This window comes from Streptomyces sp. B21-105 (assembly GCF_036898465.1).
Taxonomy (GTDB): domain Bacteria; phylum Actinomycetota; class Actinomycetes; order Streptomycetales; family Streptomycetaceae; genus Streptomyces.
In genome coordinates, this window is sequence record NZ_JARUMJ010000001.1 from 4752045 (window position 1) to 4808238 (window position 56194).

General features: G+C 71.3%; 49 protein-coding genes, 1 tRNA gene and 1 pseudogene (2 of these 51 only partly in view). 26 read left to right on the plus strand and 25 right to left on the minus strand.

The window, feature by feature from the left end:
- From QA802_RS21425 to QA802_RS21435, 3 genes are all read left to right on the plus strand, one after another.
- Nucleotides 1-123, plus strand: the final stretch of a protein-coding gene (locus tag QA802_RS21425) for an aminodeoxychorismate/anthranilate synthase component II (RefSeq protein WP_334525146.1). Its footprint begins 516 nt before the window's first position; only the last 123 of its 639 coding nucleotides appear in the window; the start codon falls outside the window, past its left edge; it ends in the stop codon at nucleotides 121-123.
- Nucleotides 120-1211 carry a class E sortase gene (locus tag QA802_RS21430; protein ID WP_334525149.1) on the plus strand — a complete coding sequence of 364 codons (1092 nt, stop codon included), beginning with the start codon at nucleotides 120-122 and terminating at the stop codon, nucleotides 1209-1211. The genes QA802_RS21425 and QA802_RS21430 overlap by 4 nt, the downstream gene beginning before the upstream one ends.
- A gap of 75 nt (nucleotides 1212-1286) precedes the next feature.
- Nucleotides 1287-2042 (plus strand): class E sortase, encoded by a 756-nt coding sequence (locus tag QA802_RS21435; RefSeq protein WP_443042286.1) that lies wholly within the window; start codon nucleotides 1287-1289, stop codon nucleotides 2040-2042.
- Here QA802_RS21435 and QA802_RS21440 read toward each other — a convergent pair.
- From QA802_RS21440 to QA802_RS21470, 7 genes are all read right to left on the minus strand, one after another.
- Nucleotides 2035-2694, minus strand: coding sequence for a restriction endonuclease (locus QA802_RS21440; RefSeq protein ID WP_334525155.1), 660 nt, complete (start codon nucleotides 2692-2694; stop codon nucleotides 2035-2037). The genes QA802_RS21435 and QA802_RS21440 overlap by 8 nt on opposite strands.
- A gap of 139 nt (nucleotides 2695-2833) precedes the next feature.
- Nucleotides 2834-4810: a Stk1 family PASTA domain-containing Ser/Thr kinase gene (gene pknB / locus QA802_RS21445; RefSeq protein WP_334525159.1), complete on the minus strand. Its 1977-nt coding sequence runs from the start codon at nucleotides 4808-4810 to the stop codon at nucleotides 2834-2836.
- A gap of 169 nt (nucleotides 4811-4979) precedes the next feature.
- Nucleotides 4980-6446 carry a peptidoglycan D,D-transpeptidase FtsI family protein gene (locus tag QA802_RS21450; RefSeq protein WP_334525162.1) on the minus strand — a complete coding sequence of 489 codons (1467 nt, stop codon included), beginning with the start codon at nucleotides 6444-6446 and terminating at the stop codon, nucleotides 4980-4982.
- Nucleotides 6443-7882 carry an FtsW/RodA/SpoVE family cell cycle protein gene (locus tag QA802_RS21455; protein WP_334525165.1) on the minus strand — a complete coding sequence of 480 codons (1440 nt, stop codon included), beginning with the start codon at nucleotides 7880-7882 and terminating at the stop codon, nucleotides 6443-6445. Before QA802_RS21455 ends, QA802_RS21450 begins: the two co-directional genes overlap by 4 nt.
- A gap of 27 nt (nucleotides 7883-7909) precedes the next feature.
- Nucleotides 7910-9544 (minus strand): Stp1/IreP family PP2C-type Ser/Thr phosphatase, encoded by a 1635-nt coding sequence (locus tag QA802_RS21460; protein WP_334525168.1) that lies wholly within the window; start codon nucleotides 9542-9544, stop codon nucleotides 7910-7912.
- A gap of 92 nt (nucleotides 9545-9636) precedes the next feature.
- Nucleotides 9637-10158, minus strand: a complete 522-nt coding sequence (locus tag QA802_RS21465) for an FHA domain-containing protein FhaB/FipA (RefSeq protein WP_334525171.1) — start codon at nucleotides 10156-10158, stop codon at nucleotides 9637-9639.
- 10 nt (nucleotides 10159-10168) lie between these two features.
- A complete protein-coding gene (locus QA802_RS21470) occupies nucleotides 10169-11059 on the minus strand; it encodes an FHA domain-containing protein (RefSeq protein WP_319165831.1) in 891 nt (296 codons plus the stop codon).
- 481 nt (nucleotides 11060-11540) lie between these two features.
- Between QA802_RS21470 and QA802_RS21475 the strand changes: the two genes are divergently transcribed.
- The 4 genes from QA802_RS21475 (at nucleotide 11541) to QA802_RS21490 (ending at nucleotide 15341) form a co-directional block, all read left to right on the plus strand.
- Nucleotides 11541-11627, plus strand: a tRNA-Leu gene (locus QA802_RS21475).
- A gap of 948 nt (nucleotides 11628-12575) precedes the next feature.
- On the plus strand, nucleotides 12576-14069 hold the full coding sequence (locus QA802_RS21480) for a DUF2252 domain-containing protein (protein ID WP_443042156.1): 1494 nt from the start codon (nucleotides 12576-12578) through the stop codon (nucleotides 14067-14069).
- A 101-nt stretch (nucleotides 14070-14170) separates the two neighbouring features.
- The gene (locus QA802_RS21485) at nucleotides 14171-14968 is read left to right on the plus strand and encodes a J domain-containing protein (RefSeq protein ID WP_334525176.1); all 798 of its coding nucleotides are present in this window, start codon (nucleotides 14171-14173) and stop codon (nucleotides 14966-14968) included.
- Between the two features lie 43 nt (nucleotides 14969-15011).
- The gene (locus QA802_RS21490; protein WP_334534785.1) at nucleotides 15012-15341 is read left to right on the plus strand and encodes a rhodanese-like domain-containing protein; all 330 of its coding nucleotides are present in this window, start codon (nucleotides 15012-15014) and stop codon (nucleotides 15339-15341) included.
- Nucleotides 15342-15373: 32 nt separating this feature from the next.
- Here the strand turns inward: QA802_RS21490 and QA802_RS21495 are convergent, their stop codons facing one another.
- The 6 genes from QA802_RS21495 to paaA form a co-directional block, all read right to left on the minus strand.
- Nucleotides 15374-16546, minus strand: coding sequence for an acyl-CoA dehydrogenase family protein (locus QA802_RS21495; RefSeq protein ID WP_334525179.1), 1173 nt, complete (start codon nucleotides 16544-16546; stop codon nucleotides 15374-15376).
- 144 nt (nucleotides 16547-16690) lie between these two features.
- Complete coding sequence (locus QA802_RS21500) at nucleotides 16691-17752, minus strand: 2Fe-2S iron-sulfur cluster-binding protein (protein WP_334525182.1); 1062 nt, start codon at nucleotides 17750-17752, stop codon at nucleotides 16691-16693.
- Nucleotides 17752-18297, minus strand: a complete 546-nt coding sequence (gene paaD / locus QA802_RS21505) for a 1,2-phenylacetyl-CoA epoxidase subunit PaaD (protein ID WP_334525185.1) — start codon at nucleotides 18295-18297, stop codon at nucleotides 17752-17754. The genes QA802_RS21500 and paaD overlap by 1 nt, the downstream gene beginning before the upstream one ends.
- Nucleotides 18291-19022: a 1,2-phenylacetyl-CoA epoxidase subunit PaaC gene (gene paaC / locus QA802_RS21510; protein ID WP_334525188.1), complete on the minus strand. Its 732-nt coding sequence runs from the start codon at nucleotides 19020-19022 to the stop codon at nucleotides 18291-18293. The genes paaD and paaC overlap by 7 nt, the downstream gene beginning before the upstream one ends.
- Entirely contained in the window at nucleotides 19019-19306 is a 288-nt protein-coding gene (gene paaB / locus QA802_RS21515) for a 1,2-phenylacetyl-CoA epoxidase subunit PaaB (protein ID WP_057578069.1), read from the minus strand. Before paaB ends, paaC begins: the two co-directional genes overlap by 4 nt.
- Nucleotides 19303-20331, minus strand: coding sequence for a 1,2-phenylacetyl-CoA epoxidase subunit PaaA (paaA, locus tag QA802_RS21520; RefSeq protein ID WP_334525191.1), 1029 nt, complete (start codon nucleotides 20329-20331; stop codon nucleotides 19303-19305). The genes paaB and paaA overlap by 4 nt, the downstream gene beginning before the upstream one ends.
- A gap of 764 nt (nucleotides 20332-21095) precedes the next feature.
- On the opposite strand from paaA, the gene QA802_RS21525 reads away from it, so the two are divergent.
- The 3 genes from QA802_RS21525 (at nucleotide 21096) to QA802_RS21535 (ending at nucleotide 23915) form a co-directional block, all read left to right on the plus strand.
- A complete protein-coding gene (locus tag QA802_RS21525; RefSeq protein WP_443042157.1) occupies nucleotides 21096-21731 on the plus strand; it encodes a DUF5819 family protein in 636 nt (211 codons plus the stop codon).
- On the plus strand, nucleotides 21728-23008 hold the full coding sequence (locus tag QA802_RS21530) for an HTTM domain-containing protein (RefSeq protein ID WP_334525194.1): 1281 nt from the start codon (nucleotides 21728-21730) through the stop codon (nucleotides 23006-23008). The genes QA802_RS21525 and QA802_RS21530 overlap by 4 nt, the downstream gene beginning before the upstream one ends.
- A 112-nt stretch (nucleotides 23009-23120) precedes the next feature.
- Nucleotides 23121-23915, plus strand: a complete 795-nt coding sequence (locus QA802_RS21535; protein WP_334525197.1) for a TrmH family RNA methyltransferase — start codon at nucleotides 23121-23123, stop codon at nucleotides 23913-23915.
- A 57-nt stretch (nucleotides 23916-23972) separates the two neighbouring features.
- On the opposite strand, the gene paaN is transcribed toward QA802_RS21535, so the two are convergent.
- The gene (gene paaN, locus QA802_RS21540; RefSeq protein WP_334525200.1) at nucleotides 23973-25667 is read right to left on the minus strand and encodes a phenylacetic acid degradation protein PaaN; all 1695 of its coding nucleotides are present in this window, start codon (nucleotides 25665-25667) and stop codon (nucleotides 23973-23975) included.
- Between the two features lie 159 nt (nucleotides 25668-25826).
- On the opposite strand from paaN, the gene QA802_RS21545 reads away from it, so the two are divergent.
- Together QA802_RS21545 and QA802_RS21550 are read left to right on the plus strand one after the other, a co-directional pair.
- Nucleotides 25827-27341: a 3-hydroxyacyl-CoA dehydrogenase gene (locus QA802_RS21545; RefSeq protein WP_334525203.1), complete on the plus strand. Its 1515-nt coding sequence runs from the start codon at nucleotides 25827-25829 to the stop codon at nucleotides 27339-27341.
- Nucleotides 27338-27928 carry a TetR/AcrR family transcriptional regulator gene (locus QA802_RS21550; RefSeq protein WP_334525206.1) on the plus strand — a complete coding sequence of 197 codons (591 nt, stop codon included), beginning with the start codon at nucleotides 27338-27340 and terminating at the stop codon, nucleotides 27926-27928. The genes QA802_RS21545 and QA802_RS21550 overlap by 4 nt, the downstream gene beginning before the upstream one ends.
- A 3-nt stretch (nucleotides 27929-27931) precedes the next feature.
- Here QA802_RS21550 and QA802_RS21555 read toward each other — a convergent pair whose 3' ends face one another.
- Entirely contained in the window at nucleotides 27932-28489 is a 558-nt protein-coding gene (locus QA802_RS21555; protein WP_334525208.1) for an Lrp/AsnC family transcriptional regulator, read from the minus strand.
- 175 nt (nucleotides 28490-28664) lie between these two features.
- Here QA802_RS21555 and pdhA (QA802_RS21560) point away from each other — a divergent pair, with 175 nt between their 5' ends.
- From pdhA (QA802_RS21560) to QA802_RS21580, 5 genes are all read left to right on the plus strand, one after another.
- On the plus strand, nucleotides 28665-29798 hold the full coding sequence (pdhA, locus tag QA802_RS21560) for a pyruvate dehydrogenase (acetyl-transferring) E1 component subunit alpha (protein WP_334525210.1): 1134 nt from the start codon (nucleotides 28665-28667) through the stop codon (nucleotides 29796-29798).
- Nucleotides 29798-30802, plus strand: a complete 1005-nt coding sequence (locus tag QA802_RS21565) for an alpha-ketoacid dehydrogenase subunit beta (RefSeq protein ID WP_334525213.1) — start codon at nucleotides 29798-29800, stop codon at nucleotides 30800-30802. Before pdhA (QA802_RS21560) ends, QA802_RS21565 begins: the two co-directional genes overlap by 1 nt.
- A complete protein-coding gene (locus QA802_RS21570; protein WP_334525215.1) occupies nucleotides 30802-32289 on the plus strand; it encodes a dihydrolipoamide acetyltransferase family protein in 1488 nt (495 codons plus the stop codon). Before QA802_RS21565 ends, QA802_RS21570 begins: the two co-directional genes overlap by 1 nt.
- Nucleotides 32290-32377: 88 nt before the next feature.
- On the plus strand, nucleotides 32378-33361 hold the full coding sequence (locus QA802_RS21575) for an NTP transferase domain-containing protein (protein ID WP_334525218.1): 984 nt from the start codon (nucleotides 32378-32380) through the stop codon (nucleotides 33359-33361).
- Nucleotides 33358-34758 (plus strand): molybdopterin molybdotransferase MoeA, encoded by a 1401-nt coding sequence (locus QA802_RS21580; RefSeq protein WP_334525220.1) that lies wholly within the window; start codon nucleotides 33358-33360, stop codon nucleotides 34756-34758. The genes QA802_RS21575 and QA802_RS21580 overlap by 4 nt, the downstream gene beginning before the upstream one ends.
- Nucleotides 34759-34792: 34 nt before the next feature.
- On the opposite strand, the gene QA802_RS21585 is transcribed toward QA802_RS21580, so the two are convergent.
- Entirely contained in the window at nucleotides 34793-35923 is a 1131-nt protein-coding gene (locus tag QA802_RS21585; protein ID WP_334525223.1) for a potassium channel family protein, read from the minus strand.
- Nucleotides 35924-36043: 120 nt separating this feature from the next.
- On the opposite strand from QA802_RS21585, the pseudogene QA802_RS21590 reads away from it, so the two are divergent.
- Nucleotides 36044-36742, plus strand: a pseudogene (locus QA802_RS21590) (potassium channel family protein); the annotation flags it as partial.
- 128 nt (nucleotides 36743-36870) lie between these two features.
- Here QA802_RS21590 and QA802_RS21595 read toward each other — a convergent pair.
- Nucleotides 36871-37719 carry an ABC transporter permease gene (locus QA802_RS21595; protein WP_319165854.1) on the minus strand — a complete coding sequence of 283 codons (849 nt, stop codon included), beginning with the start codon at nucleotides 37717-37719 and terminating at the stop codon, nucleotides 36871-36873.
- Nucleotides 37716-38732 carry an ATP-binding cassette domain-containing protein gene (locus QA802_RS21600; RefSeq protein WP_334525227.1) on the minus strand — a complete coding sequence of 339 codons (1017 nt, stop codon included), beginning with the start codon at nucleotides 38730-38732 and terminating at the stop codon, nucleotides 37716-37718. Before QA802_RS21600 ends, QA802_RS21595 begins: the two co-directional genes overlap by 4 nt.
- Before the next feature lie 155 nt (nucleotides 38733-38887).
- Between QA802_RS21600 and QA802_RS21605 the strand changes: the two genes are divergently transcribed.
- Complete coding sequence (locus tag QA802_RS21605) at nucleotides 38888-39880, plus strand: NAD(P)H-quinone oxidoreductase (protein WP_334525230.1); 993 nt, start codon at nucleotides 38888-38890, stop codon at nucleotides 39878-39880.
- A 147-nt stretch (nucleotides 39881-40027) separates the two neighbouring features.
- Here QA802_RS21605 and QA802_RS21610 read toward each other — a convergent pair whose 3' ends face one another.
- Complete coding sequence (locus QA802_RS21610) at nucleotides 40028-40576, minus strand: hypothetical protein (RefSeq protein ID WP_334525233.1); 549 nt, start codon at nucleotides 40574-40576, stop codon at nucleotides 40028-40030.
- A gap of 296 nt (nucleotides 40577-40872) precedes the next feature.
- Here QA802_RS21610 and QA802_RS21615 point away from each other — a divergent pair, with 296 nt between their 5' ends.
- On the plus strand, nucleotides 40873-41418 hold the full coding sequence (locus QA802_RS21615; protein ID WP_334525236.1) for a bacterial proteasome activator family protein: 546 nt from the start codon (nucleotides 40873-40875) through the stop codon (nucleotides 41416-41418).
- A gap of 160 nt (nucleotides 41419-41578) precedes the next feature.
- On the opposite strand, the gene QA802_RS21620 is transcribed toward QA802_RS21615, so the two are convergent.
- Nucleotides 41579-43204, minus strand: a complete 1626-nt coding sequence (locus QA802_RS21620; protein ID WP_334525239.1) for a Stk1 family PASTA domain-containing Ser/Thr kinase — start codon at nucleotides 43202-43204, stop codon at nucleotides 41579-41581.
- Nucleotides 43205-43561: 357 nt separating this feature from the next.
- Between QA802_RS21620 and QA802_RS21625 the strand changes: the two genes are divergently transcribed.
- On the plus strand, nucleotides 43562-45142 hold the full coding sequence (locus tag QA802_RS21625; RefSeq protein ID WP_443042158.1) for a protein kinase domain-containing protein: 1581 nt from the start codon (nucleotides 43562-43564) through the stop codon (nucleotides 45140-45142).
- Nucleotides 45143-45191: 49 nt separating this feature from the next.
- Here QA802_RS21625 and QA802_RS21630 read toward each other — a convergent pair whose 3' ends face one another.
- Nucleotides 45192-46244, minus strand: a complete 1053-nt coding sequence (locus QA802_RS21630; protein ID WP_334525242.1) for a phosphotransferase — start codon at nucleotides 46242-46244, stop codon at nucleotides 45192-45194.
- A gap of 630 nt (nucleotides 46245-46874) precedes the next feature.
- Here QA802_RS21630 and pdhA (QA802_RS21635) point away from each other — a divergent pair.
- The 3 genes from pdhA (QA802_RS21635) to QA802_RS21645 are packed head-to-tail and all read left to right on the plus strand — an operon-like array spanning nucleotide 46875 to nucleotide 50608.
- On the plus strand, nucleotides 46875-48098 hold the full coding sequence (pdhA, locus tag QA802_RS21635; protein ID WP_334525245.1) for a pyruvate dehydrogenase (acetyl-transferring) E1 component subunit alpha: 1224 nt from the start codon (nucleotides 46875-46877) through the stop codon (nucleotides 48096-48098).
- A 1-nt stretch (nucleotide 48099) separates the two neighbouring features.
- A complete protein-coding gene (locus QA802_RS21640; protein ID WP_319165863.1) occupies nucleotides 48100-49092 on the plus strand; it encodes an alpha-ketoacid dehydrogenase subunit beta in 993 nt (330 codons plus the stop codon).
- A 10-nt stretch (nucleotides 49093-49102) separates the two neighbouring features.
- Entirely contained in the window at nucleotides 49103-50608 is a 1506-nt protein-coding gene (locus QA802_RS21645; protein ID WP_334525250.1) for a dihydrolipoamide acetyltransferase family protein, read from the plus strand.
- A gap of 174 nt (nucleotides 50609-50782) precedes the next feature.
- On the opposite strand, the gene QA802_RS21650 is transcribed toward QA802_RS21645, so the two are convergent.
- The gene (locus tag QA802_RS21650; RefSeq protein WP_334525253.1) at nucleotides 50783-52030 is read right to left on the minus strand and encodes an MFS transporter; all 1248 of its coding nucleotides are present in this window, start codon (nucleotides 52028-52030) and stop codon (nucleotides 50783-50785) included.
- A gap of 80 nt (nucleotides 52031-52110) precedes the next feature.
- A complete protein-coding gene (locus QA802_RS21655) occupies nucleotides 52111-52806 on the minus strand; it encodes a GntR family transcriptional regulator (protein ID WP_334525256.1) in 696 nt (231 codons plus the stop codon).
- Between the two features lie 242 nt (nucleotides 52807-53048).
- Between QA802_RS21655 and QA802_RS21660 the strand changes: the two genes are divergently transcribed.
- Complete coding sequence (locus QA802_RS21660; protein ID WP_319165867.1) at nucleotides 53049-53951, plus strand: D-alanyl-D-alanine carboxypeptidase family protein; 903 nt, start codon at nucleotides 53049-53051, stop codon at nucleotides 53949-53951.
- A gap of 95 nt (nucleotides 53952-54046) precedes the next feature.
- On the opposite strand, the gene QA802_RS21665 is transcribed toward QA802_RS21660, so the two are convergent.
- Nucleotides 54047-54871, minus strand: a complete 825-nt coding sequence (locus QA802_RS21665; RefSeq protein ID WP_334525259.1) for a maleylpyruvate isomerase family mycothiol-dependent enzyme — start codon at nucleotides 54869-54871, stop codon at nucleotides 54047-54049.
- 194 nt (nucleotides 54872-55065) lie between these two features.
- On the opposite strand from QA802_RS21665, the gene QA802_RS21670 reads away from it, so the two are divergent.
- The gene (locus QA802_RS21670; RefSeq protein ID WP_319165869.1) at nucleotides 55066-55884 is read left to right on the plus strand and encodes a carbon-nitrogen family hydrolase; all 819 of its coding nucleotides are present in this window, start codon (nucleotides 55066-55068) and stop codon (nucleotides 55882-55884) included.
- Nucleotides 55885-55930: 46 nt separating this feature from the next.
- On the opposite strand, the gene QA802_RS21675 is transcribed toward QA802_RS21670, so the two are convergent.
- Nucleotides 55931-56194 carry the 3' portion of an LURP-one-related/scramblase family protein gene (locus tag QA802_RS21675; protein ID WP_319165870.1) on the minus strand. The gene runs 234 nt beyond the window's last position, so 264 of the gene's 498 nt are visible here — the last part of the coding sequence; its start codon lies beyond the right edge, outside the window; it ends in the stop codon at nucleotides 55931-55933.

A 56194-nucleotide genomic window follows, 5' to 3' on the forward strand; every position in this document is an offset into this window, starting at 1 on the left:
GAGTCGGTGCTGACCGAGCACGGGCACCGGATGCTGGCCAACTGGTTGGTGGAGTGCGGCGACGAGGGCGCGGTGGCGAGGTCGGCGGGGCTCGCCCCGGTGGTGGGCAGGGCCACGGCGTGACCGCGCTGCGGCCCGAGCGCGAGGATTCGTACGGCGCCGCCGCGTCGTACGAGTCCTTCGGCGGTGATCCGTACGGCGCCGATCTCTACGAGGAGCAGGCGTACCGGCAGCCCGCCGACGCGGAGCAGGGGTACCGGCCGCAGCCCGCCGACGAGGAGACGGTGGCGCTGCGGATACCACCGTCGGCCGCGTTCGGCCGTGGACCCGTACCGGCCTCTGGGGCTTCCGTCGACGCTGCGGCCCCCGGAACCCCGGCGGGCGGCCGTGCGGCCCGCAGGAAGGCCGCAAAGGGCCGTCGTGGGCGTCGTGGCGGTACGGCTGAGGTGTCCGAGTCGTACAACGGGTCCGACGCGCCCGCGCAGGACGAGCGGCCGCTGTCGCGCGTCGAGGCGCGACGCCGGGAGCGGGCGCGCAAGCCGAGCCCGGCCGTGGTCGTCAGCCGGGCGGTCGGCGAGGTGTTCATCACCACGGGTGTGCTGATGCTGCTGTTCGTGACCTACCAGCTGTGGTGGACGAACGTGCGGGCCCATGCGCAGGCGGACCGGGAGGCGAGCAGCCTCCAGGACGACTGGGCCAGCGGCAAGCGCGCCCCCGGCACGTTCTCGCCGGGGCAGGGCTTCGCCATCCTGCACATCCCCAAGCTGGACGTGGTGGTGCCGATCGCCGAGGGCGTCAGCAACAAGAAGGTCCTCGACAAGGGCATGGTCGGCCACTACGGCGAGGATCCGCTGGCGACGGCGATGCCCGAGGCGAAGACCGGGAACTTCGGGCTCGCGGGCCACCGCAACACCCACGGCGAGCCGTTCCGGTACATCAACAGGCTGCAGGCGGGCGACGCCATCGTCGTGGAGACGCAGAACGAGTACTTCGTCTACAAGATGACGTCGACGCTGCCGGTGACCGCGCCGAGCAACACGAGCGTGCTGGATCCGGTGCCGCCGGGTTCCGGACTCACCGGGCCGGGCCGGTACATCACCCTCACCACCTGCACGCCGGAGTTCACCAGCAAGTACCGCTTGATCGTCTGGGGCAAGATGGTCGAGGAACGGCCGCGCAGCAAGGGCAAGCCGGATGCGCTCGTCGAATAGGCGTGCGGTCCTGTAGGCGTGCGGCTCTGGAAGCGTGCGGTTCTGTAGGTGTGCAGCGAGTAGGGGCAGATGAACGTGGCAGCGACCACCGGCGACACCGAGCACGATGAACACACGCGTGTGGACGCGTCCGGGCCGGCGCCGCGGCGCAGGGGCGGCCGCGTCGCCCTGGCCGTCAGTGTCTTCGGGGAGCTCCTCATCACGGTCGGCCTGGTGCTCGGCCTGTTCGTCGTCTACTCCCTGTGGTGGACCAATGTCGTCGCCGACCGGCACGCAAACCGGCAGGGCGATAAGGTGCGCGACACCTGGGAGCAGGAGAAGGACACCGGCCCGGGGGCCCTCGACACCAAGGACGGCATCGGCTTCCTGCACGTCCCCGCGATGAGGAACGGGGAGGTGCTGGTGATGAAGGGCACCTCGTCGAAGATCCTCAACGAAGGTGTCGCCGGCTACTACACGGACCCGAGCCAGGCGACGCTGCCGATGACGGGCAAGAAGGGCAACTTCACCCTCGCCGCCCACCGCGACGGCCACGGGGCGAAGTTCCACAACATCGACAAGCTGGACAAGGGCGACCCGATCGTCTTCGAGACGAAGGACAAGTGGTACGTCTACAAGGTGTACGACGTCCTCGACGAGACCTCGAAGTACAACGTGCAGGTCCTCGCCCAGGTCCCGAAGGAGTCCGGGAAGACCAAGGCGGGTCACTACATCACCCTGACGACCTGCACGCCGGTGTACACGTCCCGCTACCGGTACGTGGTCTGGGGGGAACTGGTGCGGGTCGAGAAGGTCGACGCCAACCGCACCCCGCCGAGGGAACTCACCTGACCGAGGCTCCCCGAGGGCTGCGGATCTCCAGCCTCCGCAGCCGGGCCCGGTGCTGACGCAGCCGGTTCTCCACGCTCTGCAGGTCGGCGCGCAGGGCGATCAGCTCTCTGCGGTGTTCGCCCGACGCCTCGATCAGGGCGTTGAACAGGGGGACGACGGTCTTGCCGAGAATGTGGGCGATGCGCTCGTCGATGCGGTCGTCGATGAGGCTGTCCAGCGAGGTGCCGCTCCTCCTGACGGAGTTTTCCACAGGGTGTGCGCGGACCTGGGCCTCCATGTCCAGCAGGTACACACGCACCTGACGTGCGACTTCGCTGTCCCTGAGCAGCATCGCGACGTTGAGGACGGCCCGGCGGGGGAAGAGGGCGAGGGTGGCTGTGCGCGACTGGATCCCACTGAGTTGCTTGAAGCAACGCAGTTCTGCACCTGACAAGACGCGGTATCCGCTTGCTTCGAGTTCGGCTCGGTGATCGAGGACGAGCGCGCGGATCGCCGTGATGCCCACCTCGAAATAGGCGGCCGCCATCGCCGTCGTCACATGCACCCCGTCCGGCAGCAGGGACAGGGCCTTCACCCGGTCCAGGACCTCGGTCCGGTCCCGCACGCTCGCGCGCAGGGACTTGGATTCCAGCAGCACCGTTTCGTTGATCATGCTCGGTAAATGAGTCGGCATAAGTGAAGACACGATCGTTTGATGAGCGTGCGTTCGAGCGTTCGACGGTCGGAGGACAGAGCGCGGGCCCCGCCGGAACTCGACCGGCGGGGCCCGCGTGCTGTGTTTCTCCGTCCGGCTAGCCGCCGCCGCCGCCGAAGAAGCCGCCGCCGTTGTTGCCGCCGTTGTTGTCGCCGTTCTTGATGGCGATCAGGTTGACCGTCTGCCCCCTGTTGACCGTGCTGCCGGGGGCCGGGTCGGAGCTGATGACCTGGGCGTCGTCGTCCTGGGAACCGGCGACGTTGCCGACGTTCAGGCCCGCGTCCCGCAGCGCCTTCTTGGCGTCCTTCAGGGACATGCCCTGGAGGTTGCCCGGGACCTGCGTCTGGGTGCTCTTGCCGATCTGGATCTGCACCTTGGAGCCCTTGTCGGCCTGCGAGCCGATCGACGGCACGGTCTGGATGACCTTGCCGACCTGGTTCTGGTCCTGGGTGTCGACCTCGACGCACTCGCCCTTGAGGCCGTTCTGCTCCATCCGGGCCTTGGCTTCGTCACAGCTACTGTTGAAGACGTCGGGGACGGTGGACTTCTCCTCAGCCTTGGCGATGGTGAGGGTGATGGTGGCGCCCTTCTCCACCTGCGCGCCGAGCTTCGGATTCTGCTTCAGGACGGTGCCCTCCTCCTCGGTGGACACCTCTTCCTTCGTCTCGACCTCGAACTGGTACTGGTCGCCCCCCAGGAGCGTCTTCGCCTCGTCCAGGCTGCTGCCGAGGACCGACGGGACGACCACCTTCGGCGCGCCCGTGGAGACGACGAGTTTGACGGTGTCGCCCTTGTTGACGTCCTTGCCGAACGCCGGGTCCTGTGTGCAGATGTTGCCCTTGGGCTGGTTCTCGCATTCGGCTTCGGTGCTCTGCACCGTCAGCTCCACGTTGCCGGCCATCGTCTTGGCGCGGTCCAGGGTCTGGCCGACGAAGTTCGGGACGGCGAACGGCTTGTCCGCGGCGCCGTCGCTGCTGACCACCCACTTGCCGATCAGGACCGCGCCCACCAGCACCAGCACCGCGGCGACGACCAGCAGGATCGTCGAGGTGTTCGACTTCTTCTGGCGGCGCCGGTCGGGCCGGTCGTCGTAGCCGTAGCCGCCGTCGTCCGGGTTCATGGGCGGCAGCATCGACGTGGCGCCGGCGTCCTCCGGGCGCATCGCCGTCGTGGCGTGGCCGTCGCCGTACCCGCCGTAGCCGACCGAGCCCATCGCGGCTGTGGCGGCGACCGGCTGGCCGTCGAGGCAGGCCTCGATGTCCAGGCGCATCTCGTCGGCGGACTGGTAGCGGTAGTTCGGGTCCTTGACCAGTGCCCGCAGGACGATCGCGTCCATCTCGGGGGTGATCTCGGGGTCGAAGACGCTCGGCGGCTGCGGCTCCTCCCGGACATGCTGGTAGGCCACCGCGACCGGGGAGTCCCCGACGAACGGCGGCCGCACCGTCAGCAACTCGTAGAGCAGACAGCCGGTGGAGTACAGGTCGGAGCGGGCGTCGACCTGCTCGCCCTTGGCCTGCTCCGGCGAGAGGTACTGCGCCGTGCCGATGACCGCCGACGTCTGCGTCATCGTCATGCCGGAGTCGCCCATGGCACGGGCGATGCCGAAGTCCATGACCTTGACCTGGCCGTTGCGCGTCAGCATGACGTTCGCCGGCTTGATGTCGCGGTGGACGATGCCGGCTCTGTGCGAGTACTCCAGCGCCTGGAGGATGCCGATGGTCATCTCCAGCGTCCGCTCCGGCAGCAGCTTGCGGCCGGAGTGGAGCAGCTCGCGGAGCGTGGACCCGTCGACGTACTCCATGACGATGTACGGGATGGACACCTCGCCGATGTAGTCCTCGCCCGTGTCGTACACCGCCACGATCGCGGGGTGGTTGAGCGAGGCGGCAGACTGGGCCTCCCGGCGGAACCGGGCCTGGAAGGAAGGGTCACGCGCGAGGTCCGCGCGCAGCGTCTTCACCGCCACGGTACGGCCGAGGCGGGTGTCATGCGCGAGGTAGACCTCGGCCATGCCACCACGGCCGAGCACGTGGCCCAGCTCGTACCGGCCGCCGAGGCGACGCGGCTCTTCCATAGCTACCTACCAGCCCTCTCCGTCGGTCCCGCCCGGCACACATGTGCGGACGGAGGCTGCCGTCCGGGCATACCGTACCCGGACGGAGCTGTGTGACCTGGCCAAGCCCGTCACCCGATACGAGACCGGTATCGCAACGTGCACCGATGTGTAGGCGACGTGATGGGGGTCACTTCTTGTTGCCGATGACTGCCTTCATCACGTCCCTTGCGATCGGGCCGGCGAGACCGCCGCCGGTGATGTCGCCGCGGTTGGCCGCGCCGTCCTCGACGACGACGGCGACGGCGACCGGCGCGCTGCCGTCGGACAGCTTGGCGTACGAGATGAACCAGGCGTACGGCTTCTCACTGTTGTTGAGGCCGTGCTGGGCGGTACCGGTCTTGCCGCCGACCTTCACGCCGTCGATCTTGGCCTTGCCGCCGGTGCCGTTCGCGTCCTCGACGACCGTCTCCATCATCTTCTGGAGGGCCTGCGCGGTCTTCGCCGAGACGGCCTGGGACAGCTGCTGGGGCTCCGTGGTCTCCAGCGGGTCCAGCTTCGCCCAGACCTGGTCCACCATGTAGGGCTTCATCAGCTTGCCGTCGTTGGCGACCGCCGAGGCGACCATGGCCATCTGCAGCGGGGTGGCCCGGTTCGAGCCCTGGCCGATGCCGTCCAGCGCGTTCTGCGGCGGGTTGTCCTTGGGGTAGACCGACTCGGCGGCGCGCACCGGGGTGTCCAGTTCGGCCTCGTTGAAACCGAACTTGGCGGCCTGCTCGATCATCTTGTCGTTGCCGACGTTGTCGGCCATCTTCGCGAAGACGGTGTTGCAGGACACCATGAGCGCGTAGCGCAGGGTGGCGTCCTTGCACTCGCCGTGCTCGTTGGTGAGCTTGTTCGTGGACTGCGGCAGCTTGAACGGGTCCGGGGTGTCGGTCTTGTCGTCGATGTCCTCGACCTCGCCGTTCTCCAGCGCCGCGGCGGCCGTGACCACCTTGAACGTGGAACCGGGCGGGTAGGTCTCGCGCAGCGCCCGGTTGAGCATCGGGTCGTCGGGGTTGTTCTTCTTCTGGACCTTGTTCCACTCCTCGGCGTCCTTGTCGGAGGACCCGGCGAACTTCGAGGGGTCGTACGACGGCGTCGAGACCAGCGCCAGGATCTTGCCGGTGGACGGCTCGATCGCGGCGACCGCGCCCTTCTTGTCGCCCAGGCCCTGGTAGGCGGCCTTCTGCGCGGCGGCGTTGAGGGTGGTGACGACGCTGCCGCCCTCCTTCTCCTTGCCCGTGATCATGTCCAGGGTGTTGCGGAAGAACAGCCGGTCGTCGTTGCCGCTGAGGATGCCGTCCTCCAGCTTCTCCAGCTGGTTGGCGCCGAAGGCCTGCGAGGAGTACCCGGTGACCGGCGCCCACATCGCACCGTTGGTCCAGGTGCGCTTGTACTTGTAGTCGCCGGTGGTCTCCACCGAACCGGTGATCGCCTTGCCGTCGACGATGATGTCGCCGCGCGGGGTGGCGTACCGCGTGATGTTGACGCGGCGGTTCTTGGTGTCGCTGGCGAGGCTTTCCGCCTTGACGTACTGCAGGTAGTTGTCCCGCAGCAGCAGGGTGAGGATCAGGAGGCCGCAGAAGATCGCGATCCGGCGCAGGGGCTTGTTCATGACGGGCGGACCACCTGGGTCATCTCGGCGTCGGGGTTGGAAGCGGGGGCGGGCGCCGGACGGCGCGCGGTGTCGCTGATCCTGATCAGGATGCCGATCAGGGCCCAGTTGGCGATGACGGACGAACCGCCGTACGCGAGGAACGGCATCGTCATACCGGTCAGCGGGATGAGCCCCATCACACCGCCGGCGACGACGAACACCTGCAGGGCGAACGCGCCGGAGAGACCGATCGCGAGCAGCTTGCCGAAGGGGTCACGGGCGGCGAGGGCGGTGCGGATGCCGCGCTCGGCGATCAGCCCGTACAGCAGCAGGAGCGCCATCAGACCGGCCAGGCCCAGCTCCTCGCCGAAAGTGGCGAGGATGAAGTCGGAGTTGGCGGCGAACTTGATCAGCTCGGAGTGGCCCTGGCCCCAGCCGGTGCCCAGCGTGCCGCCGGAGCCGAACGCCCACAGGGCCTGCATGGCCTGCTCGGAGTGGCCGTACTGCCCCGCCTGGGAGAGCGTGTACTCCTTCATCGGGTCGAGCCAGGCCTGCACACGCTGCTGGACGTGGCTCTCGAAGCTGGCCACGCCGACCGCGCCGACCGAGGACATCAGCAGACCGAAGACGATCCAGCTGGTCCGCTCGGTGGCGACGTACAGCATGATGACGAACATTCCGAAGAACAGCAGTGAGGTGCCGAGGTCCGTCTCGAAGACGAGAATCAGGATCGAGATGATCCAGACGACGATGATCGGGCCGAGGTCGCGGCCGCGCGGCAGGTACAGGCCGAGGACGCGGCGGCTGGCCAGGGCCAGCGCGTCGCGCTTCACCATCAGGTAGCCGGCGAAGAAGATCGCCAGGACGATCTTGGCGAACTCACCGGGCTGGATGGAGAAGCCGGCGACCGAGATCCAGATCTTGGCGCCGTAGATGTCCTGCCCGAGGCCCGGCACGAGCGGGAGCAGCAGCAGGAAGATCGCGCCGACCATCGAGATATAGGTGTAGCGCTGCAGGACGCGGTGGTCCTTGAGGAAGATCAGCACCACGATGAACAGGGCGATGCCCATCGCCGTGTACAGCAGCTGCCGTGGCGCTGCCGTGCCGGCCTGCTTGGCGAGCTGCAGATACTTCGACTGGTCGAGCCGCCAGATGGCGACCAGCCCGAGCCCGTTCAGCAGGGTGGCCAGGGGCAGCAGCAGCGGGTCGGCGTACGGCGCGAACTTGCGGACGACGAGGTGCGCGACGCCGGCCAGCAGACCGAGCCCGAGCCCGTAGCTCAGCAGGCCGGACGGTACCTGCTCGTTGATCGCCAGGCCCACGTTGGCGTAGGCGAACACCGGGATGACGACGGCGAACACCAGTAGCGCGAGCTCGGTGTTGCGCCGGCTCGGTGTGCCGATCGAGCCGATCGTGGACGTGTGGTGCGTCGGCGAGTTGGTAGTACTGCTCATCGTGTGACGGGGCCTCTCACGGCTTGCCTACTGCTCACCGCACCGCGAGACGACCTTCTGCTCCTCCTCCGAAAGGCTCGGACCGGGGGTGGGAGTGGGGGTCGCGGGTGCGGACGGGGACGCGGTTGCCGAGGGGCTCGGCGATGCCTTGGACGTGAGGGAGACGGGCGTGGTTCCCGCGCCGCCGCCCCCCTGGCCGTCAGCGGTCTTCGAAGCGGTCTGCGAGCCGGTCGTCGCTGCGGTCTTGGAACCGGTCTTCGAGGCGGTCTGCGAGCCGGTGGCGCCCGCGGCGCCGGTACCCGCCTGCTTCTTGCACGCGGACGCCTGGACGGCCAGCTCGTCGATCTTCTTCTGGGCGTTCGGCAGGCTGCCCTCGGCGATCGTCGCCTCGACCAGCTTGCGCTGGTACTGCGGGAGGTACTTGAGTTCGATCTCGGGGTGGTCCTTCTCCACCTTCGACAACGACACCCACGCCAGATCCTGGCTGATGCCCCGGTACAGGGCGACGTGCTCGCCGCTGGTGCCGACGTAGTACTGCGTCTGCGTCCAGCGGTAGCCGCCGTACAGGCCGCCGCCGATGACGGCGAGCGTGAGCACCCCGTAGAAGGATCTCTTCAGCCACCGGCGGCCCTTGCGCGGTTTGACGAAGTCGTCGTCGGTGTAGTCGCCGAAGCCGTCGGTGGGGATGAAGCCTGTGATGTCGCCGCCGGAGCCGGGCGGGCCGAACTGGCCGCCCCCGCCGTGGCCCCCCTGCTGCCTGCGGCCGAGTCCTGAGGCGCGGCCCGCCGGGGTCTGCATGATGCCGTTGTCGTGCAGCTGGAGCTGGTTCTCGGCGACCGCGCCGACCACGACCGGGGTGTCGGACAGCTGACCGGCGAGCGTGTCCCCGGTGTCCAGGTCGAGGACGTCGGCGACGATCACCGTGATGTTGTCGGGGCCGCCGCCGCGCAGCGCGAGCTGGATGAGCTCCTGCACCGTCTCCTGCGGGCCCTGGTAGCTGGCCAGGGTGTCCTCGAGGGTCTGGTGGGACACCACGCCGGACAGGCCGTCGGAGCAGATCAGATAGCGGTCGCCGGCCCGCACCTCGCGGATCGACAGGTCCGGCTCCACATGCTCACCGCTGCCCAGCGCCCGCATCAGCAGCGACCGCTGGGGGTGGGTGGTGGCCTCTTCCTCGGTGATGCGGCCCTCGTCGACCAGGCGCTGGACCCAGGTGTGGTCCTGCGTGATCTGCGTCAGCACGCCGTCCCGCAGCAGGTACGCGCGCGAGTCGCCGACGTGGACGAGGCCGAGGCGCTGTCCGGTCCACAGCAGGGCGGTGAGGGTGGTCCCCATGCCCTCCAGCTGGGGGTCCTCCTCGACCAGCGAGCGCAGCTGGTCGTTGGCCCGCTGGACGGCCGTGCCGAGCGAGGTCAGGACGTCGGAGCCGGGCACGTCGTCGTCGAGGGCGACGATGGTGGAGATGGCCTCCGAGGAGGCGACCTCGCCGGCGGCGGCGCCGCCCATGCCGTCGGCGATGGCGAGCAGGCGCGGGCCGGCGTAACCGGAGTCCTCGTTGCCCTCCCGGATCATGCCCTTGTGCGATCCGGCGGCGAAACGCAGTGACAGACTCATGCGCACCTCGCCCGTCGGCTCCGGGTACAGCCGGTCGTGTCGAGCCACACTGCCCACCCTCCGCTCGGGAGCACACCGGGGCCCTGAGTGCCGGCCGCCGCCGTGTGCTCGCTCCGCTCGCGCTCACTCATGATGCAGCACTACTTCCGAAGCTCGATGACGGTCTTGCCGATACGGATCGGCGCGCCCAGCGGAATCGGTGTGGGAGTCGTCAGCCGCGATCGGTCGAGGTACGTGCCGTTGGTGGAGCCCAGGTCCTCGACGATCCACTGGCCGTCGCGGTCCGGATAGATCCTGGCATGGCGGCTGGAGGCGTAGTCGTCGTCCAGCACGATCGTGCTGTCGTGCGCCCGGCCCAGAGTGATGGTCTGGCCCTGGAGCGCGACGGTCGTGCCGGTGAGGATGCCCTCGGACACCACCAGCTTCGTCGGTGCGTTGCGGCGCGTACGGCCCGCGGCGGCGGCGGGCTGCTGGCGCTGCTGCGGTGGCGCCTGCTGGCGCTGGGCCTGCTGTTGCGCCCGCCCGGCCTCCCGGCGCGCACCGCGCTGGGTGACCCGCGTACCGAACAGGTCGCTGCGGATGACCTGCACGGCCACGATCACGAACAGCCACAGTACGGCCAGGAAACCCAGCCGCATGACCGTGAGGGTCAGCTCTGACATTGCCCCCGCTTCACCCTTCGGCTTGCCGGTAAATGATGGTGGTGCTGCCCACGACGATCCGCGAGCCGTCGCGGAGCGTAGCGCGGGTGGTGTGCTGCCCGTCCACCACGATGCCGTTGGTGGAGCCGAGATCCTGGATCGTCGAGGGCGAACCGGTCCGGATCTCGCAGTGCCGGCGGGAGACGCCGGGGTCGTCGATCCGCACGTCGGCCTCGGTGCTGCGGCCCAGCACGAGCGTCGCGCGGGAGATCTGGTGGCGTGCGCCGTTGATCTCGATCCAGTGGCGGGTGCGGGACCCGGGCTGCGGAGCCCCGGCCAGGCCGCCGCCTGCCGCGCCGGGCCGCTGTGCGCCCGCGGCGGGCGGGTAACCATAGCCGCCGGGACGGGCGCCGGGGGCGCCGGGCGGCGGGGCGGACGGCATCGGCGGAGCGGCTGCGGCGCCGGCGCGGGGATAGGCGGCGGCGCCGCCCGGTCCCGCGGAGTGCTGCCGGCCGCCGACGGGTGCCTGGTCCGGAGCCTGGCTGCTGGACGAGGCGAGCGTACGGCTGCGCACCCGGTACAGACCCGTGTCGAGGTCGTCCGCCTTCTCCAGGTTGACCTTGATCGGTCCCATGAAGGTGTAGCGCTGCTGCTTGGCGTAGTCGCGCACCATGCCGGCCAGCTCGTCGCCGAGCTGGCCCGAGTAGGGGCTGAGCCGCTCGTGGTCCGGCGTGCTCAGCTCCACGATGAAGTCGTTGGGGACGACGGTGCGGTCGCGGTTCCAGATCGTGGCGTTGTTGTCGCACTCGCGCTGGAGCGCACCGGCGATCTCGACGGGCTGGACCTCGGACTTGAAGACCTTGGCGAAGGTGCCGTTGACCAGACCCTCGAGACGCTGCTCGAACTTCTTCAGAACTCCCATGGGGCACCTCCTCCGTCGTGGCTGCTGTCCCGTGCCGTAATGCTTACCTGGTGCTGCTCGCCTGTACTGCTGCCTGTGCTGCCTGTGCTGCCTGTCTGTACTGCTTACTGATCGTATCCACGCGCCGGTGAATCGGCTGGTTCCCCCGGTCGGCCCCGTCCGCCGGTGTCGACGGCCCGCTCGTACACCTGCTGCATACGCTCGCTTCCGCTCAGGATCGTAGAGGCGGCCCGGGACCAGTGTCCCGCACCTGACTGTGCTCCTGGCCCGGCTCCTGGGGAGACGGCCGCCATAGGTACGAGGTTGATACGTGAACCAGTCCTTGCGGAGACGTACGGAGACGGACGGGGACGCCCGACGGCCTCCCACCTGCTCCCTGCCCCCCGAAAGGGATGTGAACGCCCCCTGGTGCACGTGCTAATGTTCTGCATGTCGGAAGGCGACAGGCCGAAAAGCCCACAAACCCGAAGACACACCCAATGCGCGGGTGGCGGAATAGGCAGACGCGCTGGATTCAGGTTCCAGTGCCCGCAAGGGCGTGGGGGTTCAACTCCCCCCTCGCGCACCAGGGAGCACCGACGAAAGTGCTCCGGTTGCATTGAAGGAACGGGCGGTCTCGTGATCACGAGACCGCCCGTTCTTCTCTGTGTGGCCAGAAACACGTGGACCGCCGACGGCTGGAGCCGTCGGCGGTCCACTTTTTGGGTGTGTGGATCTGATCTTGGGTTGCTGTGCCGGGGGTCGATTGTTCGGCTGGGGACTACTGCTGGCTTGTGAGGAAGCTCTCAGGGTTCGGTGACGTAGCCCTTAGTGTCCTGTGCCGTGGGCGTGGGCGGCGGTGTGTGCGAGGGTGCCGAGCCAGTCGCGTGCTTCCTTCCGAGCGACCGGCCCCGATGAGTTCTTCGAGCAGGGTGACGGAGCGGTGGTCCTGGCCGGTGGTGGGCTCGCCCAGGACGATGACCGGGGTGTCCATCGCGAGGACCGAGGCGAGGGCGACCCGTTTACGCTCGCCGAACGACAGATGGCGGGGGTGGCTGTCCGCCGGCCAGGGTGCGCTGGTGGGCCACTTTGCCGCTGATGACGGTGGCCGTGGTGCCAGGGGCGGTGGCCCTTTCGCCGGCGGTGCGGCGCGGCGTGGCGGCCGCTGCGGAAAGCTGACGCCCTGCCGGGGGATCGGCCACTGTCCGGGGCTCAGCCGCTGTCCACGGGACGTCGGATGCCTGCCGCACAACGGCCAGCAGTGCTGAGGCGGGGATGCTGTCGCCGCGGCGGTCCGCCAGAGGCGGGTCGTAGGCCACCGTGGTCCCGGTGTCATGGCTGTCCCAGACAGCCACTCTCCGCCCCCCCGAGGGGCGCCGCCGTGACTTCGGCCGCAGGGCCGGTTGTCCACAATCCCGAAGTCGTCCACAGGGTCTGACGGCTTTCAGCCGGCGGCTGTACGGTCTGCACAAGTTGATGTTCGGCTCGTCGGGCTCGTCACAGAGCTACTGGGCGTACGGGTGCGGGGGAGGCGGTCATGATGACCGAGACCGGTGGTGCAACGACCGGGGCGGCCGGGGCGGCCGGGGCGGGTGAAACGGTTCGAGCGCGCAGGATTCCCTCGGTGCGCGGGTTCGCCGAGCGGGCCGGTGAGTGGCGGGGTGAGCGGTCCGGCATACGGCCCGGCGAGAGGGAAAGCCCCAAGGACAGGGGCAGGGCCCTGCGCGATCGGGTACCGCGGTCGGCACACGCCGAGTTCGGCCTGGACGCCGCCCGGCCGGACGCGGTGGCGGCGGTCGAGGAGTCCAACCGAGGCCGAATCCCCGAGTTGACGCCCATACGGGTCGGCCGGATGGCGGCCACGCCGTTCGCGTTCCTGCGGGGCTCCGCCGGGCTCATGGCGTACGACCTGGCCCGCACCCCGATGACGGGGATCCGCGCCCAGATCTGTGGTGACGCCCACGCTGCCAACTTCGGCCTGTACGGCGACGCGCGCGGCGGACTGGTCATCGACCTGAACGACTTCGACGAGACCGTCGACGGCCCCTGGGAGTGGGACCTCAAGCGCCTCGCAGCCTCCCTGGTGCTGGCGGGCCGCGAGGCCGGCGCGGACGAGGACACCTGCCGCGGGGCGGCGCACGGGGCGGCCGGTTCCTATCGCCGCACCATGCGGATCCTGTCCAAACTGCCCGTACTGGACGCCTGGAACGCCATCGCCGACGAAGAACTCGTCTCCCATGCGGACGCCCACGACCTGCTCGGCACCCTGGAGCGGGTGTCGGAGAAGGCTCGGGCCAACACCAGCGGGCGGTTCGCGGCGAAGTCGACCGAACCGACGGAGGACGGCGGTCGGCGCTTCGTCGACGCGGCTCCGGTGCTGCGCAGGGTCCCGGACGCCGAGGCCGCGGCGGTGGCCGCGTCCCTGGAGCACTATCTGACCACCCTGCCCGAGGACCGCCACCCCCTTCTCGCCCGTCACTCGATCCACGACGTGGCCTTCCGCATCGTGGGCACGGGCAGTGTGGGGACGAGGTCCTATGTGGTGCTGCTGCTCGATCACCGCGGTGAGCCGCTGGTCCTCCAGGTGAAGGAGGCCCGCGCCTCGGTGCTCGTCCCGCACCTGTGGGCCGCCGGCTTCGAGACGTCGCAGGTGGAGCACGAGGGACGCCGGGTGGTGATCGGCCAGAAGCGCATGCAGGTCGTCAGCGATGTCCTGCTGGGCTGGACGACGGTCGATGAACGCCCCTTCCAGGTCAGGCAGTTCCGCAACCGCAAGGGCAGCGTCGACCCGGCCGCCCTCGCCGCCGACCAGATCGACGACTACGGCCGCATGACCGGCGCGCTGCTGGCCCGGGCCCACTCCCACACCGCCGACCCGCGCGTCGTCGCCGGCTACTGCGGCAAGAACGAGGAGCTCGACGAGGCGATCGCCGGCTTCGCTGTCGCCTACGCCGACCGCACCGAGGCGGACCACACGGACCTCGTCGCGGCGGTACGGGCGGGGCGGATCCCGGCCGAGACGGGGGTGTGAGCGACACGGTGGGGTGGAGTGGCGCCGAGGGCCGGCTTTGGGGGGCGGTGTGGACCGCGGTGTGGGCCGACGGTTCGTGGGGCTTGGCCTAGGCTGGTCGGGTGACGACCCCCGAAGCTGAGCAGCCCCGGCCCGAGGCGCGGCTGGAGCAGGCCGTGCGGGCCGCCGAGCAGGCGTTGATCGAGTTCGAGATCGCGGTGGAGACCTTCCGCGTCGAGGTCGAGAACTTCTCGCGGCTCCACCACCAGAAACTCGGTCCGATGTACGCCCGGCTCGACGAGTTGGACGCGCAGATCGCCGAGGCCCGTGCCGCCCGTACCGGCGACCCCGAGGACCAGCGCAAGGCCGCCGAGGCGCGCGCGCGGGTGCTGCCGATGCCGGGGGTCGAGGAGCTGTTCCACGGCTGGATGGACGGGGAGGGGCTGTTCCCGGAGGCCGCGGCGATGCTGACGGATCGGGCGGTGCAGCCTCCGGAGCGGGTGCGGCCCAGTGAGGAGGCCCGCAAGCTGTACCGGGAGCTGGCGCGCAAGGCGCACCCGGATCTGGCGCAGGAGGACGCGGAGCGGGCCCGGCGTGAGGAGTTCATCACCCGTGTGAACGCGGCTTACGCCCGTGGTGACGAGGTGCTGTTGCGTGAGCTGGCGGAGGAGTGGGCGGCCGGCCCGGCGCCTGCCGAGCGCAGCCCGAGCCCCAGCGAAGAGCTCTACGCCCGCCTCGAGTGGCTGGCCCAGCGCAAGGAGATGCTGGCGCTGGTGGCCAGGGAGCTGGAGGACAGCGCGATCGGCTCGATGCTACGGATGGCTCCGGACGATCCCGACGCCCTTCTGGACGAGATCGCCGACAAGCTGCTCGCCGACGTCGGGGCACGCGAGGCCGAGCTGGCCGAGCTGGTCGGCTAGATCCGGTTGCGGGTAGCGTCGGAGCATGAGTTTCGGAGCTGGTGTGCCCACGGTCGAGGTCGCAGACCTCAAGGACGACGACTTCCTGGTGGACGTCCGGGAGGACGACGAGTGGCAGGCGGGTCACGCCGAGGGGGCGCTGCACATTCCCATCAGTGAGTTCGTGGCCCGTTACGGCGAGCTGACCGAGGCCGCCCCCCAGGATGGGCGAGTGCATGTCATCTGCCGTTCCGGCGGTCGTTCGGCGCAGGTGACCATGTATCTCGTGCAGCAGGGCATCGACGCGGTGAACGTGGACGGCGGCATGCAGGTGTGGGCGGCTGTGGGGCGTCCGGTCGTCACGGACGAGGGCAAGCAGGGTTTCGTCCTGTAGTCGGCGCTCTCGTCGCGTCCTGAGTCGTGCGGTCAGGTCAGGGGGTGGGCGGCGAGGAGGTCGCCCAGGGCCTCCTCGTGGGCCGCGGCCGGGCCGAGTGAGAGCTCCAGGTGCTTGGCCCAGGCGTGGTAGCGGTGCAGCGGGTAGTCGACGTCGGCGCCGAAGCCTCCGTGCAGGTGCTGGGCGGTCTGCACGATCCGGCGTACGCCGTCCGAGGCCCAGATCTTGGCCAGGGCGACGTCTCCGGAGACGGGGAGTGCGCCGGGTGTTCCCGAGGCGATCCGCCAGGCGGCCTGCCACAGGGTGACCTCCATCGCGCGCAGGTCGATGTAGCGGTCGGCGGCCTGGACGGCGACCGCCTGGAAGCTGGCGATCGGGTGTCCGAACTGCTCGCGTTTGCCGGCGTAGTCGCTGGTCATGGCCAGGACACGGTCGCCGAGGCCGAGGGCCAGCGCGCAGGTGCCGGTGGCCAGCAGTGCGCGCAGCCGGTCCCAGGCGCCGTCGGCGGTGATGACGTCGCGGGCCGGGAGCCGCGCGGACTCCAGCCGCAGTTCTGCGAGCCGCTCGCCGGTGGTGGAGATCTGTGGGGCGAGTTCGACGCCCTGCTGTCCACGCGCGACCACGGCGAGGACGCTGCGGTCGTCGGCGGTGTGGGCCGGTACGAGGACGTGGTCGGCCTCGTAGGCCCAGGGCACGGCCGTCTGTACGCCGTCCAGTACCCACGTCGCGCCGTCTCCGGCGTCGCTCGTGGGCGTGCCGTTGCGGTCGTCCTGCCGGGCGGTGACGGCGAGCTCGGCGGTGTCGTGGCCGGTGCGGCCGCTCGCGGCGACGGTCAGCACGGTCTCGCCCCGGCCGACGCCGGCGAGCAGGGCGGACTTCAACTCCGGTGCGCCGTAGGCCTGTACGGTCGCGGCGGCCGCGCTGGTCTCCAGCAGGGGTACCCGTGCGAGCACCTTGCCCGCCTCGCGCAGCACCAGGCACAGGGCGACCGCGTCGAGGCCTGCCCCGCCGGACATCTCGTCGAGCATCAGGCTCAGCAGGTCCGCCGCGGCGAGCTTGTTCCACAGGGCGCGGTCGAGGTCGTCGGCGACGGCGGAGCCCTGGGTGAGCGCGGGGCTCGGCACGCCGTCGGGGGCGACCCCGGCGAAGACCCCTCGGGCCGCCTCGGCTGCGGCCTGCTGCTCCTCGGTGAAGGTGAAGTCCACGGCCGGTCCTCCCGACGGGTCAGCCGATCTGACAGAGCTGGCAGATCTGACGGATCGTCAAGATAGAACACGTTCTAGGAGAAGAGAAGGGAACAGCACGACAGTCGGGTCCCGGGGTCCCGGGGTCCCGGGAGGCCGGGCGGCTCAGCGGTCGAAGTCCACCTCCACCGCCTCGGTCAGCGGATGCGACTGGCACGCCAGCACATAGCCCGCCTCCGTCTCCTCCGGCTCCAGCGCGAAGTTGCGGTCCATGCGCACCTCGCCGCCTACGAGGAAGGCCCGGCAGGTCCCGCACACTCCGCCCTTGCACGCGTAGGGCGCGTCCGGCCGGTTGCGCAGCACGGTCTCCAGGACCGACTCCCCGTCGTGCACCGGCCAGCTTCCGCCCCGGCCGTCGAGCCGGGCGGTCACGGTGGCGTGCGCGGGCGCGGCCGGACGGGCCGTGGGTGTCGCGTCGTCCACGTGGAAGATCTCCTCGTGTATCCGGGTGCGGGCTACCCCGAGCTCTCTCAGCGTCCGTTCGGCGCCCTGCACCAGCCCGTACGGGCCGCACAGGAACCATCCCGCCACGTCCGTCACCGGCAGCAGCGCCGGCAGCAGGGCGGTCAGCCGGGCCTGGTCCAGTCGTCCGGAGGGCAGTCCGGCCTGCTGTTCCTCGCGGGAGAGAACGGTGACCAGATGCAGGCGCTCCGGGTACCGGTCCTTCAGGTCGGCTACATCCTCCAGGAACATCGTCGACGCCGCCGTACGGTCGCTGCGGATCAGACAGAACCGGGCGCGGGGCTCGCGGGCCAGCAGCGTGGAGACGATCGACAGGACGGGTGTGATGCCGCTGCCGCCGACGACCGCCGCGTAGAGGCCGGGGGCCGGGGCGAGGGTGAACCGCCCGGCCGGCGTCATCACCTCGAGTTCGTCCCCGACGTTGATCTCCTTGAGTGCGTAGGTGGAGAACGCTCCGCCCTCGACCAGCCGCACACCCACACGGAGTGTGCGCGGTCCTTCGCCGGAGGCGTCGGGCGCGGCCGAGCAGATCGAGTACGTCCGCCGGATCTCGGCTCCGTCGGCCAGGCGGCGCAGGGCGAGGTGCTGGCCGGGCGCGTGCCGGTACTCCTCGCGCAGTTCTTCGGGGACGGTGAAGGTGAGGGCGACGGAGTCGTCGGTCAGCCGGTCCACCGCGGCCACGGGGAGCCGGTGGAAGCGGGCCATCACAACTCCTTGAAGTGGTCGAAGGGTTCGCGGCAGGCCAGGCAGCGGCGCAGCGCCTTGCACGCGGTGGAGGAGAACCGGCTGAGCAGTTCGGTGTCGGCTGAGCCGCAGTGGGGGCAGTGCACCGGTTCCGGCTCGGAGGTCGCGGCCGGGGACCGGAGGGATCGGGTCGGCCCGAGTGCCAGCGGTACGGGTCCCTGTTCGCGCACGGCACGGGGCGGTGCGATGCCGAACTCCCGGAGTTTGCGCCGTCCTTCGGCGGTGATGTCGTCGGTCGACCAGGCGGGTGCGAGCACGGTGCGCACGGTGACTTCGCGTATGCCGTGCTGGTGCAGTGTGCGTTCGATGTCCAGGGACATGGCCTCGACGGCGGGGCAGCCGGTGTACGTGGGGGTCAGTTCGACCTCGACGGTGTCCGCGCCGTGCAGGTGGACGGCGCGCACGACGCCGAGCTCCTGGAGGGTGAGCACCGGAAGCTCGGGGTCGGGGACCGAGCCGGCGATCTCGAGGAGTTCCGCCTCCAGTGCGGTGGTCGCCGTCACCATGACGCCCCCGGGTGGCTGCGGTGCAGGTGCTGCATCTCGGCGAGCATCCGCCCGAAGGACTCGGTGTGCAGTCCCTCGCGGCCGGCGCCGGCGCTCCAGGCACCGGAGCGCGCGCCTTCCGGGACGGTCAGGCCGGACTGTCCCAGTACTTCCCGCACCGACTCCAGCCAGGCCGTTTTCAGGGCTGCCCGGTCGAGCTCGAGGCCGTTCACGGGCTGGAACATCTCTCCGGTGAACCTCCACAGCGCTGTGCACGCGCGCTGCATCCGTTCGTGGCTGACGTCGGTGCCGTCGCCGAGGCGCAGGGTCCACTGTTCGGCGTGGTCGCGGTGGTAGGCGACTTCCTTGACGGCCTTCGCCGCGAGCCCGGCGAACGGGCCGGGTCCGGTTGCCAGCTGGGCGTACAGCAGGTGCTGGTAGGTGGAGAAGTACAGCTGGCGCGCGATCGTGTGGGCGAAGTCGCCGTTGGGCTGTTCGACCAACTGGACGTTGCGGAAAGCGCGTTCCTCGCGCAGGTACGCCAGCTCGTCCTCGTCGCCGATCGTCGAGAGCAGGATTCTGGCCTGGCCGAGCAGGTCGAGCGCGATGTTGGCGAGGGCGACCTCCTCCTCCAGCACGGGCGCGTGGCCCATCCACTCCCCCAGGCGGTGGGAGAGCACCAGGGCGTCGTCCCCGAGGGCGAGGGCGGCGGTGCGTGTGTCGGCCGCGGCGGTGGACGTCGTCACAGGTGCTTCACCCCTTCCGGGATCTCGTAGAACGTGGGGTGCCGGTAAGGCTTGTCGGCGGACGGTTCGAAGAACGGGTCCTTCTCGTCGGGCGAGGACGCGGTGATCGCCGAGGACGGCACGACCCAGATCGAGACTCCCTCACCGCGCCGCGTGTACAGATCGCGTGCGTTGCGCAGGGCGAACTCGGCGTCCGGCGCGTGCAGGCTGCCGGCGTGGGTGTGGGAGAGGCCGCGCCGGGAGCGCACGAAGACCTCCCACAGGGGCCAGTCGGTGTGGGTCATGCCTGCTCCGCTTCCGTCGTCCGGGGAAGGCGTTTGGCCGCGTGGGCCGCGGCCGCCTCCCGTACCCATGCGCCCTCGTCGTGGGCGCGTCTGCGTTGGGTGATGCGCTGCTCGTTGCAGGGGCCGTTGCCCTTGAGGACTTCCTTGAACTCGGTCCAGTCGATGGGACCGAATTCGTAGTGCCCGCGCTCCTCGTTCCACTTCAGGTCCGGGTCCGGGAGGGTGAGGCCGAGCGACTCGGCCTGGGGGACGCAGATGTCGACGAAGCGCCGGCGCAGTTCGTCGTTGGAGTGGCGCTTGATCTTCCAGGCCATCGACTGCGCGGAGTGCGCGGACTCGTCGTCGGGCGGGCCGAACATCATGAGCGACGGCCACCACCAGCGGTCGACGGCGTCCTGCGCCATCGCGTGCTGCTCCTCGGTGCCGCGGCTGAGGGCGAGCAGCAGTTCGTACCCCTGGCGCTGGTGGAACGACTCCTCCTTGCACACGCGGACCATCGCGCGTGCGTACGGGCCGTAGGAGCAGCGGCACAGGGGGACCTGGTTGGTGATCGCCGCGCCGTCCACCAGCCAGCCGATCGCGCCGACGTCCGCCCAGGTCAGCGTGGGGTAGTTGAAGATCGAGGAGTACTTCTGGCGGCCGGTGTGCAGCTTGTCGAGGAGGTCGTCGCGGCTGGCGCCGAGGGTCTCGGCGGCGCTGTAGAGGTAGAGCCCGTGGCCCGCTTCGTCCTGGACCTTCGCCATGAGGATGGCCTTGCGGCGCAGGGAGGGGGCGCGGGTGATCCAGTTCGCCTCCGGCTGCATGCCGATGATCTCGGAGTGGGCGTGCTGCGCGATCTGGCGTACCAGCGTCGCCCGGTAGGCGTCGGGCATCCAGTCGCGTGGCTCGATGCGTTCGTCCGCGGCCACGGTGGCGTCGAAGAGACGCTCGTACGCCTCCTGCGTCGCCTCGTCGGCCGCCTCGCCGTCGTGCCGCGGGCCGTCTTCCTCCGTGCGGGCCGTCCGGTGGGCGGCTGCTGTCGCCATGCTGTCCCCCTTGACCTCGGGCCTCGGCTCGACGCCTCGGCCTCGGCTCTGCCCGAGCCTTCTCCCGACCGATCGTTCGGTCCGTGCGATTCCATGGTGGGACGGCCGTCGTATGGTGTCAACCGCTGTGGATAACCTGCGGGCGTTCTCCGTGGACTGTCCGCCCCACCCCGGCCGGGGCCCGGGCGGCAGTGGGGGAGGGCTGGGCCGGACGGGTGAGGCTGAGTACCGTTCGCGATTGCGCGACGCAGGGCGCGCAGAGGACCGGTATCGGGGAACGGGGCGGAATGGACGCGTACGACGGAGGCTCAGGCGCTCCACGGCGGGCGGACACGCCACGCGGACCGACCTCGGCGGACGGGCCGGACACGGCGGAGAGGCAGGGGCTGCCGGACGGGCCTGCCCCTTCGGGCGGGCCGCATACGCCGGGAGGACCCGATGTCTCGAGTGGACCCGACGCCTCGGGTGGACCCGACGCCTCGAGCGGGGCGGGCTCGGCAGGCGGGCGGGAGACGGAGTCGTCGTCGGTCAGAGGCGCCCTGCCCGCGCCGCGCACCGAGCTCGCGGGCCCAGCACCCGCCCGCGGGGCGGAAACCGGCGATGAGCCGGCCCTCGTCCTCGGCGCCGATTCGGGCCCCGATACGGACCCCGGCGCCGGCCCCCATGTGGACCCGGGTCCCCATGCCGACCCGGACCCGGACCCGGACACTGCCTCCGCCTCCGCCTCCGCGACAGCACATCGTCATCTCCAGCCCCGTACCGGTGTGGCCGCGCTCTCGCCGCGGTACCAGGTCGGCGCCGCGCTGGCGCTGGCCGTCGTCGCGGTCGCCGTGTGTGTGCACGTCGGGATGGTGTTCCTGCACGTCGCGCCGTCGAACACGGTGACGAAGGCGCATGGTGGGGCGATCGACGACTGGATCTATCCGGAGTTCGAACAGAACTGGAAACTGTTCGCGCCGAACCCGCTGCAGCAGAACATCGCCGTCCAGGTCCGCGCTCAGATCCGCCGCCCGGACGGCGGGTCTCGTACCACCGGCTGGTACGACCTGTCCGCGCAGGACGGCCGGGACATCGACGGCAATCTGGTGCCGAGCCACACCCAGCAGAACGAGTTGCGTCGTGCCTGGGACTTCTTCACCGCCACGCACGACAGTTCCGCCCGGCCCGTCGGCCTGCGCGGCGCCCTCGCTGAGACGTATCTGCGCCGCATCGTGGTGATGCGTCTCGAGCGTGGCGCGGTAGGCGAAGGCGATGTCGTGGAGCGGGTGCAGGTCCGCTCGCGGACCACCAATGTGCCCCCGCCGAAGTGGAGCACCGACAAGGTGTCGACGAGCCCGGTGTACCGCGTGCTGTCCTGGTGGTCCGTGCCGGACGGCGCGACCGAGGGAGGCGCGAGGTGAACCGGTTCTCCCTTTCGGTGTCCGCCGCGATCGCCCGTCTCACCGAGTCGGCGCTCGGGCCGTACCAGAGCGCCGTGGTCCGGATCGGCTTCAGCGCAACCTGGCTGCTGTTCCTGCTGCGAGAGTTCCCGCACCGCCAGGAGCTGTACGGCCCCGACGGTCCGTGGGACTGGGAGCTGGCTCGGCAGCTGATCGACAGCAACGGGTCGTTCACCGTCCTGATGTGGTCGGACGGGCAGGTCTGGTTCGAGGCCGTGTACGCGCTTGCGATGGTCGCCGGCGCGCTGCTGCTGCTGGGCTGGCGCACGCGCGCGATGTCGGTGCTGTTCATGGTCGGCGTGCTCTCGCTGCAGAACCGCAGCGTCTTCATGGGCGACGGCGGCGACAACGTTCTGCACCTGATGTCGGTCTACCTGATGTTCCTGCGCTGCGGCCGGGTGTGGTCGCTGGACGCCCGGCGGGCACGGCGTACGCAGGAGGCACGCGCGAGGGGCGAACGGGTCACGGACCGGGTCGGTCCCGTCCTGTGGGCCGCGTCAGGAACGGTGCTGGTCACGGTGACCGTGGCGGACCGTTTCCCCAGTGAGTGGACCATACCCGCGCTGCTCTGGGCGGCGTGGGCCGCGCAGGGCCTGTGGTGGGCCGCCGGACGCCTCCGGCAGTCGGCAGAGCCGCGGATCCTGCTCGACGTGATCGGCAACGTCCTGCACAACGGGGCCCTCGTCGTGATCATGGTCGAGGCCTGTCTGATCTACGCGACGGCCGGCTGGTACAAGATCCAGGGCTCGCGCTGGCAGGACGGCACCGCCGCGTACTACCCCCTGCACCTGGACTACTTCTCGCCCTGGCCCGCGCTCGCCGACCTGCTGGCTGCCAGCGGCACGATGGTCCTGATCGCGACGTACGGGACCGTCATCGTGCAGGTGGCCTTCCCGTTCACCCTGTTCAACCGGCGGCTGAAGAACGTGCTGCTGGCGCTGATGATGGCGGAGCACGCGGTGATCGCGGTCCTGCTGGGGCTGCCGTTCTTCTCGCTGGCGATGATCGCGACGGACTCCGTCTTCCTGCCGACGCCGTTTCTGCACCGGGTCGGCGGATGGGCGGCACGCGTGCGTGAGGCGCTGCTCCCGGACCGCGGACAGCCGCTCCCCGACGGCGTGCCGAGGGACGAGGCCGAAGCGCGGGGCCGAACCGCGGGCTCAAGGGGCCAGGACCACCCGGATCCCGCGCACGTACCTGCGGCGACGACGCCGGGCACGCCGGGCACGCGCGCGTAGGACCCAGGCCGGGTACGTGGCACGTGGCACGTGGCACGTGGCACGTAAGGGTCGCGGGCCCGTGCACCCGGCGCGGGTCCCGTGCAGGGGGCGCCCCCGTAGGGTTCACCGCATGACCGACCCCGTGACCGCAGGTCCCGACCCGCTCGACCCGCTCGACGCGCTCGGCCGGTGGCGCCGGCTTGCGGGTGGCGCCGTCCTGCTCGACGGCTTCCATGCCCTCAAGCACGCCGTGCGCCTCGGCGCCGAGGTCCCGGTGGCGGTCGCCGTCGACCGGCGGGCGGCGCTCGCCCTGGCCGGGGAACTCGCTCCCGATGTGGCCGAGGCGCTGGACGGGCTGCTGACGGAGGTCACGGAGGCGACGTACGCGTCCCTGGTGCCGCGTCCGCATCCCACCGCGGTCGCCGCCCTGGCCGTGCGGCCCTCGCGCGAGGCCCATCTGGACAGACTCGGGCAGGCTGACCGCACCGCCCCGGTCGTGGTTCTGGACAATCCGCGCAACCTGGGCAACGCGGGGGCGGTGATCCGGCTCGCGGCCGGATTCGGGGCGACCGGGGTGGTCACCACCGGCACGCTCGACCCCTGGCATCCGACCGTCGTGCGCGGCGGGGCAGGGCTGCACTTCGCGACGGCCGTGGAGCGGCTGGCGGTCGACGAACTGCCGGCCGGTCCGGTGTTCGCCCTCGACCCGGAGGGCGACGACATCCGGGGCGTCGAGCTCCCGGACGACGTCCTCCTCGCGTTCGGCTCGGAGCGCAGCGGGCTCTCCCCCGAGCTGCGCGCGCGGGCGGACCGTCTGCTCGCCCTGCCGATGCGCCCCCAGGTCTCCAGCTACAACCTCGCGACCAGTGTGGCCATGACGCTGTACCACTGGAGCGCCGCCGGGGGCGCACCGCAGCACCTCTGAGCGACTGCCGGGACAGGTACTGGTTTTCTGGGCTTCCAGGCGCCTTCCAGGCGCCTTTTACGCGTCTCGGCGGACCTCGACGACGCGGAAGCGGTTCGCGACGAAGGCGCCGTCGGTGAGGGCGGCGTTGGCCGCCGGGTTACCGCCCGAGCCGTGGAAGTCGGAGAACGCGGCCGTCTGGTTGACGTAGACGCCGCCGGTGAGGTTCAGGGAGAGCTGGGCGGCCTCGTCCAGGCAGACCTCCTGGACGGCCTGCTCGACCTCGCCGTCGGTGGTGTACGCGCCGACCGTCATCGCGCCCTTCTCCCGTACCGTGCGCCGCAGCAGGGCCACGGCGTCGGCCGCGGAGTCGACCGCGACGGCGAAGGAGACGGGGCCGAAGCACTCGCTCATGTAGGCGGCCTCGTCGTCCGGCTTGGCTCCGTCCAGCTTGACGATCACCGGGGTGCGCACGATCGCGTCCGGGAAGTCCGGGTTGCCGACCTCGCGGGAGGCGAGGGCGACCTCGCCGAGGCCCGCCGCGGCTTCCAGACGGGCCTTGACGTCGGGGTTGACGATCGCGCCGAGCAGGGCGTTCGCGCGCGCGTCGTCGCCGAGGAGGCCGTCGACCGAGCGGGCGAGGTCGGCGACGACCTCGTCGTAGGACTTCGGGCCCTCGTCGGTGCGGATGCCGTCGCGGGGGATCAGCAGGTTCTGCGGGGTGGTGCACATCTGGCCGCTGTACAGGGACAGCGAGAACGCCAGGTTGGCGAGCATGCCCTGGTAGTTCGCGGTGGACTCGACGAGCACCGTGTTGACGCCGGCCTTCTCCGTGTAGACCTGCGCCTGGCGGGCGTTGGCCTCCAGCCAGTCGCCGAAGGCGGTCGAGCCGGTGTAGTCGACGATCCGGATCTCGGGGCGGGTGGCCAGCGCCTTGGCGATGCCCTCGCCGGGGCGCTCGGCGGCCAGCGCGACCAGGTTCGGGTCGAAGCCGGCCGCGGCGAGCACCTCGCGTGCGACGCCCACGGTCAGCGCGAGCGGCAGCACCGCGCGCGGGTGGGGCTTGACCAGGACGGCGTTGCCGGTGGCCAGCGAGGCGAACAGGCCCGGGTAGCCGTTCCACGTGGGGAAGGTGTTGCAGCCGATGAGCAGGGCGATGCCGCGGGGTACGGGCGTGAAGCTCTTGGTCATCGCGAGCGGGTCGCGCTTGCCCTGGGGCTTGCTCCACTCCGCGGTGCCGGGGGTGCGGACCTGCTCGGCGTAGGCGTACGCCACCGCTTCCAGGCCGCGGTCCTGTGCGTGCGGGCCGCCCGCCTGGAAGGCCATCATGAAGGCCTGGCCGGACGTGTGCATGACGGCGTGGGCGAACTCGTGGGTGCGGTCGCTGATCCGCTTGAGGATCTCCAGGCAGACCACCGCGCGGACCTCCGCGCCCGCGTTCCGCCAGGCGCGCTGTCCGGCGCGCATCGCGGGCAGCAGGGTGTCCACGTCCGCGTGCGGGTAGGAGACGCCGAGTTCGGGGCCGTACGGCGAGACCTCGCCGCCCACCCAGCCGTCGGTGCCGGGCTGGCCGAGGTCGAGGCGGGTGTTCAGGAGGGCGTCGAAGGCGGCCTTGCCGGCTGCCGCGTCCAGACTGCCGTTCTCCCCGTAGGCCTTGGGGTGTTCCGGGTGGGGGGACCAGTACGCGCGTGTGCGGATCGCTTCCAGGGCCTGGTCGAGGGTGGGCCGGTGCTGGGCGATCAGAGCGTGCGCGGTCGGTTCGGCGGCGGCCATGCGGGACCAACTCCTCGTCTTGAGAACTCTCCGTCGAGCTCATGACCTGGCGAAAACCTGGGCAGGAACAGCCAGTCACGGCTAGAGTAACCGAACGATCGGTCGGGACAAGGGGGCCTGCCGCATCTGTGGAAATCCCCGTGCGGGAGGATCGCGCACATGACAGGACTCGACCCCAGCAGCGCCGTCGCCGTCGTCGGCACCGGCACCATGGGCCAGGGCATCGCCCAGGTCGCCCTGGTCGCGGGACACCCCGTGCGGCTGTTCGACGCCGTTCCCGGCCGTGCCCGCGAGGCGGCCGCCGCCATCGGTGCCCGCCTGGACCGGCTCGTCGAGAAGGACCGCCTCGCCGCCTCCGACCGGGACGGGGCACGCGCCCGGCTGCGGCCCGCGGAGAGCCTCGCCGACCTCGCTGACTGCTCCCTGGTCGTGGAGGCCGTCGTCGAGCGGCTGGACGCCAAGCAGGAGCTGTTCCGGCAACTCGAGGACGTCGTCGGCGAGGACTGCCTCCTGGCCACCAACACCTCGTCCCTGTCCGTGACCGCGGTCGCCGGCGCCCTGCGCAACCCGGGGCGCTTCGTCGGCCTGCACTTCTTCAACCCGGCGCCGCTGCTGCCGCTGGTCGAGGTCGTCTCCGGGTACGCCACCGACGTCACCTCGGCCACGCGCGCGTACGAGACCGCCCGCGCCTGGGGGAAGACGCCGGTCGCCTGCGCCGACACCCCCGGCTTCATCGTCAACCGCATCGCGCGGCCCTTCTACGCCGAGGCGTTCGCCGTCTACGAGGCGCAGGGCGCCGACCCGGCCACCATCGACGCGATCCTGCGCGAGTCGGGCGGCTTCCGGATGGGCGCCTTCGAGCTGACCGACCTGATCGGCCAGGACGTCAACGAGTCGGTCACGCACTCCGTGTGGCAGTCCTTCTTCCAGGACGTGCGCTTCACGCCCTCGCTCGCCCAGCGGCGCCTGGTCGAGTCGGGCCGCCTCGGCCGCAAGAGCGGCCAGGGCTGGTACGACTACCGGGAGGGCGTCGAGCGGGCCGAGCCGCACACCGCGGAGAAGGCCCGGCCGCCCGCGTACGTCGTCGCCGAGGGCAACCTGGGGCCCGCGTCGGAGCTGCTCGCGCTGATCCGGGAGGCAGGCATCCAGGTCCGCGAGGACGACGAGGACCACGGCACCCGGCTGGTGCTGCCCGGCGGGGGTCAGCTCGCCCTCGCCGACGGCCAGACCTCCGTGGAGTTCCGCGACGTCGTCTACTTCGACCTCGCCCTGGACTACCGCAAGGCCACCCGCATCGCGCTGGCCTCCTCCCAGGACACCTCCCCGCAGACCATGTCCGAGGCGGTCGGCCTGTTCCAGGCGCTCGGGAAGGACGTCAGCGTCATCGGGGACGTCCCCGGCATGATCGTCGCCCGTACGGTCGCCCGGATCGTCGACCTCGCGCACGACGCGGTCGCCAAGGGCGTCGCCACCGAGGAGGACGTCGACACCGCGATGCGCCTGGGTGTGAACTACCCCCTCGGCCCGTTCGAGTGGAGCCGCCGGCTCGGCCGCACCTGGGCCTGCGCCCTCCTCGACGACCTGCACGAACGCGACCCCTCCGGGCGTTACGCGCCGTCCCTCGCGCTCTACCGGCACTCCTACGCCACCGAGAGGCGGGAGGGCGCCTCGTGACCATGGCCAAGCGCGACACGTACACCCCGGAGACGCTGCTCTCCGTCGCCGTCCAGGTCTTCAACGAGCGCGGCTACGACGGCACCTCCATGGAGCACCTCTCCAGGGCCGCCGGCATCTCGAAGTCGTCGATCTACCACCACGTCGCCGGCAAGGAGGAACTGCTGCGGCGGGCCGTCAGCCGCGCTCTGGACGGCCTGTTCGGGATCCTCGACGAGGAGAACGCGCGCGAGGGGCACGCCTCGGATCGCCTCGAGTACGTCGTGCGGCGGATGGTCGAGGTGCTCATCGGTGAACTGCCGTACGTGACGCTGCTGCTGCGGGTGCGCGGCAACACCGACACCGAGCGGTGGGCCCTGGAGCGGCGCCGGGACTTCGACCACCGGGTCGCCGACCTGCTGAGGGCGGCCGCGGCCGAGGGGGACGTGCGCTCCGACATGGAGGTACGGCTCGCGACCCGCCTGGTCTTCGGGATGATCAACTCGATCGTCGAGTGGTACCGGCCCGGCGGACGCGGGATGGTCGAGAGCGAGGTGGCGGACGCGGTGGTGCGGCTCGTCTTCGAGGGGCTGCGGACGGCCCGGTAGGGCTCAGCCCTGCGGTTCCAGGTCCTCCTCCTCGAACACCAGCAGCGTGCGCGTGCTGAGCACCTCCGGGATCGCCTGGAGACGGGTGAGGACCACCTCGCGCAGCGCCCGGTTGTCGGGTGTGTGCACCAGGAGCAGAACGTCGAAGTCGCCCCCGACGAGGGCGATGTGGGAGGCGCCGGGCAGCCGTCTGAGCTGCTCGCGCACGGTCCGCCAGGAGTTCTGCACGATCGTCAGCGTGATGTAGGCGCTCGTGCCCTGTCCCGCCCGTTCGTGGTCGACGCGGGCACCGAAGCCTCGTATGACGCCGTCCTCGATGAGCCGGTTGATCCGCGCGTAGGCGTTGGCCCGGGAGACGTGGACCCGTTCGGCGACCGAGCGTATGGAGGCGCGGCCGTCCGCCTGGAGCATCTGCAGGATGTCCTGGTCGATGGCGTCGAGCGGACGAGGCGGCGGCAGCGGGGCCCCGGCGGACGGCGGGGCCCCGGTCGAGGGCGAGGATCCGGTCGGGGGAAGGGGGGCACCGTTCTCCGGCCCTTCGGCCATTTGTTCAGGTGCCATGTCCCCCCGCCTCTCCCGAATGGACGTACTGCGTCCATCTCAGGCTGTGGAGAACCGTTTGTCCACAGCCTGAGGGGCCCTGTAGCCAAAATGTGCCGACGACCGAACAATCGGTAGGTGAGGCGCATCACAACCGACGCGCCGCCCGTAGCCACTCCTCCGAGGAGGTGCCGTCATGACGGTCATGGAGCAGCGGGGCGCGTACCGGCCGACTCCGCCGCCGGCCTGGCAGCCCCGTACCGACCCCGCGCCGCTGCTGCCCGACGCGCAGCCGTACCGCGTCCTCGGCACCGGGGCGGCCGCGCAGGCCGATCCGGAGCTGCTGCGCAGGCTGTACGCGCAGCTGGTGCGCGGTCGCCGGTACAACGTCCAGGCCACCGCCCTCACCAAGCAGGGCAGGCTCGCCGTCTACCCGTCCAGCACCGGCCAGGAGGCCTGCGAGGTCGCCGCCGCGCTGGTTCTGGAGGAGCGGGACTGGCTCTTCCCCAGCTACCGCGACACCCTCGCCGTCGTCGCACGCGGCGTGGACCCCGTCGAGGCCCTCACCCTGCTGCGCGGCGACTGGCACACCGGCTACGACCCCTACGAGCACCGGGTGGCACCCCTGTGCACCCCGCTCGCCACCCAGCTCCCGCACGCCGTGGGCCTCGCGCACGCCGCCCGCCTCAAGGGCGACGACGTGGTCGCGCTCGCCATGGTCGGCGACGGCGGCACCAGCGAGGGCGACTTCCACGAGGCGCTGAACTTCGCCGCCGTCTGGCAGGCGCCGGTCGTCTTCCTCGTGCAGAACAACGGCTTCGCGATCTCCGTGCCGCTCGCCAAGCAGACCGCCGCCCCGTCGCTGGCCCACAAGGCCGTCGGCTACGGCATGCCGGGCCGGCTGGTCGACGGCAACGACGCGGCCGCCGTGCACGAGGTGCTGGCCGACGCCGTGCGCCGCGCGCGTGAGGGCGGCGGCCCGACCCTCGTGGAGGCGGTGACGTACCGCATCGACGCGCACACCAACGCCGACGACGCCACTCGCTACCGCGCCGACGCCGAGGTCGAGACCTGGCGTGAGCACGACCCGATCGAGTTGCTGGAGCGCGAACTGTCCGCGCGCGGGCTGCTCGACGACGACGCGCGGCGCACCGTGCGGGACGCCGCCGAGGAGATGGCCGCCGACCTGCGCGCCCGGATGAACCAGGACGCGGTCCTCGACCCCATGGACCTGTTCTCCCACGTGTACGCCGAACCCACCCCGCAGTTGCGTGAGCAGCAGGCGCTGTTGCGGGCCGAGCTCGCGGCCGAGCAGGAAGGCGCGCACTGATGACGACGGTCGCCCTCAAGCCCGCCACCATGGCTCAGGCCCTCACGCGCGCGCTCCGTGACGCGATGGCAGCCGACCCGGCCGTGCACGTCCTGGGCGAGGACGTGGGCGCCCTCGGCGGCGTCTTCCGGGTCACCGACGGCCTCGCGAAGGAGTTCGGCGAGGACCGCTGCACGGACACCCCGCTCGCGGAGGCCGGCATTCTCGGCACCGCCGTCGGCATGGCCATGTACGGCCTGCGGCCGGTCGTGGAGATGCAGTTCGACGCCTTCGCCTATCCGGCCTTCGAGCAGCTCATCAGCCATGTCGCGCGCATGCGCAACCGCACCCGCGGCCGGATGCCGCTGCCGATCACCGTCCGCGTGCCCTACGGCGGCGGCATCGGCGGAGTCGAGCACCACAGCGACTCCTCCGAGGCGTACTACATGGCGACCCCGGGGCTGCACGTCGTCACGCCCGCCACGGTCGCCGACGCCTACGGTCTGCTGCGCGCCGCCATCGCCTCCGACGACCCGGTCGTCTTCCTCGAACCCAAGCGCCTGTACTGGTCCAAGGACGTCTGGAACCCGCAGGAGCCGACGGACGTCGCGCCGATCGGCCGGGCGGTCGTGCGGCGTCCGGGCCGCAGCGCGACCCTGATCACGTACGGGCCGTCGGTGCCGGTCTGCATCGAGGCCGCCGAGGCGGCGCGGGCCGAGGGCTGGGACCTCGAGGTCGTCGACCTGCGCTCCCTGGTGCCTTTCGACGACGAGACGGTCGCCGCGTCGGTGCGGCGCACCGGCCGCGCGGTCGTCGTCCACGAGTCGGGCTCCTTCGGCGGCCCGGGCGGGGAGATCGCGGCCCGCGTCACCGAGCGCTGCTTCCACCACCTGGAGGCGCCGGTGCTGCGCGTCGCCGGGTTCGACCTGCCGTATCCGCCGCCGATGCTGGAGCGTCACCATCTGCCCGGCGTCGACCGCATCCTGGACGCCGTGGCACGGCTGCAGTGGGAGGCCGGGAACTGATGGCACAGGTGCTGGAGTTCAAGCTGCCCGACCTCGGAGAAGGGCTCACCGAGGCGGAGATCGTCCGTTGGCTGGTCCAGGTCGGTGACGTGGTCGCCGTCGACCAGCCGGTCGTCGAGGTCGAGACGGCCAAGGCGATGGTCGAGGTGCCCTGCCCCTACGGCGGCGTGGTCACGGCCCGCTTCGGCGAGGAGGGCACGGAACTGCCCGTCGGCGCCCCGCTGATCACGGTCGCGGTCGGCGCCCCTGCTTCCGGCGACGTACTCGGACCCGCCGACCCGTCCGCACGGGACGGGCGGGATGGACGGGAGGGACGGGGTGGACGGGGTGGGTCGGCCGGATCGGGATCGGCTGAGGGCTCGGGCAACGTGCTGGTGGGTTACGGCACGTCCGAGGCCCCGGCACGACGCAGGCGGGTGCGGCCGGTCCAGCCGACTCCGCCGACCGCGCCCCCGGCGACGCACGCCCCTTCCCGGGCCGCGGCGGCGGCTCCGCACGCCCTGACCGACGCCGCTCCGGCACCCGCCGTCGTGCCGGTCGGTCCGGCCGAGGCCGGTGCTGCCCGCGCACCGCACACGGCGTCCGGTGGCCCCGTCCCCGTGATCTCCCCGCTGGTCCGTCGCCTCGCGCGGGAGAACGGCCTCGATCTGCGGCAGCTCACCGGCTCCGGGCCCGAAGGGCTGATCCTGCGGGCCGATGTGGAGAACGCCCTGCGCGCCTCTGCCACGCCTGCCGCTTCCGAGGCCGCGCAGTCCGTGCCGGACACCGTCGTGACGCCCGCGCCGGGCGCCGCGCCCGACGGACGCCGCATCCCCCTCAAGGGCGTCCGGGGCGCCGTCGCCGACAAGCTCTCCCGCAGCCGTCGCGAGATCCCCGACGCGACCTGTTGGGTGGACGCGGACGCGACGGAACTGATGCGCGCCCGTGCCGCCATGAACGCGGCCGGCGGACCGAAGATCTCGCTCCTCGCGCTGCTCGCCCGGATCTGTACCGCGGCCCTGGCCCGGTTCCCCGAGCTCAACTCCAGCGTCGACACGGCGGCCCGCGAGATCGTCCAGTTCGACCACGTCCATCTCGGGTTCGCCGCGCAGACCGAGCGCGGACTCGTCGTCCCGGTCGTCCGCGACGCGCAGGCCAGGGACGCCGAAGGCCTCACCGCGGAGTTCGCCCGGCTCACGGAGGCCGGCCGCGCCGGACGCCTCACCCCCGGCGAACTGACCGGCGGCACCTTCACGCTGAACAACTACGGCGTGTTCGGCGTCGACGGATCCACGCCGATCGTGAACCACCCCGAGGCGGCCATGCTCGGCGTCGGCCGCATCGTGCCCAAGCCATGGGTGCACGAGGGCGAACTGGCCGTGCGTCAGGTCGTCCAGCTCTCCCTCACCTTCGACCACCGCGTGTGCGACGGAGGCACGGCCGGCGGCTTCCTGCGCCACGTGGCGGACTGTGTGGAACAGCCGGCGGTGCTGCTGCGCACCCTGTGAGTCCGGACGGACCCGTGCGTTCCCTGTGATCCAGGGATCCAGAGATCCAGGGTGACCGGATGCCCGGCGCTGACCGCATACTCGTGAGGTGACCTCGAACGAGTCCGCCGCTGCCTACGACGCCGTCGTGCTGGCCGGCGGCGGCGCCCGCAGGCTGGGCGGCGCCGACAAACCGGGTGTGCGGGTGGGTGGGCGCGCGCTTCTGGACCGGGTGCTCGGAGCCTGCGCCGACGCGCGCGCCACCGTCGTCGTCGCCGAGCGCCGCCCCACCCCCCGGCCGGTGCGCTGGGCGCGCGAGGACCCGCCCGGGGCGGGTCCCGTGGCCGCTCTCGACGCCGGCCTGCGTCACACCGCGGCGGACGACGTCCTCGTCCTCTCCGCCGATCTGCCGTTTCTCACCGCGGACACCGTGCGGCGGCTGCTGTCCACCCTGCGCGCCGGACCGGGCGAGGGTGTGCTGCTCACCGACGGGGACGGCCGCGACCAGCCGCTCGTCGCCGCGTACCGCACGGCGGCGCTGCGCCGCGAACTGGCGGTGCTCACCGCGGACCGGGGCGGTCTCGCCGGGCTGCCCCTGCGCCGGTTGACCGCCGGACTGGATCTCACCCGCGTCCCCGACCCCGTCGCGTCGTTCGACTGCGACACCTGGGACGACATCGCCTCCGCCAGGGCACGGATCAGGGAGCATGGCCACGTGTTGGATGAATGGATCTCCGCAGTCAAGGACGAACTGGGCATCGACCTCGACGTCGACACCGCCGTCCTGCTCGACCTCGCCCGGGACGCCGCGCACGGGGTGGCCAGGCCCGCCGCCCCGCTGACCACCTTCCTGGTCGGTTACGCGGCCGCGCAGGCCCAGGGAGGGCCCGAGGCCGTCGCCGAAGCCGCCCGCAAGGCCGCCGCGCTCGCGCTGCGCTGGGCCCAGGAGGCCGAGCAGGACCATACGACCGAGCCCACCGGCACCGGCCCCACCGGCACCGGCCCCACCGGCACCGGCCCCACCGGCACCGGCCCCACCGGCTCCGAGTCCAGCGCTGCCGAACCCACCCGCTCCGGACCGGACGCCGGATGACCCCCGGCGGCACGGGACAGGGTCTCGACGCCGAGGACCTCGACGTCGAGGAGGCGCTCGCCCTCGTGAAGGACGGCAACAGCCCCGCCCGCCCGACCGGCGGCCACGGTCCGGTACGGAGCGGGAGCGAGGGCACTCCGCCGTCGTCCGCCCCGGAGTCGGGTCATCGGGCCGCCGCACAGGAGCACCGCCACAGGGCGACCCCCTGGCCCGAGGCTCGCGTGATCGCCACCCGTGCGGCACGGCCCCGTGCCGCACGCCGTGCCCCCGTCTCGGTAGCGCTCGGCGACGCCCTCGGCCTCGTCCTCGCCGCCCCGCTGACCGCCCTCACCGACCTGCCCTCGTTCGACACCTCGGCGATGGACGGGTGGGCGGTCGCCGGTCCGGGCCCTTGGCACGTCCGGGACGAGGGCGTGCTGGCCGGAAGCGCGGCCCCCTCACCCCTCGCCGACGGCGAAGCCGTCCGGATCGCCACCGGCGCCCGGATTCCCCCGGACACCACCGCGGTGCTGCGCAGCGAGCACGGCCGCACCGACGACAACGGCCGGCTGCACCCCATCCGCGAGATGCAGCACGGCCAGGACATCCGGCCGCGGGGCCAGGAGTGCCGAAGCGGGGATCAGCTGCTGCTCGCCGGCGCGGTGGTGACGCCGGCCGTGCTCGGTCTCGCCGCGGCCGCCGGATACGACACGCTGACCGCCGTCCCCCGGCCCCGGGTCGAGGTGCTCGTCCTGGGCGACGAACTGCTCGCCGAGGGTCGCCCGCGCGACGGACTCATCCGGGACGCGCTCGGCCCGATGCTGCCCCCGTGGCTGCGTGCGCTCGGCGCCGACGTCATCGCCGTGCGTAGGCTCGGCGACGATGCGAAGGCCCTGTACAAGGCGGTCACCGGCTCGGGCGCCGACGTGATCGTCACCACCGGAGGCACCGCCGCGGGCCCCGTCGACCATGTGCACCCGACACTGCGCCGCATCGACGCCGAACTCCTCGTCGACGGCGTGAAGGTACGCCCCGGACACCCCATGCTGCTGGCCCGGACCAAGGAGGACCAGCACCTCGTCGGTCTGCCCGGCAACCCCCTCGCGGCCGTCTCCGGCCTGCTCACGCTGGCGGAGCCGCTGTTGCGCGCTCTGGCCGCCCGCCCGGAGGCCGAGCCGTACGCACTGCCGTTGCGGGACACGGCGCACGGCCATCCGTACGACACCCGGCTCGTCCCGGTGTCTCTGCGGGGTGACCACGCTGTGCCGCTGCACTACAACGGGCCGGCGATGCTGCGCGGCATCGCGGCAGCCGATGCCCTCGCCGTGGTGCCGCCGGGTGGTGCGCGGGCGGGTCAGGAAGCCGAACTTCTCGACCTGCCGTGGGCAACGGCCGGGGTCGGCGCCTGTTTCACGTGAAACAGCGGCGTTTCACGTGAAACTGGTCCGTGTTTCACGTGAAACTTCCCTGTTCCTCGGTGGCCGGCGCGGCCCGGCTGACGGTGATCACGCGGTCTCCCGACTGAAGACGTGTGAGCCGGGGGTCGGCGTAGTCCAGCAGCTGCTTGCCCCGGACGACGGCCACGATCAGGTCCGCACAGGAGCGCGGCGTCTGTCCCACCTCCGCCCTGGAGACGGACCGCTCGATGAGGTCCAGGCCGCTGCCGAGGGTCATCAGGTTCTCCAGCGTCTGGGCCACGGTCGGGCTGACCATCGACACACCGAGCAGTCGGCCGGCGGAGCTGGAGCTGGTCACCACGGTGTCCGCGCCGCTCTGCTTGAGCAGCGGCACGTTCTCGTCCTCGCGGGCGGCGACGACGATCGTGGCGCGCCGGTTGAGCTGGCGGGCGGTCAGGGTGACGAGGGCCGCCGTGTCGTCTCGCTGGGGGGCCACGATCACCCGAGAGGCGTTCTGGACCTCGGCCTTCACCAGGGTCTCCGAGCGGGTGGCGTCCCCCGTCACCGACACCAGTCCGTCGTCGCCGGCCGCGAGAGCGGACTTGCGCTGTGCGTCCACGATCACGATCTGGTCCTTGGAGATGCCCTTCCCGACCAGCGTCTGCACCGCGTGCCGGCCCTTGGTGCCGTAGCCGACGACCACGATGTGGCCGCTGGTGCGGACCCGCCAGCGGTGGATGCGGACCTGCTGACGGGTGCGTTCGGTGAGTACCTCGAGGGTGGTGCCGACCAGGATGATCAGGAACAGGACGCGCAGCGGGGTGATGAGGAGGATGTTGATGAGCCGGGCCGCGTCGCTGACCGGGGTGATGTCGCCGTAGCCGGTGGTGGAGAGCGTGACGGTGGCGTAGTAGGCGGCGTCCAGAAGGCTCACGGAGCCGTCCGAGTTGTCGTTGTAGCCGTCGTGGTCGGCGTAGACGATCATGGTCGTGATCGAGAGCACCAGCAGGGCGACGCTGAGGCGGCGCAGCACCTGCAGCAGCGGGGGCGTGCCGACCCGTAGGGGCATCGTGATGGAGCGGCCGGCCTCGGCGTCGTCCCGGGCCTCGGTGCGTGAGCGGTACCAGAGGGACCTGAAGAGGGACAGCCTGACCGGACGTCCCGGCGGTCGTTCGTGGTCCTTCAACGCGTGCCCCCTGTGATGGTGATCCGTACGGTGGGCACCATGGTTCCCGGCGGGTCGCTGCGCGTCACGCCGCAACACGTGTCCATGAGCCCGCAGATGTCCATGATCCCGGAGGTCCCTTTGCGCGACCACACTGTCGTCGTCGGCTTCGGAACGAAGGGACGGTCCGCGATCCGGACGGCGTGTGCCTCCGGGTTGCGCAAGGAGCAGGTCGTGGTGATCGACCCGAGTGCGAAGGTGGTCGACGCGGCCCGGGCCGAGGGCTATGAGGGCGTCGTCGGCGACGCCACGCGCAGCGACGTGCTGCGGCGGGCGGAGGTGCAGCGGGCGGGGCGGATCGTCATCGCGACCCAGCGCGACGACACGGCCGTGTTGGTGGCGCTGACGGCTCGGCAGCTCAATCCCGGGGCGAAGATCGTGGCGGCGGTCCGCGAGGAGGAGAACGCGCCGCTGCTCCGGCAGTCCGGCGCCGACGAGGTCATCACCAGCGCCGGTGCGGCAGGCCGGCTTCTCGGTTTGTCCGTGCTCAGCCCGGCGGCGGGCAGGGTCATGGAGGACCTGATCCAGCAGGGCGACGGGCTCGACCTCGTGGAACGGCCCGTCACCAAGGCCGAGGTCGGCCGGGGTCCGCGTGAGACGGCCGACCTGGTGGTGAGCGTCGTCCGCGGTCACCGGGTGCTCGCTTACGACGATCCGGCGATCGGAGTGCTTCAGCCGACGGACCGGCTCGTCGCGATCGTGCGGATGGGCCCGGGGCCCGGGCGGGCCACGCTCGGGGGGCCGGGCATGCCGGGCGTCCCACCGCTCCCGCCGGCCTGAGACGGGCTGCGGGCTCCACCCCGCGGCCCGCCGATCCCGCTGCTCTCGTCGCCGCCGTCCCCCCGCCGCTGCCTCCGCTTCTTCCCCTGAAGGCGTCGGCAGCGGGGCCGCAGGCGGCTCGGGCCGAGCTACTTGCGGTTGTACAGCCGCATCGTCACCGGCCCGAAGACCAGCACGAACAGTCCCGCCCAGCCCAGCGTCCAGGTGATCTCGGCGCCCGGCCAGTCGCCCGCCATCAGCCCGCGGACCGCCGAGGCGAGATGGGTGACCGGGCTGTTGTTGACGAACGCCTGCAGCCAGCCCGGCATGGTGTGCGGGTCGACGAACACGTTGGACAGGAAAGTCAGCGGGAAGATGACCATCATGCTGACGCCCATCACCGACTTCTCGGTGCGCAGCAGCAGCCCGAACATCGTCCAGATCCACGAGAACGCGAACGAGAAGACGATCAGCAGGGCGATCCCGGCGACGACGCCGGCGACCCCGCCGTCCGGCCGGTAGCCGAGCACGATGCCCACCGTGAGCATGACGAGGGACGCGATGGCGTAGCGCAGGGCGTCGCCGAGCAGATAGCCGACCATCGTCGACGGCCGCCAGATGGGCAGTGACCGGAACCGGTCGAAGACGCCCTTCTCGATGTCCGTGTTCACCGAGACGCCCGTGTACATCGTGATCATCACGACCGACATCACCAGGATGCCCGGCAGCAGGAACTGGATGTACTCCTCCGGGGAACCGGCCAGGGCGCCCCCGAAGAGGTACGTGTACATCAGCACCATCATGATCGGGAACGCGGTCACGTCGAAGAGCTGTTCCGGGACGTGTTTGATCTTGAGGATCGCCCGCCAGCCGAAGGTCAGCGAGGCGGACAGCGGGCTCGGGCGCGGAGGACGCTCCTTCATGACGAGCAGTTCGGCCAGCGACTCGGCGCTGACCGGCGCGAGATCCTGGACGTCCGTGGTGGTCGTGGTGCTCATGCCGCCTCCTCGCCTTCCCGGGCCGTCCGGCTGCCGGCGTCGGCCTGTGTGTCGTGTCCGGTGAGGGCGAGGAACACCTCGTCCAGGCTGGGCTGGCCCAGTGAGAAGTTGTCGACGGTGACGCCCGCCCGGGCGAGTTCGCCGAGGGCCCGGGCGGCCTGTTCGGCGGCGCCGTCCTGCGCGGCGGCGCTCAGCCGGGCGGTCAGCGCCACGGGGTCCGGCTCGCGCTGGACGTCGGCGTCCAGGGTCAGCCGCAGCACCTGCTCGGCCGTCGCCCGCTGGCCGGCGTCGCGCAGCCGCAGATGGACGGAGCCGGCGCCGACGGACGCCTTCAGTTCGCCCTTCGTGCCCTCGGCGATGACCCGGCCCCGGTCGATGACGGCGATCCGGGACGCCAACTGGTCGGCTTCGTCGAGATACTGCGTGGTCAGCAGCACGGTGGTGCCCTGGGATACCACGGCCCGCACGATGTCCCAGACCTGGTTGCGGCTGCGCGGGTCGAGTCCGGTGGTCGGCTCGTCGAGGAAGAGCAGGTCGGGCGTGCTGAGGATGGAGGCGGCGATGTCGATGCGCCGCCGCATGCCGCCCGAGTAGTGCTTGACCTGCTTTGCGGCGGCTTCCGTGAGCCCGAAGGCCGCAAGGAGCTGGGCGGACCGCTCCCGTGCCGCCTTCTTGCCGTGTCCGAGGAGCCGCCCGAGCAGCACCAGGTTCTCGGTGCCGGTGAGGTCCTCGTCGACGGAGGCGTACTGGCCGGTGAGGCTGACCCGGCCGCGTACCTCGTCGGCGTCCCGGACGACGTCGTGGCCGAAGATCCGGGCCTCACCGCCGTCGGGCCGCAGCAGGGTGGCGAGCATCTTGACGGTGGTGGTCTTGCCGGCGCCGTTCGGGCCGAGGACGCCGTACACCGTGCCGGTGGGCACGGCCAGGTCGACGCCGTCCACCGCCCTGGTGTCGCCGAACGTCTTCACCAGGCCCGCGGTCTCGATCGCCAGGCCGGCGGTGTGATCGCTCATGGGGGTTCCTTCCGCGTACTCGGCTACGCATGGGGAGACCTTTACCTTCACCGGAACTCATCGGTGATCGCACGTCGTTTTTCGCCGGTGTTCCTCACCGCCGTCCGCGGACCATGATCGGAAGAGCGGGACAGGGGAGGAGTAGCGTCGCCCGCATGTATGCGATCACGATTCCCGAACCCGGTGGTCCCGAGGCGCTGGTCTGGGACGAGGTCCCCGATCCCGTACCCGGCGAGGGCGAGGTCCTGGTCGAGGTGGTGGCCAGCGCCGTCAACCGCGCCGACATCCTGCAGCGGCAGGGGTTCTACGCCCCGCCGCCCGGGGCTTCTCGCCACCCGGGCCTGGAGTGCTCCGGCCGGATCGCCGCGCTCGGCCCGGGGGTGTCCGGCTGGAACGTCGGCGACGAGGTGTGCGCGCTGCTTGCGGGCGGCGGATACGCGCAGCGGGTCGCCGTGCCGGCCGGCCAGCTGCTGCCGGTGCCGCAGGGCGTCGACCTGCGGCAGGCGGCCGCGCTGCCCGAGGTCACCAGCACCGTCTGGTCGAACGTCTTCATGATCTCCCACCTCCGGCCGGGCGAGACGCTGCTGGTGCACGGCGGGTCCAGCGGCATCGGCACCATGGCGGTCCAGCTGGCCAAGGCCGTCGGCGCGAAGGTCGCCGTCACCGCGGGCACCGCCGAGAAACTGGACCGGTGCGCCGAGCTGGGCGCCGACATCCTCATCAACTACCGCGAGCAGGACTTCGTCGCCGAGCTGGAGAAGGCCACCGACGGCGCCGGCGCCGACGTCATCCTCGACAACATGGGCGCGAAGTACCTGGACCGCAATGTGCGGGCCCTCGCCGTCAACGGCAGGCTGGCGATCATCGGCATGCAGGGCGGCGTCAAGGCGGAGCTGAACATCGGCATGCTCCTCGGGAAGCGGGCCGCCGTCAGCGCGACTTCGCTGCGGGCCCGGCCGCGGGAGGAGAAGGCCGCCATCGTGGCGGCCGTGCGCGAGCACGTCTGGCCGCTGCTCGCGGGCGGTCACGTGCGGCCCGTCGTCGACCGCGAACTGCCGATGAGTGAGGCGGCCGCCGCCCACCGCGTCGTCGAGGAGAGCGGCCACGTCGGCAAGGTCCTGCTGATCGCCCCTGAGAACGCATCCTGAGAACGCATCCTGAGGGCGCATCCTGAGAACGCCCGCCCTCTGAGGCCGTCTGTTGGGATCGCCCACGTGAGGTCGCTCCCCGAGGTCGCCCTGCGACGTCGCCTCTCAGACCCGGCCCTTGAGGACGACGCGGCCGCCGGGCCGGAGTCACCCGCGCCGCAGGCGCAGCGCCGCGAGGGCGAGGGCGATGCCGAGGCCGATGAGGACGAGGCCGCTGCCGAGCGGCAGGATCTGCACCACGGGACCGTCGGCCCGCTCCCCCTGGGCGGCCGCCTGCCGGACGTCGTCCCGCGGCGCGGCCGGGGTCGCGGGAACGGCGGCTCCCGGCGACGCGGACGCGGCGGGGTCGTCGGCGAGGTCGCCGTCCCCGGCCTCCGCGTCGCCCGCGCCCCCTTCGTCCGTACCGTTCGTTTCGTCCGGCTCGTCGGGCACTGCGCCCACACCGGGCGCGTCCTCGGCCGCCTCACTCTCGTCGGCCGCCCGCCCGGGCCGCTGCCGTCCTTCGCCCGCCCGGCTGCCCGCCCGGTCCGGCGCACGGGAGGAGGGGGACGGGGACGGGGTGGCGGACTGCGGTGCGACGGAGTGCGGTACGGAGCGCGCCGGGGCGGCCGCGTACGACGCGGCCCCGCCGCCCGGCAGCAGCAGGAGCACTCCGGCGAGCGCCGCCGCGCCCGTCGCCGCCGGCGTCCGCACCACCGCGGCCGTGCGCCTGGGACTCCGGCAGGAGGTACCAGCCCGTTTCCGTCCGCGCACCGCCGCGCGCCCTCGATCGCCGGTACACGTCGAGCCCGACGTCCGCTGCCATGGAGTCACGTCCGTGACCCCCTCCCAGTACCCGGCCCCCGGAGGAGACCTAGTCGCCAAGAAAAGGACGCGACAAGCCTCACATTCGTGAAATGGAGTCGCATTACAGATTCCGCCGAACGGGAACGCCGGGTGTCTTTCGCGGGGGCAGCACGATGACCGGCCGGAGCGTGCGAGAGAATGGCGGCATGGAGATGTCGAGGAACGAAAGGTCGCCGGAGAACGCCCAGAAGATCCTGGTCGTCGGCCAGGACGGCATGGCGATGGGCGGCATCGACGCCGACGAGGACTCCCGTGAGATCCCGGTGACGGAGCAGGTCGAGCAGCCCGCGAAGGTGATGCGGATCGGCAGCATGATCAAGCAACTGCTCGAGGAGGTGCGCGCGGCTCCTCTGGACGAGGCGAGCCGGGCCCGGCTGAAGGAGATCCACTCGAGCTCGGTGAAGGAGCTGGAGGACGGCCTGGCGCCGGAACTGGTCGAGGAGCTGGAGCGGCTCTCTCTGCCCTTCAACGAGGAGTCGACGCCGAGCGACGCGGAGCTGCGCATCGCGCAGGCTCAGTTGGTCGGTTGGCTGGAGGGCCTCTTCCACGGCATCCAGACCACCCTGTTCGCGCAGCAGATGGCCGCGCGCGCCCAGCTGGAGCAGATGCGCCGCGCCCTGCCGCCGGGCGTCGGCCACGAAGGCGGCGACGACCCGCGCGCGGGCGGCCGCACCGGCGGACCGTACCTGTAGAGCCCGACCACTCGAACCGACCACCCGAACCGACCACTCGAACCGACCGGACAGAACCGACCGGACAGAACAACGGCCCGGCGTCCGAGACGCCGGGCCGTTTGCCGTGCTCCGCCCCCGCGCGCCCCGTGCCTCGCTGCCGGGCCCCGCGCCCCGTGCGTCAGGACGCTGGGTTGCCCGAGGACACCCTCAGCTGGATTTCGGGCATGTCCTTAGGGTCGACGTCCGTCCCCGCGGCGGGGAACTGGTCCATGATCGCCCCGTCGCCGTACGTGTTCTCGTCCACGTTGATGATCTTGTACTGCCAGCTTGCCGCCTGGAAGCACGCCTTGACCGAGCCGATGTACTTGAACTTGAAGTTCGGGACCTGGATCTTGGCGGGGTCGTTGTACGACTCCTTCGGCTCGGAGCACTCCGTCGCGTCGATCGTCTTGCTGGGGTCCGGTGCGCGGTAGCCCGCCGCCTTGGTCGCCGAGGGCGAGGCGCTGGACCCGCCGCCCTTGGCGTCGTCATTGTCCCCGTCGGCGGCGAGGCTGCCGATGAGGCCGCCGACCGCCACCACGGCGACCACGGCCGAGCAGATCAGCACCGCCCTGCTCCGGCGGGCGCTGCCCGGTGCCACCGCGGCCGACCCCTGCGGGCTCAGGTGGTACCCGGGCGGGGTGGGCGCCTGCTGGTGGTTGTACTGCGGCGCCGGCGTCTGGTAGCCGCCCTGCTGCGGGTAGCCGTAGGAGGGGGACGGCGTCGGGGTGCCGTACGGGTTCGGGTTCGGCGCGGGCTGGTAGGGCGTCTGGACGCTTCCCTGCGGCGCCGGGGTGCCCTGGCCGACCGGCGGGAACACCGCGGAGCCGACGCCCGCGCCGCTCGCCGTCTGCGCGCCCGGCACGATGCTCGGCGGGGCCGGCTGGAAGGACGCGGCGACGCGCAGGCACTCGTCGCGCATGGCGACCGCGGTCGGAAAACGCTCGTTCGGGTTCTTCTTCAACGCGCGGGCGACGAGCGCGTCGACGGCCGGCGGCAGCGCCCGGTTGATCGACGAGGGAGCCACCGGCTCCTCCTGCACGTGCGCGTACGCGATCGCAAGCGGCGAGTCCGCCTCGAACGGCAGCCGCCCGGTGACCAGCTGGAACAGCATGATGCCGACCGAGTAGAGGTCGGACCGGGCGTCCACGCCACGCCCCAGGGCCTGTTCGGGCGAGAGGTACTGCGGGGTGCCGACGACCATGCCGGTCTGCGTCATCGAGGTGACGCCGGACTGCATCGCGCGCGCGATACCGAAGTCCATCACCTTGACCACGCCGCGCTTGGTCATCATCACGTTGCCGGGCTTGATGTCGCGGTGGACCAGCCCCATCTCGTGGCTGATCTCCAGCGCCGCCAGGACGTCCGCGGTGATCTTCAGCGCCTTGTCGGCGGGCATCGCGCCCTGCTGCCGCACGTCCTCGTCGAGCACGGAGCCGAGCGGGCGGCCCTCGACGTACTCCATGACGATGTACGGGGTCGTCAGCCCTTCGACCTCGTCCTCTCCGGTGTCGAAGACGGAGACGATGTTGGTGTGCGTGAGCTTGGCCACGGCCTGGGCCTCGCGGCGGAACCGCTCACGGAAGGCCTGCTCACGGCCCAGTTCGGTGTGCAGGGTCTTGACCGCGACCTGCCGGTCGAGCACGGCGTCATAGGCGAGGTGCACCGAGGCCATGCCGCCCTCGCCGAGCAGGTCGCGCAGCTGATAGCGGCCGGCGGCGAGCGCCCGCCCCGCGTACCGGCCTTGCCCGCCGTCGTGGCTCATCTTCTGCGTCCCCCGTAGGCCTTCGGCGCCGTTGACTGTTGTTGATCCAAAGTGCTATTCCCGGCCAAGTCTGCCGCAGGGCACCGACACGTCAAGTTCGGTGCCCGTTCCGTGACCCTACGAGAGAGAAGCGTCGCGGAAGCGTTACAGCTGCCGTACGGCAGGTACACAGGATTTGCACGCCGGCACGGGGTGCGGGTTGCATGACCCGTCCGTCCCCGACCCGCGTCCGGGCCCGGCCGGGTCGTCATCATGGCGATCGTCCCGGACCGGAGGATTGCGTGGAGGCTGTAGCGTGGCCGACGGAGACCGTGACAACACCGCGCGCACCGCGGGCAGAAACGACGGCGAGGACTGATGGCACAGCAGCGCGCTCAGGGCCCGTCCGACCCCGAGGCGACTGGCGGCGGTATGTCAGATGCGCCGGAGAACTGGGGCAACGGAGGGCTCGTCGGGGACGGCCGTTACCGGCTGACCCGCAGACTCGGCCGGGGCGGCATGGCCGAGGTGTTCGCAGCCGAGGACGTGCGTCTCGGACGCACCGTCGCGGTCAAGCTGTTGCGCGCCGATCTGGCCGAGGACCCGGTGTCCAAGGCCCGCTTCACGCGTGAGGCCCAGTCGGTGGCCGGTCTCAACCACCATGCGATCGTCGCCGTGTACGACTCCGGCGAGGACTTCGTGGGCGGCCAGAGCGTGCCGTACATCGTGATGGAGATCGTCGAGGGACGCACCATCCGCGACCTCCTCCTCAACGCCGAGGCGCCTGGGCCCGAGCAGGCCCTGATCATCACCTCCGGCGTCCTCGAGGCGCTCGCCTACTCGCACCAGCACGGCATCGTGCACCGCGACATCAAGCCGGCGAACGTGATCATCACGCACAACGGCGCGGTCAAGGTGATGGACTTCGGCATCGCGCGCGCCCTGCACGGCGCGTCCACGACGATGACGCAGACCGGCATGGTCATGGGCACCCCGCAGTACCTCTCCCCGGAGCAGGCGCTCGGCAAGGCCGTCGACCACCGCTCCGACCTGTACGCGACGGGCTGTCTGCTGTACGAACTGCTCGCGCTGCGGCCCCCCTTCACCGGTGAGACGCCGCTCTCGGTCGTCTACCAGCACGTCCAGGACATTCCGGTGCCGCCGTCGCAGACCTCGGGCGGCGAGTGCCCGCCGGAACTCGACGGGCTCGTCATGCGGTCCCTGGCGAAGGACCCCGACGACCGTTTCCAGACGGCGGAGGAGATGCGCGGTCTCGTCCAGTACGGGTTGCAGATGCTGTACGACCAGGGCGGGCACACCGGCACCTGGAACACCGGGCCCGTGGGCGTCGTCGACGGCCGGGGCACGCCCTCCGGCGGTTTCGCGAGCACCACCGTGCTGCCGCACGGCGCGGACGGCTCCCACACCTCGCAGATCCCGCAGCCGATTCTGCCCGCCGGCTACGGCGGCGGTGACGACGGCGGCTTCGAGGGCCACGGCAACAAGGGCAGCGGCCGCGGCAAGCTGTGGATCCTCGCCGTCTTCGCGGTGATCGCCATCGCCGCGGGCGTCGCGCTGGCACTGAACACCAAGGGCGACGGCGCCAAGGACGGCGGGACCAGCACGTCACCCTCGGTCTCGCCGACCGCCTCGGACGCCTCCCCGAGCGCGGAGCCGAGCGCCGAGGAGACCGACACGTCCACGGGCGACAGCACGGACGACGGCACCGGATCCAACGACAACCAGAACTACTCGCCGTCGTACAAGCCGTCGAGCACGCCGTCCTCCTCGCCGTCCCCGTCCGCCAGCGACGAACCGACGGACGACGAGACGGCCACCGAGCCGTCGGACAAGCCGACCGACACGGACCCCGAGCCGAGTGCCCCGGCCTCGCCGGACCCGACGGGGGGCGCGGACCAGGGCACCACCACCCTCGGCGGCGCAGGCCTCGGCAACTGAGCGCCCCGGGCCTCGCCACGCGCGCGTGGCGGCTTCGGGGCGGGGCCGGTCAGCCGGTGAACGCGTCGCGGACGGCGTCGTACTGCCGTGTCCACCAGACGGCCAGCGCGGAGGCCGCGGGGAACTGCGGGTCCGCGCGCGTGTCGCCGCGCTCGTAGTGCCAGCGCAGCATCCAGAAGTCGTTGAGGCGCTCCCACCACACGCGGTGTACGGCCGCCGCGAGTTCGCGGGGTCCGGCGTAGGCCGCGCGCCGGTACGCGCGTGCGTACGCCTTCGCCTTCGGCAGGTCGAGTGTGCCGTCGGGCCGGACGAAGAAGATCGCGGCGGCGCGGACGGCTTCCTCCGCGCGGGGCTGCACGCCGAGCCGGTCCCAGTCGACGATGGCGGCGGGGGCGTCCCCGCGGTAGAGCAGGTTGAAGGGGTGGAAGTCCCCGTGCACCCAGCCGACCGGCCCGGTGTGCTGCGGCGGACGCCGGTCCGCGTGGCGTTCCAGCAGCGTACGGCGCTCCAGGAGGCGGTGGCGGGCGAGCTCGTCGAAGGCGTCGGCGGGGCGACGGCGACGTACGCGCGCGAGGAGGTCGTCGATGAGGACGAAAGTGTCGGCGGGGTCCGCGCTCGGCTGGGCGGATGCCCGCGGCGCGCGCGCCGGAGCGCGTTGCGCGGTGCGGTCACTGCGCTCCGGCTCGCGCGCCGTGCGCATCACCTGCTCCAGACTGGAGTGCACCACCCCCAGCAGTGTCCCCAGACGGCCGCACTGGCCCGCGGTGAGCTGGGCGCCGTGGCGGTGCCGGCCCTCTACCCAGGGGTGGAGGGCGTAGACGCGGCCGCCGACGACGGCGACCGTGCGTCCGTCGTGGGCGGGCAGCGGGGGAGCCACCGGGACCCCGAGGTCGGCCAGCCGCTCGGTGGCCCGGTGCTGACGAGCGACGGAGACGGGGTCGGCGGTGTCGGGGTCGAAGTGGTGCTTGAGGAAGTACCGGCCGTGGGTGGTGCGCAGCCGGTATCCGCGGTTGAGCAGCCCTTCGTCAACGGGTTCGCAGGCGAGCGCCGTACCGGCGGCGTACCGGTGGAGCAGAGCGCTCAAAGGGGGCGCGTGAAGCATGGACGGTGGTACACAGGAGCGCGGCACGCGCCTGATGCTAGGGCACGAGACGAGGGCCGTGAGCTGGGCGTTGTCACAGAAAGTCACATGACGGCACCTGAGGTCAACAGGTGTCACAGGTGATCGCCGGCGGTCGCTCCGCGGCGGCCGCGAGGGGCGTCCGGATGGCGTCCCGGTGGTGTTCAGTCGGTGTTCAGGCGGAGCTCGCGAGGCACCTCGGGGAGCGTTTCGAGGGATGCTCGGCGGTGCCCGCAAGCGCGCGGCGGAGCCCGTACCCCCACCCGGTCTCAGATACTGACTCTTCCCGTGGCCTGGGTGGGCGGGTTAACGTGCCGTTGCTCCGGCCTCCTGCAAGGCTGTGACCAGGCTCCTTCCCGACTTTGCCGATTTACTTGGAAATCCAAGCAAAAACGCAGGTCAGGAGGGGTTTCACAACTATGTGGAGCACTGGGTAACGTGATGACTGCAGGGCGCTCGCCGGGGCACCTGTCACGCCTGTTCCGGCCGAGCGGCACCCACCCCGTGCACGGGTGCCGGAACCAGGTGAGCCGCTCCCCCAGGCTCCTGAAGAGCCGGGGGACCCCCAGCCACCCGGCAACCCCGGGGGCCGGAAACGACGGAGGAGCACACGTGACCGTGGAGAGCACTGCCGCGCGTAAGCCGCGACGCAGCGCCGGAAGCAAGGCCGGCGACACCGGCACCGGGCGCACCACCCGCGCCGGCGCCAGGAAGAGCGCCGAGCCCGAGCTCGTGCAGCTGCTGACGCCGGAGGGCAAGCGGGTCAAGAACGCGAAGAACGCCGAGTTCGCCCAGTACGTCGCCGGCGTCACCCCCGAAGACCTCCGAGGCCTGTACCGCGACATGGTGCTCACCCGCCGCTTCGACGCCGAGGCCACCTCCCTGCAGCGGCAGGGCGAGCTCGGCCTGTGGGCCTCCCTGCTCGGCCAGGAGGCCGCCCAGATCGGCTCCGGCCGGGCCCTGCGCGACGACGACTACGTCTTCCCGACCTACCGCGAGCACGGTGTCGCCTGGTGCCGCGGCGTCGACCCGACGAACCTGCTCGGCATGTTCCGCGGCGTGAACAACGGCGGCTGGGACCCCAACAGCAACAACTTCCACCTGTACACGATCGTCATCGGCTCCCAGACGCTGCACGCGACCGGGTACGCGATGGGCGTCGCCAAGGACGGCGCGGACAGCGCGGTGATCGCCTACTTCGGCGACGGCGCCTCCAGCCAGGGCGACGTGGCGGAGTCCTTCACCTTCTCCGCCGTCTACAACGCGCCGGTCGTGTTCTTCTGCCAGAACAACCAGTGGGCGATCTCCGAGCCCACCGAGAAGCAGACCCGCGTCCCGCTCTACCAGCGCGCACAGGGTTACGGCTTCCCGGGCGTCCGGGTCGACGGCAACGACGTCCTCGCCTGCCTCGCGGTCACCAGGTGGGCGCTGGAGCGGGCCCGCAACGGCGAGGGGCCCACCCTCGTCGAGGCGTACACGTACCGCATGGGCGCGCACACCACCTCCGACGACCCCACCAAGTACCGGGCCGACGAGGAGCGCGAGTCCTGGGAGGCGAAGGACCCGATCCTGCGCCTGCGCCGCCACCTCGAGGCGTCAAACCACACGGACGAGGGATTCTTCGCGGAACTCGAGGCGGAGAGCGAGGCGTTGGGAAGGCGAGTGCGCGAAGCGGTCCGCGCCATGCCGGACCCGGACCACTTCGCCATCTTCGAGAACGTGTACGCGGACGGACATGCCCTCGTCGACGAGGAGCGCGCCCAGTTCGCCGCGTACCAGGAGTCGTTCGCGACGGAGTCCGACAGCGGCTTCGCCGCGGGTACGGGGGGAAACTGACATGGCGGACAGCGTGACCACCAAGAACCTGGCCCTGGCCAAGGCGATCAACGAGTCGCTGCGCCGCGCCCTCGAGACGGACCCCAAGGTCCTCGTCATGGGCGAGGACGTCGGCAAGCTCGGCGGCGTCTTCCGCGTCACGGACGGCCTGCAGAAGGACTTCGGCGAGAGCCGCGTCATCGACACCCCGCTCGCCGAGTCGGGCATCGTCGGCACCGCGATCGGCATGGCCCTGCGCGGCTACCGCCCGGTCGTGGAGATCCAGTTCGACGGCTTCGTCTTCCCGGCCTACGACCAGATCGTCACCCAGCTCGCGAAGATGCACGCGCGCTCGCTGGGCAAGGTCAAGATGCCGGTCGTCGTCCGCATCCCCTACGGCGGCGGCATCGGCGCGGTCGAGCACCACTCGGAGTCCCCCGAGGCGCTCTTCGCGCACGTGTCGGGCCTGAAGATCGTCTCCCCGTCCAACGCCTCCGACGCGTACTGGATGATGCAGCAGGCCATCCAGAGCGACGACCCGGTGATCTTCTTCGAGCCGAAGCGGCGCTACTGGGACAAGGGCGAGGTCAACACCGAGTCGATCCCCGGCCCACTGCACAAGGCCAAGGTCGTCCGCGAGGGCACCGACCTGACGCTGGTCGCCTACGGCCCGATGGTGAAGCTCTGTCAGGAGGTCGCCGCCGCGGCCGCCGAGGAGGGCAAGAACCTGGAGGTCCTGGACCTGCGCTCGGTCTCCCCGCTGGACTTCGACTCGATCCAGACGTCGGTGGAGAAGACCCGCCGCCTGGTCGTGGTCCACGAGGCGCCGGTGTTCTTCGGATCGGGCGCGGAGATCGCCGCCCGGATCACGGAGCGCTGCTTCTACCACCTGGAGGCGCCGGTCCTGCGGGTCGGCGGCTATCACGCCCCGTACCCGCCGGCGCGCCTGGAGGAGGAGTACCTGCCTGGCCTGGACCGGGTGCTCGACGCCGTCGACCGTGCCCTGGCGTACTGAGGAGAGGGTCGTGACGACGATGACGGAAGCGTCCGTACGCGAGTTCAAGATGCCCGACGTGGGCGAGGGGCTCACCGAGGCCGAGATCCTCAAGTGGTACGTCCAGCCCGGCGACACGGTGACGGACGGGCAGGTGGTGTGCGAGGTCGAGACGGCCAAGGCCGCCGTCGAGCTGCCCATCCCCTACGACGGGGTGGTGCGCGAGCTGCGCTTCCCCGAGGGCGCCACGGTCGACGTGGGCATGTCGATCATCGCGGTCGACGTGGCGGGCGGGGCGGGTGGCGCCGGAGCGCTCGCCGCCCCCGCTGCGGCGCCCGTCGCCGCCTCGGTCGCCGAGGCGCCGGCGCAGGCCGCCACGCAGACGCCGGCGGCGCCGGAGAAGCAGCCCGAGGCGCAGCCGACGCCGAAGCCGGCCGGGACGGGCCGGCAACCCGTGCTCGTCGGGTACGGCGTGGCGGCGTCCTCCACCAAGCGCCGTCCGCGCAAGGGCCCGGAGATCACCGTCGCGCGGGTTCCGGCGACGCTCCAGGCCGAGCTGAACGGCCATGGCGCGACGCCGGCCGTGAAGGAGCGGCCGCTGGCCAAGCCGCCGGTCCGCAAGCTCGCCAAGGACCTGGGCGTCGACCTCGCCACGGTGACGCCGTCCGGCCCGGACGGCGTCATCACCCGCGAGGACGTCCACGCGGCGGCGGCCCCGACGGCTCCCACGGCCCCGGCCGCACCGGCGGCCGAGCCCGCGCCGCCGCAGACCCAGGCCCCGGTCACCGCCACTGCCACCGCGCCGACGGCAGCGCCCGCTCCCTCGTACGACCCGGCTCGGGAGACCCGGGTCCCGGTCAAGGGCGTCCGCAAGGCGACGGCGGCGGCGATGGTCGGCTCGGCGTTCACCGCGCCGCACGTCACGGAGTTCGTGACGATCGACGTGACGCGCACGCTGAAGCTCGTCGAGGAGCTCAAGCAGGACAAGGACCTGCACGGCCTCCGGGTCAACCCGCTCCTCCTCGTCGCCAAGGCCCTGCTGGTCGCGATCAAGCGCAACCCGGAGATCAACGCCTCGTGGGACGAGGCGGCGCAGGAGATCGTGGTCAAGCACTACGTCAACCTGGGCATCGCGGCCGCCACACCGCGGGGCCTGCTGGTCCCGAACATCAAGGACGCCCACGCCAAGACCCTGCCGCAGCTGGCCGAGGCGCTGGGCGACCTGGTGTCGACGGCACGGGAGGGCAAGACCTCCCCCGCCGCCATGCAGGGCGGCACGGTGACCATCACCAACGTCGGCGTCTTCGGCGTCGACACCGGCACGCCGATCCTGAACCCAGGCGAGTCCGCGATCCTCGCGGTCGGCGCGATCAAGCTCCAGCCGTGGGTCCACAAGGGCAAGGTGAAGCCCCGCCAGGTCACGACGCTGGCGCTCAGCTTCGACCACCGCCTGGTCGACGGCGAGCTGGGCTCCAAGGTGCTGGCCGATCTGGCGGCGATCCTGGAGCAGCCGAAGAAACTGATCACCTGGGGCTGAGCGGTCGGCCCGACGCGAGAAACCGCGCTCCGGACACCCGGGGCGCGGCTCCTCGCACGACCAGCCCTGATGAAACGGGCAGGCGTGCCGACATCGGGCACGGCCGGAACTGCCGCCTTCAGGCGTGACGGCCGGAGGTGCCGCCTTCAGGCGTGATGGCCGGAGGTGCTGTCCTCAGGCCGGCACGTGCACCGTTTCCACGCGGCTGGCCACCAGCCGTTCCCGCTCCCGCCGGTGCGCCCGCCCGCGCAGCCGCAGGATCTGGCTGACGCCGAGGGCCTGAAGCACGAAGACGAAGGAGAAGGCGATCCGGTAGTCGTCGCCGGTCGCGTCCAGCAGCACGCCGATCGCGAAGAGCGTCGTCATCGAGGCCACGAAACCGCCCATGTTCGTGATGCCGGACGCGGTGCCCTGCCGCTCGGGCGGGTTCGCGGGGCGGGCGAAGTCGAAGCCGAGCATGGATGCGGGGCCGCACGCGCCGAGCACCGCGCACAACACGACGAGCAGCCACATCGGCGCCCGGCCGCCCGGGTAGGCGAGCGTGCTCGCCCACATCAGCGCCGTCGCGCCCACCGTGCCCAGGGCCAGCGGCAGTCGCGCCCCGTGATGACGGGCCACGATCTGCCCGTACACCAGGCCGACGACCATGTTGGACAGGACCACCAGGGTGAGGAGTTCACCGGCCGTCGCCCGGGACAGCCCCTGCGCCTGGACCAGGAACGGCAGGCCCCACAGCAGCAGGAACACCATCGCCGGGAACTGGGTGGTGAAGTGCACCCACAGGCCCAGCCGGGTGCCCGGCTCGCGCCAGGACGCGGCGATCTGACGGCGCACGTACGCGGTGCCCCGGTGCGGGAACGGCTCGGGTTCGTGGCCTTCGGGGTGGTCCTTCAGGAAGAGCACGAGAAGCACCAGGACCACCACACCAGCCAGCGCACTGCCCGCGAAGGCCGTCGTCCAGCCGACGCCGTGCAGGAGGCGGGCCAGCACCAGCGTGGAGACGAGGTTGCCCGCCATCCCCACCAGGCCGGCGAGCTGCGCGACCATCGGGCCGCGGCGCGCCGGGAACCACCTGCTGCCCAGCCGCAGCACGCTGATGAACGTCATCGCGTCCCCGCAGCCGAGCAGCGCGCGAGAGGCGAGGGCGGTGCCGTAGGACGGGGAGAAGGCGAAGCCGAGCTGACCGGCCGTGAACAGCACGGTGCCGATGGCCAGCACCTTCTTCGTGCCGAGCCGGTCGACCAGCAGGCCCACCGGTATCTGCATGCCCGCGTACACGAGGAGCTGGAGGATCGAGAAGGTGGACAGGGCCGAGGCGTTCACCTGGAAGCGGTCGGCGGCGTCGAGGCCGGCCACCCCCAGCGACGTACGGAAGATGACGGCGACGAAGTAGACCGAGACACCGATCCCCCAGACGGCCATCGCGCTCCGTCCACCCGGGGGTGTCCCCTCTGGGGGAGTGTCACCCGGAAGAGTGGAGTTCGGGCCGCGGGCCGCGCCGCTCACCGGACCTCCCCGCGGGCCAGGTGGGAGAACCAGCCGATGTGCCGGTGGACGACGGCGACGGCCGCGTCGGCGTCGCCGGAGCGCAGCGCCCGGAGCAGTTCCTCGTGCTCGGTGAGGGACTTGGCTATCCGGTCCGGGTGCGAGTGCAGGACGGCGACGCCCATGCGCAGCTGGCGGTCGCGGAGCTGGTCGTACAGCCGCGACAGGATCTCGTTGCCGCCGCTGCGGACGATCTCGGCGTGGAAACAGCGGTCCGTCACGGCGGCCGCGGCCAGGTCGCCCTCCGACGTCTGCTCCCGCTGCCTCTCGAGCAGTTCCTCCAGGCGCTCGATCAGTCCGGCCGGCGCGGGCACCGCCTTGCGCGCCGCGTGCTCCTCCACCAGCAGCCGGGTCTCCACCACGTCCGCGATCTCCTGCGCGGAGACCGGAAGGACCAGGGCCCCCTTCTTGGGGTAGAGCTTGATCAGCCCCTCCACCTCCAGACGCAGCAGCGCCTCGCGCACCGGGGTGCGTGAGACGCCCACGGCCTCGGCCAGCTCTCCTTCGGTGAGCAGCGCGCCGCCCTGGTAACGGCGGTTCAGGACACCCTGCTTGACGTGGGCGTACACGCGGTCTGCGGCGGGCGGCTGCTTGACGGGAGCAGGGAGGGGAGCAGGGACGGGAAGGGAGGCGGGAGGGGCGGCGGACTGCATGCCCACAGCTTAGATACAACACGTACGCAACGGGGGGCGGGTCCAGAATGCGGACCCGCGCACGCGGTCCGGCGGGCGTCGTCATCGGGTCCGGGTAAGGAATGGATCAAGTAATCGGAAATTCCGCCCGGCAGGCGCACAACTTTGTGTGCTACTTACGTGTCACACATGTGCGGCCCACCTCTTTCCCCTTTGAACTTGGCCGCATCGCAGGGGCATTCGACGTAATCGGGGTATTTCAGTTGATAACCGCTATCAAGGGCATCCGAGTCCGCAGGGCCGCAGCCGTTGCCGTCACCGCCGGCGCAGTGCTCGCGACCGGAGCCCTCACCGCGGCACCCGCGCAGGCTGTCGCCACGCCCACGATCGCCGCCAAGACCGGCTTCGTGATGAACAACGCGAACGGTGCGGCGCTCTACAACAAGGGCATGGACACCAAGCTGTCCACCGGCTCCACCACGAAGATCATGACGGCCAACGTCGTGCTGTCGCAGCCCAACCTGAACCTGGACGCCAAGGTCACCATCCAGAAGGCGTACAGCGACTACATCGTCGCGAACACGGCGTCTTCCGCCCGCCTGATCGTGGGCGACAAGGTGACCGTCCGTCAGCTGCTCTACGGGCTGATGCTGCCGTCCGGCTGTGACGCCGCGTACGCGCTGGCCGACAAGTTCGGCACGGGCACGACGCGCGACGCCCGCGTGAAGAACTTCATCGCCAAGATGAACAGCAAGGCGAAGACGCTCGGCATGACGAGGACGCACTTCGACTCCTTCGACGGTATCGGCCGCGGGGCGAACTACTCGACCGCCAAGGACCTGACGAAGCTCGCCAGCAACTCGCTGAAGAACGCGAACTTCCGCGCGGTCGTCAAGACCAAGTCGTACACCGCCAAGACGGTCACCAAGACCGGCTCGGTCCGCACCATGGGGGCCTGGACGAACACGAACACGCTGCTGAGCAGCTACAGCGGTGCCATCGGCGTGAAGACGGGCTCCGGCCCGGAGGCGAAGTACTGCCTCGTCTTCGCCGCCACCCGGGGCGGCAAGACCGTCGTGGGCACGGTGCTGGCCTCCACCAACGCGTCGGTGCGCGCCACCGACGCGACGAAGCTGCTGAACTACGGCTTCGCCCGACTGGGCTGACCCCCGGCCGACCGCTGAACGTTCGCGACGGGCCCGCCGTGATCCACACGGCGGGCCCGTCGCGTTGTCCGCTTCTTCGGGGCCTGCCCCCTGAACTACTTGGTGATCGCGAAGTTCCGCAGGATCGCCGCGGTCAGCTCGGGCTCCCCCTCCGCCTTCACCCGGTCCGCGACCGCGTCCGCCGTGACCCGGCCGCAGGCCAGGCGGACGAACGTCTCCCAGTCGAGGGTGAACGCCGCGGCGGGGCCGAGCGCCGGCGCCGTCTCCAGGGTGCCGCGGCCCTGGATGTCGACGCGGATGGTGCGCAGGAACTCGATCGGGCCGTGCACGTCGAAGACGACCGCGGAACTGCGCGGGGCGTCGGCCTTCTCGGCGACGACCGCCGGCAGTTCGGCCAGCAGCGCGTCGCGGGCGATGTGCGCGCCGGGCGAGTCGAGGTTGCCGGGCCGGCCGAGGGCAGTGCGCAGATCCTGCTCGTGCACCCAGACGTTGAACGCGTGGAGCCGCATCGACTCCTCGAGCGTGAGCTCGGTGCCGAGGGGGCCGCGGACCGTCGTGTGGGGCTGGCGGGTCTCGTTGCGCAGCTGCCGGTTGCGGCGGATGACCGTGTACTCCAGCTCGGACGTCATCTCCGGCGCCGTGTGGTGACGGCGGACGTCGACCTGCATCTCCATGTAGCGCTGAAGGTCGTTGGTGACGTGGAACAGGTCGCGCGGGAGGGTGTGGATGGGTCGCGGGTCGCCGTACATCTCGCAGTCCAGCCCGATGACGTGCGACACGATGTCGCGGACCGACCAGCCCGGGCACGGCGTCCGGCGGTTCCAGTCCGCTTCCACCAGAGGCTGCACCAGCTCGGATATCGCTTCGATGGAGTGGGTCCAGGCGTCGGCGTAGGGCTGGAGGGTGGGATGCAGACTCACGGAAACGGGACCCCTCGGCGGTCGGTACTCGGGTGGGCTGTGGCGGCGTTGCCAGCGGGAGGTGGCGGCTGTCGGCAGGTGTCGGCGGGTCTCTACGAAACGTTAAGTTACGCTGCTGTGAGGCACCCCGGCAGTGCTTTCGTGTGACGATCGTAGGCCCGTGTGGACTACTCGAATGCCAGGACGGTGGTAGTGTGCGCGCCTCTCTCCTCCAGATCGCCGTAGAAGAGGACGAATCGGTCGAAGCGCGGCGGGTGCGGGTCGCCGGGTTGGTAAGAGAACAGGCCGCCGCCGACCTCGTGGTGCTGCCGGAACTGTGGACGACCGGGGCGTTCGCCTACGAGCGGTTCGCCGACGAGGCCGAGCCCTTGCAGGGCCCGACGTACGAGGCGATGGCGAAGGCGGCGAGCGAGGCCGGCGTGTGGCTGCACGCGGGCTCGATCCCGGAACGGGCGTCGGCCGCGGGCGGCTCCGCCGGGGACGAGGGACCCCTTTACAACACGTCGCTCGTCTTCTCCCCCGCCGGTGACCTTGCCGCCGTCTACCGCAAGATCCACCGCTTCGGCTTCGACAAGGGCGAGGCCGTGCTGATGAGCGCGGGCGAGGACCCGGTGACGGTCCGGCTGCCCGCGACGACCGTCGGCGTCGCCACCTGTTACGACCTCCGTTTCCCCGAACTCTTCCGCGCCCTCGTGGACGCCGGCACCGAGACCTTCGTGCTCTCCGCGGGCTGGCCGGAGCGCCGCCGGGCGCACTGGACGCTGCTGGCCCGGGCGCGGGCGGTCGAGAACCAGGCGTTCGTGCTCGCTTGTGGAACGGCCGGGACGCACGCCGGAGTTCCGCAGGCGGGTCACTCGATCGTGGTCGATCCGTGGGGCGAGGTGCTGGCGGAGGCGGGCCCCGGCGAGGAGATCCTGACCGTCGACTTCGACCCGGCCGCGGTCGCCACGACCCGCGAACTGTTCCCGGCCCTCAAGGACCGCGTCCTCGGCCTGCGCCCCCCGACCCGCTGACGTGCTGGCCCGCTGCCACGGGGACGCGGGGACGCGCAGGCGTGCCTCAGTCCTCGTGCCGCTCCTTGTCGGCGAGGTGGATCACGCACACCGCCACCGCGATGAGCAGCGCCGGATCCGCGTCCTCGCGCACGACGTCGACGCCGTACGTCTCGCGCACGTGCAGCCACCGCCGTGAGACGACGGCGAGGAGTTCGCCGTCGTACTCGACCGCGAACTCCCGGTCGAGGATCCTGCCGCTGACGTCGAGCTCGGTGCGGCCGTCCGCCAGAGCCACCCGGTAGTGGTTGCGCAGCAACGACAGCCGCTT

What these genes read in the sequence shown, in the direction of transcription:
- QA802_RS21580 (WP_334525220.1), top strand. Translation starts at nt 33,358, where the DNA reads ATGACCCCCGGCGGCACGGGACAGGGTCTCGACGCCGAGGACCTCGAC.
- QA802_RS21500 (WP_334525182.1), bottom strand. Translation starts at nt 17,752, where the DNA reads ATGGCCCGCTTCCACCGGCTCCCCGTGGCCGCGGTGGACCGGCTGACC.
- QA802_RS21620 (WP_334525239.1), bottom strand. Translation starts at nt 43,204, where the DNA reads ATGAGCCACGACGGCGGGCAAGGCCGGTACGCGGGGCGGGCGCTCGCC.
- pknB (WP_334525159.1), bottom strand. Translation starts at nt 4,810, where the DNA reads ATGGAAGAGCCGCGTCGCCTCGGCGGCCGGTACGAGCTGGGCCACGTG.
- QA802_RS21470 (WP_319165831.1), bottom strand. Translation starts at nt 11,059, where the DNA reads ATGGGAGTTCTGAAGAAGTTCGAGCAGCGTCTCGAGGGTCTGGTCAAC.
- paaD (WP_334525185.1), bottom strand. Translation starts at nt 18,297, where the DNA reads ATGGTGACGGCGACCACCGCACTGGAGGCGGAACTCCTCGAGATCGCC.
- QA802_RS21625 (WP_443042158.1), top strand. Translation starts at nt 43,562, where the DNA reads ATGGCACAGCAGCGCGCTCAGGGCCCGTCCGACCCCGAGGCGACTGGC.
- QA802_RS21465 (WP_334525171.1), bottom strand. Translation starts at nt 10,158, where the DNA reads ATGTCAGAGCTGACCCTCACGGTCATGCGGCTGGGTTTCCTGGCCGTA.
- QA802_RS21595 (WP_319165854.1), bottom strand. Translation starts at nt 37,719, where the DNA reads ATGAGCACCACGACCACCACGGACGTCCAGGATCTCGCGCCGGTCAGC.
- QA802_RS21440 (WP_334525155.1), bottom strand. Translation starts at nt 2,694, where the DNA reads ATGATCAACGAAACGGTGCTGCTGGAATCCAAGTCCCTGCGCGCGAGC.
- QA802_RS21640 (WP_319165863.1), top strand. Translation starts at nt 48,100, where the DNA reads ATGGCGGACAGCGTGACCACCAAGAACCTGGCCCTGGCCAAGGCGATC.
- QA802_RS21600 (WP_334525227.1), bottom strand. Translation starts at nt 38,732, where the DNA reads ATGAGCGATCACACCGCCGGCCTGGCGATCGAGACCGCGGGCCTGGTG.
- QA802_RS21545 (WP_334525203.1), top strand. Translation starts at nt 25,827, where the DNA reads ATGACAGGACTCGACCCCAGCAGCGCCGTCGCCGTCGTCGGCACCGGC.
- paaA (WP_334525191.1), bottom strand. Translation starts at nt 20,331, where the DNA reads ATGGCGACAGCAGCCGCCCACCGGACGGCCCGCACGGAGGAAGACGGC.
- QA802_RS21565 (WP_334525213.1), top strand. Translation starts at nt 29,798, where the DNA reads ATGACGACGGTCGCCCTCAAGCCCGCCACCATGGCTCAGGCCCTCACG.
- QA802_RS21450 (WP_334525162.1), bottom strand. Translation starts at nt 6,446, where the DNA reads ATGAACAAGCCCCTGCGCCGGATCGCGATCTTCTGCGGCCTCCTGATC.
- QA802_RS21615 (WP_334525236.1), top strand. Translation starts at nt 40,873, where the DNA reads ATGGAGATGTCGAGGAACGAAAGGTCGCCGGAGAACGCCCAGAAGATC.
- QA802_RS21535 (WP_334525197.1), top strand. Translation starts at nt 23,121, where the DNA reads ATGACCGACCCCGTGACCGCAGGTCCCGACCCGCTCGACCCGCTCGAC.
- QA802_RS21655 (WP_334525256.1), bottom strand. Translation starts at nt 52,806, where the DNA reads ATGCAGTCCGCCGCCCCTCCCGCCTCCCTTCCCGTCCCTGCTCCCCTC.
- QA802_RS21605 (WP_334525230.1), top strand. Translation starts at nt 38,888, where the DNA reads ATGTATGCGATCACGATTCCCGAACCCGGTGGTCCCGAGGCGCTGGTC.
- QA802_RS21555 (WP_334525208.1), bottom strand. Translation starts at nt 28,489, where the DNA reads ATGGCACCTGAACAAATGGCCGAAGGGCCGGAGAACGGTGCCCCCCTT.
- QA802_RS21480 (WP_443042156.1), top strand. Translation starts at nt 12,576, where the DNA reads ATGATGACCGAGACCGGTGGTGCAACGACCGGGGCGGCCGGGGCGGCC.
- QA802_RS21455 (WP_334525165.1), bottom strand. Translation starts at nt 7,882, where the DNA reads ATGAGCAGTACTACCAACTCGCCGACGCACCACACGTCCACGATCGGC.
- paaN (WP_334525200.1), bottom strand. Translation starts at nt 25,667, where the DNA reads ATGGCCGCCGCCGAACCGACCGCGCACGCTCTGATCGCCCAGCACCGG.
- pdhA (WP_334525210.1), top strand. Translation starts at nt 28,665, where the DNA reads ATGACGGTCATGGAGCAGCGGGGCGCGTACCGGCCGACTCCGCCGCCG.
- QA802_RS21570 (WP_334525215.1), top strand. Translation starts at nt 30,802, where the DNA reads ATGGCACAGGTGCTGGAGTTCAAGCTGCCCGACCTCGGAGAAGGGCTC.
- QA802_RS21650 (WP_334525253.1), bottom strand. Translation starts at nt 52,030, where the DNA reads ATGGCCGTCTGGGGGATCGGTGTCTCGGTCTACTTCGTCGCCGTCATC.
- QA802_RS21630 (WP_334525242.1), bottom strand. Translation starts at nt 46,244, where the DNA reads ATGCTTCACGCGCCCCCTTTGAGCGCTCTGCTCCACCGGTACGCCGCC.
- paaB (WP_057578069.1), bottom strand. Translation starts at nt 19,306, where the DNA reads ATGACCCACACCGACTGGCCCCTGTGGGAGGTCTTCGTGCGCTCCCGG.